The 57,671-nt window shown below is 61.1% G+C and carries 47 protein-coding genes and 1 pseudogene (2 of these 48 only partly in view); 23 read left to right on the top strand and 25 right to left on the bottom strand.

Annotated elements, in window-relative coordinates; genetic code table 11:
• Positions 1-2, bottom strand: partial view of a glutamine synthetase gene (locus tag HV782_RS00760; RefSeq protein WP_186743831.1) — a 2-nt sliver only. It extends 376 nt beyond the left edge of the window; just 2 of its 378 coding nucleotides fall inside the window; only part of the start codon is in view: it crosses the left edge, with 2 bases visible at positions 1-2; the stop codon falls past the left edge of the window.
• A 224-nt stretch (positions 3-226) separates the two neighbouring features.
• On the opposite strand from HV782_RS00760, the gene zigA reads away from it, so the two are divergent.
• Together zigA and HV782_RS00750 are read left to right on the top strand one after the other, a co-directional pair.
• On the top strand, positions 227-1,432 hold the full coding sequence (zigA, locus tag HV782_RS00755) for a zinc metallochaperone GTPase ZigA (RefSeq protein ID WP_186743832.1): 1,206 nt from the start codon (positions 227-229) through the stop codon (positions 1,430-1,432).
• On the top strand, positions 1,432-2,082 hold the full coding sequence (locus tag HV782_RS00750; RefSeq protein WP_123470016.1) for a DUF1826 domain-containing protein: 651 nt from the start codon (positions 1,432-1,434) through the stop codon (positions 2,080-2,082). The genes zigA and HV782_RS00750 overlap by 1 nt, the downstream gene beginning before the upstream one ends.
• Positions 2,083-2,086: 4 nt before the next feature.
• On the opposite strand, the gene HV782_RS00745 is transcribed toward HV782_RS00750, so the two are convergent.
• The gene (locus HV782_RS00745) at positions 2,087-2,443 is read right to left on the bottom strand and encodes an NADH:ubiquinone oxidoreductase (protein WP_186743833.1); all 357 of its coding nucleotides are present in this window, start codon (positions 2,441-2,443) and stop codon (positions 2,087-2,089) included.
• 27 nt (positions 2,444-2,470) lie between these two features.
• On the opposite strand from HV782_RS00745, the gene HV782_RS00740 reads away from it, so the two are divergent.
• Positions 2,471-3,436, top strand: coding sequence for a CobW family GTP-binding protein (locus tag HV782_RS00740; protein ID WP_186743835.1), 966 nt, complete (start codon positions 2,471-2,473; stop codon positions 3,434-3,436).
• 25 nt (positions 3,437-3,461) lie between these two features.
• On the opposite strand, the gene HV782_RS00735 is transcribed toward HV782_RS00740, so the two are convergent.
• Positions 3,462-3,875 carry a DUF3301 domain-containing protein gene (locus HV782_RS00735; protein ID WP_123470010.1) on the bottom strand — a complete coding sequence of 138 codons (414 nt, stop codon included), beginning with the start codon at positions 3,873-3,875 and terminating at the stop codon, positions 3,462-3,464.
• A 117-nt stretch (positions 3,876-3,992) separates the two neighbouring features.
• Between HV782_RS00735 and pdxY the strand changes: the two genes are divergently transcribed.
• A complete protein-coding gene (gene pdxY / locus HV782_RS00730; RefSeq protein WP_128615994.1) occupies positions 3,993-4,865 on the top strand; it encodes a pyridoxal kinase PdxY in 873 nt (290 codons plus the stop codon).
• Positions 4,866-4,988: 123 nt separating this feature from the next.
• On the opposite strand, the gene HV782_RS00725 is transcribed toward pdxY, so the two are convergent.
• Positions 4,989-5,471: an acyl-CoA thioesterase gene (locus HV782_RS00725; protein WP_003229693.1), complete on the bottom strand. Its 483-nt coding sequence runs from the start codon at positions 5,469-5,471 to the stop codon at positions 4,989-4,991.
• Between the two features lie 280 nt (positions 5,472-5,751).
• On the opposite strand from HV782_RS00725, the gene HV782_RS00720 reads away from it, so the two are divergent.
• The gene (locus tag HV782_RS00720; protein WP_123470007.1) at positions 5,752-7,515 is read left to right on the top strand and encodes a cation:proton antiporter; all 1,764 of its coding nucleotides are present in this window, start codon (positions 5,752-5,754) and stop codon (positions 7,513-7,515) included.
• Between the two features lie 21 nt (positions 7,516-7,536).
• On the opposite strand, the gene HV782_RS00715 is transcribed toward HV782_RS00720, so the two are convergent.
• The 4 genes from HV782_RS00715 to uvrD all read right to left on the bottom strand — a co-directional run bounded on the left by HV782_RS00715 (position 7,537) and on the right by uvrD (position 11,905).
• A complete protein-coding gene (locus HV782_RS00715) occupies positions 7,537-7,944 on the bottom strand; it encodes an SMI1/KNR4 family protein (RefSeq protein ID WP_186743837.1) in 408 nt (135 codons plus the stop codon).
• Positions 7,945-8,082: 138 nt separating this feature from the next.
• Positions 8,083-8,958 (bottom strand): Tim44 domain-containing protein, encoded by an 876-nt coding sequence (locus HV782_RS00710; protein ID WP_186743839.1) that lies wholly within the window; start codon positions 8,956-8,958, stop codon positions 8,083-8,085.
• A 176-nt stretch (positions 8,959-9,134) separates the two neighbouring features.
• A complete protein-coding gene (locus HV782_RS00705) occupies positions 9,135-9,575 on the bottom strand; it encodes an EamA family transporter (protein ID WP_016984014.1) in 441 nt (146 codons plus the stop codon).
• A gap of 146 nt (positions 9,576-9,721) precedes the next feature.
• Positions 9,722-11,905 carry a DNA helicase II gene (gene uvrD, locus HV782_RS00700; protein WP_123470002.1) on the bottom strand — a complete coding sequence of 728 codons (2,184 nt, stop codon included), beginning with the start codon at positions 11,903-11,905 and terminating at the stop codon, positions 9,722-9,724.
• A 257-nt stretch (positions 11,906-12,162) separates the two neighbouring features.
• Here uvrD and HV782_RS00695 point away from each other — a divergent pair, with 257 nt between their 5' ends.
• The 3 genes from HV782_RS00695 (at position 12,163) to HV782_RS00685 (ending at position 16,485) form a co-directional block, all read left to right on the top strand.
• Entirely contained in the window at positions 12,163-15,036 is a 2,874-nt protein-coding gene (locus HV782_RS00695) for a putative bifunctional diguanylate cyclase/phosphodiesterase (RefSeq protein WP_186743841.1), read from the top strand.
• Positions 15,037-15,163: 127 nt separating this feature from the next.
• A complete protein-coding gene (gene hexR / locus HV782_RS00690; RefSeq protein ID WP_007962240.1) occupies positions 15,164-16,030 on the top strand; it encodes a transcriptional regulator HexR in 867 nt (288 codons plus the stop codon).
• Positions 16,031-16,272: 242 nt separating this feature from the next.
• Positions 16,273-16,485 carry a PA3496 family putative envelope integrity protein gene (locus tag HV782_RS00685; protein WP_123469998.1) on the top strand — a complete coding sequence of 71 codons (213 nt, stop codon included), beginning with the start codon at positions 16,273-16,275 and terminating at the stop codon, positions 16,483-16,485.
• Here HV782_RS00685 and HV782_RS00680 read toward each other — a convergent pair.
• Positions 16,427-17,389 carry a LysR family transcriptional regulator gene (locus tag HV782_RS00680; RefSeq protein WP_128614991.1) on the bottom strand — a complete coding sequence of 321 codons (963 nt, stop codon included), beginning with the start codon at positions 17,387-17,389 and terminating at the stop codon, positions 16,427-16,429. The two genes, HV782_RS00685 and HV782_RS00680, sit on opposite strands and share 59 nt — an antisense overlap.
• A 190-nt stretch (positions 17,390-17,579) precedes the next feature.
• On the opposite strand from HV782_RS00680, the gene HV782_RS00675 reads away from it, so the two are divergent.
• The gene (locus HV782_RS00675; RefSeq protein WP_123469995.1) at positions 17,580-18,995 is read left to right on the top strand and encodes an acetyl-CoA carboxylase biotin carboxylase subunit; all 1,416 of its coding nucleotides are present in this window, start codon (positions 17,580-17,582) and stop codon (positions 18,993-18,995) included.
• 97 nt (positions 18,996-19,092) lie between these two features.
• Complete coding sequence (gene oadA, locus HV782_RS00670) at positions 19,093-20,901, top strand: sodium-extruding oxaloacetate decarboxylase subunit alpha (protein WP_123469993.1); 1,809 nt, start codon at positions 19,093-19,095, stop codon at positions 20,899-20,901.
• Between the two features lie 171 nt (positions 20,902-21,072).
• Here the strand turns inward: oadA and HV782_RS00665 are convergent, their stop codons facing one another.
• Positions 21,073-23,085 (bottom strand): autotransporter outer membrane beta-barrel domain-containing protein, encoded by a 2,013-nt coding sequence (locus tag HV782_RS00665; RefSeq protein WP_186743851.1) that lies wholly within the window; start codon positions 23,083-23,085, stop codon positions 21,073-21,075.
• A gap of 435 nt (positions 23,086-23,520) precedes the next feature.
• On the bottom strand, positions 23,521-26,478 hold the full coding sequence (locus HV782_RS00660; RefSeq protein ID WP_186743862.1) for an autotransporter outer membrane beta-barrel domain-containing protein: 2,958 nt from the start codon (positions 26,476-26,478) through the stop codon (positions 23,521-23,523).
• 166 nt (positions 26,479-26,644) lie between these two features.
• On the opposite strand from HV782_RS00660, the pseudogene HV782_RS00655 reads away from it, so the two are divergent.
• Both HV782_RS00655 and HV782_RS00650 read left to right on the top strand, forming a co-directional pair.
• Positions 26,645-26,836: pseudogene (locus tag HV782_RS00655) on the top strand (type II toxin-antitoxin system HipA family toxin); the annotation flags it as partial.
• Positions 26,833-27,111 carry a helix-turn-helix domain-containing protein gene (locus HV782_RS00650; RefSeq protein ID WP_128613606.1) on the top strand — a complete coding sequence of 93 codons (279 nt, stop codon included), beginning with the start codon at positions 26,833-26,835 and terminating at the stop codon, positions 27,109-27,111. The pseudogene HV782_RS00655 and the gene HV782_RS00650, both read left to right, overlap by 4 nt.
• Positions 27,112-27,143: 32 nt before the next feature.
• On the opposite strand, the gene HV782_RS00645 is transcribed toward HV782_RS00650, so the two are convergent.
• Both HV782_RS00645 and HV782_RS00640 read right to left on the bottom strand, forming a co-directional pair.
• The gene (locus tag HV782_RS00645; RefSeq protein ID WP_123469989.1) at positions 27,144-27,980 is read right to left on the bottom strand and encodes an amino acid ABC transporter permease; all 837 of its coding nucleotides are present in this window, start codon (positions 27,978-27,980) and stop codon (positions 27,144-27,146) included.
• Complete coding sequence (locus HV782_RS00640; protein WP_128613607.1) at positions 27,977-28,798, bottom strand: ABC transporter substrate-binding protein; 822 nt, start codon at positions 28,796-28,798, stop codon at positions 27,977-27,979. Before HV782_RS00640 ends, HV782_RS00645 begins: the two co-directional genes overlap by 4 nt.
• 113 nt (positions 28,799-28,911) lie before the next feature.
• Between HV782_RS00640 and HV782_RS00635 the strand changes: the two genes are divergently transcribed.
• On the top strand, positions 28,912-29,811 hold the full coding sequence (locus HV782_RS00635) for a homocysteine S-methyltransferase family protein (RefSeq protein ID WP_186743864.1): 900 nt from the start codon (positions 28,912-28,914) through the stop codon (positions 29,809-29,811).
• Positions 29,812-29,910: 99 nt separating this feature from the next.
• Here the strand turns inward: HV782_RS00635 and HV782_RS00630 are convergent, their stop codons facing one another.
• Genes HV782_RS00630 through HV782_RS00620 form a run of 3 tightly spaced genes read right to left on the bottom strand, consistent with a single transcriptional unit; the run spans position 29,911 to position 31,675 of the window.
• Entirely contained in the window at positions 29,911-30,582 is a 672-nt protein-coding gene (locus tag HV782_RS00630) for a GNAT family N-acetyltransferase (RefSeq protein ID WP_123469983.1), read from the bottom strand.
• Between the two features lie 12 nt (positions 30,583-30,594).
• Complete coding sequence (locus HV782_RS00625) at positions 30,595-31,041, bottom strand: GNAT family N-acetyltransferase (protein ID WP_128613610.1); 447 nt, start codon at positions 31,039-31,041, stop codon at positions 30,595-30,597.
• Between the two features lie 10 nt (positions 31,042-31,051).
• Complete coding sequence (locus HV782_RS00620) at positions 31,052-31,675, bottom strand: FMN-binding negative transcriptional regulator (protein ID WP_186743866.1); 624 nt, start codon at positions 31,673-31,675, stop codon at positions 31,052-31,054.
• Positions 31,676-31,767: 92 nt separating this feature from the next.
• Here HV782_RS00620 and pdxR point away from each other — a divergent pair, with 92 nt between their 5' ends.
• Complete coding sequence (gene pdxR / locus HV782_RS00615; protein ID WP_186743868.1) at positions 31,768-33,321, top strand: MocR-like pyridoxine biosynthesis transcription factor PdxR; 1,554 nt, start codon at positions 31,768-31,770, stop codon at positions 33,319-33,321.
• A 2,138-nt stretch (positions 33,322-35,459) separates the two neighbouring features.
• On the opposite strand, the gene HV782_RS28505 is transcribed toward pdxR, so the two are convergent.
• From HV782_RS28505 to aspA, 7 genes are all read right to left on the bottom strand, one after another.
• Complete coding sequence (locus HV782_RS28505) at positions 35,460-37,880, bottom strand: dermonecrotic toxin domain-containing protein (protein ID WP_225931046.1); 2,421 nt, start codon at positions 37,878-37,880, stop codon at positions 35,460-35,462.
• Between the two features lie 143 nt (positions 37,881-38,023).
• A complete protein-coding gene (locus HV782_RS00605) occupies positions 38,024-39,124 on the bottom strand; it encodes a polyamine ABC transporter substrate-binding protein (RefSeq protein ID WP_128613613.1) in 1,101 nt (366 codons plus the stop codon).
• Entirely contained in the window at positions 39,121-40,146 is a 1,026-nt protein-coding gene (locus HV782_RS00600) for a histone deacetylase family protein (protein WP_186743871.1), read from the bottom strand. Before HV782_RS00600 ends, HV782_RS00605 begins: the two co-directional genes overlap by 4 nt.
• A 198-nt stretch (positions 40,147-40,344) precedes the next feature.
• A complete protein-coding gene (locus tag HV782_RS00595; RefSeq protein WP_123469967.1) occupies positions 40,345-41,340 on the bottom strand; it encodes an AraC family transcriptional regulator in 996 nt (331 codons plus the stop codon).
• Between the two features lie 167 nt (positions 41,341-41,507).
• Positions 41,508-42,512 carry an asparaginase gene (locus tag HV782_RS00590; protein WP_186743873.1) on the bottom strand — a complete coding sequence of 335 codons (1,005 nt, stop codon included), beginning with the start codon at positions 42,510-42,512 and terminating at the stop codon, positions 41,508-41,510.
• Positions 42,513-42,684: 172 nt separating this feature from the next.
• Positions 42,685-44,130 carry an alanine/glycine:cation symporter family protein gene (locus HV782_RS00585; RefSeq protein ID WP_128613616.1) on the bottom strand — a complete coding sequence of 482 codons (1,446 nt, stop codon included), beginning with the start codon at positions 44,128-44,130 and terminating at the stop codon, positions 42,685-42,687.
• A 499-nt stretch (positions 44,131-44,629) separates the two neighbouring features.
• On the bottom strand, positions 44,630-46,054 hold the full coding sequence (aspA, locus tag HV782_RS00580; RefSeq protein ID WP_123454738.1) for an aspartate ammonia-lyase: 1,425 nt from the start codon (positions 46,052-46,054) through the stop codon (positions 44,630-44,632).
• Positions 46,055-46,234: 180 nt separating this feature from the next.
• Between aspA and HV782_RS00575 the strand changes: the two genes are divergently transcribed.
• The 5 genes from HV782_RS00575 to HV782_RS00555 all read left to right on the top strand — a co-directional run bounded on the left by HV782_RS00575 (position 46,235) and on the right by HV782_RS00555 (position 50,044).
• On the top strand, positions 46,235-47,143 hold the full coding sequence (locus HV782_RS00575; protein WP_123469962.1) for a LysR substrate-binding domain-containing protein: 909 nt from the start codon (positions 46,235-46,237) through the stop codon (positions 47,141-47,143).
• A 330-nt stretch (positions 47,144-47,473) separates the two neighbouring features.
• Complete coding sequence (gene purE / locus HV782_RS00570) at positions 47,474-47,965, top strand: 5-(carboxyamino)imidazole ribonucleotide mutase (RefSeq protein WP_007954291.1); 492 nt, start codon at positions 47,474-47,476, stop codon at positions 47,963-47,965.
• A gap of 10 nt (positions 47,966-47,975) precedes the next feature.
• Positions 47,976-49,058: a 5-(carboxyamino)imidazole ribonucleotide synthase gene (locus tag HV782_RS00565; protein ID WP_123469961.1), complete on the top strand. Its 1,083-nt coding sequence runs from the start codon at positions 47,976-47,978 to the stop codon at positions 49,056-49,058.
• A 110-nt stretch (positions 49,059-49,168) separates the two neighbouring features.
• A complete protein-coding gene (locus tag HV782_RS00560; protein WP_123469959.1) occupies positions 49,169-49,414 on the top strand; it encodes a GlsB/YeaQ/YmgE family stress response membrane protein in 246 nt (81 codons plus the stop codon).
• A gap of 93 nt (positions 49,415-49,507) precedes the next feature.
• Positions 49,508-50,044 (top strand): DUF3299 domain-containing protein, encoded by a 537-nt coding sequence (locus tag HV782_RS00555; protein WP_186743876.1) that lies wholly within the window; start codon positions 49,508-49,510, stop codon positions 50,042-50,044.
• Positions 50,045-50,167: 123 nt separating this feature from the next.
• Here HV782_RS00555 and HV782_RS00550 read toward each other — a convergent pair whose 3' ends face one another.
• Entirely contained in the window at positions 50,168-51,067 is a 900-nt protein-coding gene (locus HV782_RS00550) for a D-hexose-6-phosphate mutarotase (RefSeq protein ID WP_186743878.1), read from the bottom strand.
• Between the two features lie 58 nt (positions 51,068-51,125).
• Positions 51,126-51,530 carry an acyl-CoA thioesterase gene (locus HV782_RS00545; protein ID WP_003229628.1) on the bottom strand — a complete coding sequence of 135 codons (405 nt, stop codon included), beginning with the start codon at positions 51,528-51,530 and terminating at the stop codon, positions 51,126-51,128.
• 376 nt (positions 51,531-51,906) lie between these two features.
• On the opposite strand from HV782_RS00545, the gene HV782_RS00540 reads away from it, so the two are divergent.
• The 4 genes from HV782_RS00540 to pstA all read left to right on the top strand — a co-directional run.
• Complete coding sequence (locus HV782_RS00540; RefSeq protein ID WP_123469955.1) at positions 51,907-53,205, top strand: MFS transporter; 1,299 nt, start codon at positions 51,907-51,909, stop codon at positions 53,203-53,205.
• A gap of 232 nt (positions 53,206-53,437) precedes the next feature.
• On the top strand, positions 53,438-54,439 hold the full coding sequence (locus HV782_RS00535) for a phosphate ABC transporter substrate-binding protein PstS (protein WP_128613619.1): 1,002 nt from the start codon (positions 53,438-53,440) through the stop codon (positions 54,437-54,439).
• 424 nt (positions 54,440-54,863) lie between these two features.
• Positions 54,864-56,897, top strand: a complete 2,034-nt coding sequence (locus tag HV782_RS00530; RefSeq protein ID WP_177490388.1) for an ABC transporter permease subunit — start codon at positions 54,864-54,866, stop codon at positions 56,895-56,897.
• Positions 56,898-56,912: 15 nt separating this feature from the next.
• Positions 56,913-57,671: the beginning of a phosphate ABC transporter permease PstA gene (pstA, locus tag HV782_RS00525; protein WP_186743880.1), read on the top strand. Its footprint extends 912 nt past the window's final position; the window shows 759 of its 1,671 coding nt (coding positions 1-759); its start codon is at positions 56,913-56,915; the stop codon falls past the right edge of the window.

Genomic DNA, 57,671 nt, shown 5'->3' with positions numbered 1-57,671 from the left:
ATCACGTTTTCCAGGAGGCCAGTTGATTGCAGCTTCCAGTGCTTTGTCGTTCAAGGCAAGACAAGGGCTGGCTTGTTTGTGTTGTTATACTATAACATTAATTTGAACTGAGCCTGACCCGACCGACTTCGAACGTTTACCTTCTCTGAAGCCCATCGTTTGGGGCCAGAAAACGTCCGGCGCGAGCAAAAGCGCCAGTCGGCTACCATTTGATGAGGATTACCCAATGTCAGCTGCATTGCCTGTGACCGTGCTTTCGGGATTTCTCGGCGCCGGAAAAAGTACACTTTTGAATTACGTACTACGTAATCGAGACGGATTGCGAGTGGCGGTCATCGTTAATGATATGAGCGAGATCAATATTGATGGCAGCGAAGTTCAGCGCGATGTCAGCCTGAACCGTGCCGAAGAAAAGCTCGTCGAGATGAGTAACGGTTGCATCTGCTGTACGTTACGCGAGGACTTGCTCGAAGAAGTGAGCAAGCTCGCCCGCGAGGGTCGTTTCGATTACTTACTGATCGAGTCCACCGGGATCTCCGAGCCGCTGCCGGTGGCAGAAACCTTCACCTTTCGCGACGAACAGGGGCAGAGCCTCGCTGACGTCGCGCGCCTCGACACCATGGTCACTGTCGTCGACGGCATGAACTTCCTCCTCGATTACCAGGCGGCGGAAAGCCTCGCCTCTCGAGGCGAAACCCTTGGCGAGGAAGACGAGCGCTCCATCACCGATCTGTTGATTGAACAGATCGAGTTCGCCGACGTGCTGCTGATCAGCAAGATCGACCTGATCAGCCAAGGTGATCGCGATGAACTGATGGCCATTCTCGGACGCCTTAATGCTCACGCTGAAATCATCCCGATGGTGATGGGCGAAGTGCCGCTGGAGAAGATCCTCAACACCGGTCGCTTTGACTTCGAAAAAGCCGCGCAGGCACCGGGGTGGCTGCAGGAGTTACGGGGCGAACACGTGCCGGAAACCGAGGAGTACGGCATCGCGTCAACGGTCTACCGTGCGCGTCGGCCCTTTCACCCGCAGCGGTTTTTCAACTTCATCGACCGTCCGTGGCTGAACGGTAAACTGCTGCGCTCCAAAGGTTTCTTCTGGCTGGCCAGCAAACCCACGGATGCCGGAAGCTGGTCGCAGGCCGGCGGTTTGATGCGTCATGGCTTCGCGGGTCGCTGGTGGCGTTTTGTGCCGAAATCCCAGTGGCCGCAGGATCAGGAAAGCACCCAGGCGATCATGCAGAACTGGACGCCGAGCGTCGGTGATTGTCGTCAGGAACTGGTGTTCATTGGCCAGAACATCGACTTCGCCCAGCTCTCGGCGGATCTGGACGACTGCCTGCTGAGCGATGAGGAAATGGCACTCGGTGCGCAGGGCTGGCAATTGCTAGCGGATCCGTTCGGCCCCTGGCACGAAGAGGCCGCCTGATGCTCGCGTTCAAGCAGCTGCAAAACCGCGCGCGTTATCCGCATCACGGGCCGACGCCCAATGCATTGGCGCGGATCCTGGAGGACGACATCAACCTCGCGGTCTGGCAGCGACAACTGCCGCTGCACATTGCCGATTTCGCCGGGCTGCTGCTTTCGCGCAATGAACCCTTGGCGGAGTCGCTGTGCCTGGAATTGCCCGAGGAGGACGCCGAGCCTGACCTTGCCGGGCTGGCCGCAGGATTTCGTGACCTGGAAGGCTACGACAGCTTTATCGCCGACCTGAGATGGCTGGTCAGTGCATTTGCCTGTTTATTGGGTGCGCGGCGAATCGGCCTGCGGCTGCGGGTACTGGACAAGGCCATGTGCCCACGCTTCCACGTTGACCATGTGCCGGTGCGCCTGATTACCACGTACGCCGGCGTCGGCAGTCAGTGGCTCACCGAGGGCGCCATGGACCGTACTCAACTGGGGCAGGCCAACGCCGAGCCGCAGGATTGCGCGCAGATCCAGCAACTGGGCAGCGCTCACGTCGCGCTGCTCAAAGGTGAAAAATGGCACGGCAACGAGGGCTTTGGCTTGATTCATCGTTCGCCGGCATTATCGCCGGGCGAGCGTCGGTTGATGCTGACCCTCGACTGGCTCGGTTAAGCGCTCAAGGTTTGAGCCAGGTGCCCTGGCTCTGGCCTTCGCAATACGGTTGCAGATACGCCGCATCAGTGGCGACGCCGTAATAGTGGATATCCTGGCGGTAAGGCATATTGGCGACTTGCGCGTTGCTGCACACGCCAAAGGCGCCGGCGGGGCATTGATCGACGTACTGCACCTCGACTTTCTGTCCGGCCAGGGTCGGCTGACAGAAACCATCGCTGAATAGCTTGGCCGGGATGTTGCGGTTCTGCTGGCAGACTTTTACATCAAGCCGCTCGCCCTGACTGTGCACGACACAGGCCTGAGCCAACGCTTCGCTCGACAGCAGCATCAATAGCAACGACCATCCCACCCAACGCATCTTCAACCTCCTCAGAAAATGCCAGCCATGTTGCAGAACATTCCAACTCATGTCATCGCCGGTCCCTTGGGGGCGGGCAAGACCAGCCTGATCCGCCAGCTCCTGGCGCAACGCCCGGACGGGGAGCGCTGGGCGGTGCTGATCAATGAGTTCGGCCAGATCGGCCTTGATGCCGCACTGCTGACTCGTGACGCCGATGGTATCGCACTGGGCGAAGTGGCCGGGGGGTGTTTGTGTTGCGTCAATGGTGCGCCGTTCCAGATCGGGCTCGGGCGCTTGCTGCGCAAGGCAAAGCCGGATCGGCTGTTTATCGAGCCGTCGGGGCTGGGTCATCCGGCGCAGTTGCTCAGGCAGTTGAGTGAAGCGCCGTGGCGCGGCGTGCTGGCGGTACAGCCGTGTGTTCTGGTGCTGGACGCTCAGGCGCTGGCGGCGGGAAAACCGTTAGCGGCAGCGCAACAGGAGGCTCTGGCCGGCGCCGGTTTACTGTTGCTGAACAAGGCTGAAAACCTTGATGAGCGCCTGCGCGGGCAGATAACCGCACAACTGCCGCCCGTGCGGTTGCTCTGGACGCAGCAGGCGCAGGTGTCCCTGAGCGAGTTGCCGGGCCTGACCGCACGGGCGACGGCGGGTGCGGATAGTCTGATCGTGCCCAACGGCCCGGCGCCCATGCCAACGGTGTGGAGTGATCCGACGCAACCGATCTGTCTGAGCCAGGCCCTGGAGGGCAGTTGGAGCGTGGGTTGGCGTTGGCACCCGGGGCAAACGTTCGACAGCCAGCGAATCGCCGACTGGTTGGCAAGCCTGGAGTGGAAACGCGCCAAACTGGTTATCCACAGCGTCGCGGGCTGGGTTTCAGCGAATGCGCTGGACCGGGATGAATTGAATTGGCAACCAAGCGAATGGCGGCGGGATTCGCGGATCGAGCTGATTTTCAGTGAGCCACAGGAAGTCGGGGCATTGCAGGCCGGTCTGGCGAGTGCGCGGACAAGCTAAGACTCAAAAGCTCACAAGACGGGACTCAGGGCTTCCACTTGGTGTGTTCCTGGCGCCACTGACTGAGCTCGATCACTTCCGCGCGAGGCTTGTGCACCTCGACCACCGGCGGCGTATCGTCGAACGGCGCCGGGTAGGGCGCCAGTTCGATCTGTGCACTGTGCGCGCCGAACTGGGTGATGGTGCCGTTGTGGCGGGTTTCGCCGGTGACGGTGAATTCGAAGTTATACACCCGCGCCAAGCGTCGGCGACCGCTGGCATCCTTGATCAAGCCAATCTTTTTCAGCGCGACATTACCGTCCAGCAGTTCGATGCCAACGTTGATGCAATGCTGTTTGACCCGCTCCAGCGCCCGCTCGCGCAAGCCGTGGTTGTGCCATAGCCATGCGCCGGCAGCGGCGAACAGCATCAACACGAAGATGTTTTCGAGGGTCAGCATCGACAGGGGACTCCAAAAGATAGCGTCAGCTTAACTGCGTCGCCGGCCTGTCGTACAGGCTGCGTTTCGTCGCATACTGCGCGGCTTGAATTTCAATCGTTTTACGGAATGACCCGAATGAAACGTACGCCTCATCTGCTCGCCATCCAGTCCCATGTGGTGTTCGGCCACGCCGGCAACAGCGCTGCGGTTTTCCCGATGCAGCGGGTCGGGGTGAATGTCTGGCCCCTCAACACCGTGCAGTTTTCCAATCACACTCAATATGGCCAGTGGGCCGGTGAAGTGCTGGCACCGCAACAGATCCCCGAACTGGTTGAAGGGATCGCTGCCATCGGCGAACTGGGCAACTGCGATGCGGTGCTGTCCGGCTATCTCGGCAGTGCGGCGCAAGGGCGGGCGATTCTCAGCGGCGTCGAGCGCATCAAGTCGGTCAATCCCAAGGCGCTGTATCTCTGTGACCCGGTAATGGGCCATCCGGAGAAGGGCTGCAGTGTGCCGACCGAGGTCAGTGACTTCCTGCTGGAAGAGGCGGCCGCTGTGGCGGACATCATGTGCCCGAATCAGCTGGAACTGGACAGCTTCTCCGGGCGCAAGCCGCAGTCGCTGTTCGATTGCCTGGCGATGGCGCGAGCCCTGCTGGCCCGCGGCCCGAAAGCGGTGCTGGTCAAGCATCTGGATTACCCGGGCAAGCCGGCGGATGGCTTCGAGATGTTGCTGGTCACCGCTGACGGCAGCTGGCATTTGCGCCGGCCGTTGCTGGCGTTTCCGCGGCAGCCGGTGGGGGTGGGCGATTTGACGTCCGGTCTGTTCCTGGCGCGGGTGCTGCTCGGGGACAGCCTGGTGGCGGCGTTTGAATTCACCGCAGCGGCGGTGCATGAAGTGCTGCTGGAGACGCAGGCGTGTGCCAGTTATGAGTTGCAACTGGTGCGGGCACAGGACCGGATTGCGCACCCACGGGTGAAATTCGAGGCGACAGCCATCAGTCTGTAGCCCGCGTCATGCGCATTCGCGAGCAAGCCCGCTCCGACATTGGTTTTGTGAACCGCACAGATCCAGTGTGGGAGCGGGCTTGCTCGCGAAAGCTATCTATCAAGCCACATCAATTGGGGCTGGTCAGGCGTCGCCCTTGATCTCCTGATAACGCTTCTCCAGCTCCTGGCGAATCTGCCGACGCTGCTGCGCCTGCATGTAGCGGCGTTTGTCTTCGCTGTTCTGCGGTTGCAGCGGCGGTACTGCCGCCGGTTTGCGCTGGTCATCGACAGCGACCATGGTGAAGAAGCAGCTGTTGGTGTGGCGCACCGAGCGCTCGCGGATATTCTCGGTCACCACTTTGATGCCGACTTCCATTGAGGTGTTGCCGGTGTAGTTGACCGACGCGAGGAAGGTCACCAGCTCGCCGACGTGAATCGGCTCTCGAAAAATCACCTGATCAACCGACAGGGTCACTACGTAGCGGCCGGCATAACGGCTCGCGCAGGCGTAGGCCACTTCGTCGAGGTATTTGAGCAGGGTGCCGCCGTGGACATTGCCAGAGAAGTTGGCCATGTCGGGGGTCATCAATACCGTCATCGACAGCTGGGCGTTTCCGGGTTCCATAACGTTCTCACGGATCAAGGCTGAGTGGCTGAAAGCACCTCTGCGGGTGCCTGGTCGCTTTTCAAAAGCACCGTTATCGGGACGCCGGGCGACAGGCCGCCGTCACGCCGGAATCGTTCTGTTTCCATATATTGCACCGCCTTCCAGGCGGAAGTCGCGGTGTTAACCTGCAAAAGGCCCTGCCCAAGGGCAATTCCCACGTGAAAAGCGGATTTTTCTCACCTCGCCCAGACCGTTCTGACGTCTTTCCGCGAGTCTCGTCATACAAGGAGGCCACGCCATGCATGCCATCAGCTTTATTCAGGATCTGGCAGTGATCATGTTGGTCGCAGGCGTGGTCACGGTACTGTTTCATCGCTTCAAGCAGCCTGTGGTACTCGGCTACATCGTTGCCGGCTTCATCATCGGTCCGCACACCCCGCCGTTCGGCCTGATCCACGACGAAGAAACCATCAAGACCCTTGCCGAACTGGGGGTGATCTTCCTGATGTTCTGCCTGGGGCTGGAGTTCAGCCTGCGCAAGCTGTTCAAGGTCGGCGCCACGGCCTTCATTGCAGCGTTCCTCGAAATTGTCCTGATGATCTGGATCGGCTACGAAATCGGCCGCTGGTTCGACTGGAACACCATGGACTCGCTGTTCCTCGGCGCGATCCTGGCAATCTCCTCGACCACCATCATCGTCAAGGCGCTCAATGACCTGAAGATGAAAAACGAGCGTTTCGCGCAGTTGATCTTCGGGGTGCTGATCGTCGAAGACATCCTCGGCATTGGCATCATCGCGTTGCTGTCGAGCATCGCGGTGAGCGGCACGGTGAGTTCCGGCGAGGTGTTTTCCACGGTCGGCAAGCTGTCGCTGTTCATGATTGTCGCGCTGGTCATTGGCATTCTGCTGGTGCCGCGCCTGCTGGCCTACGTCGCCAGATTCGACAGCAACGAGATGCTGCTGATCACCGTGCTGGGCCTGTGTTTCGGGTTCTGCCTGCTGGTGGTCAAACTTGAATACAGCATGGTGCTCGGCGCCTTCCTGATCGGTGCGATCATGGCCGAGTCGCGGCAACTGCTGAAAATCGAGCGCCTGATCGAACCGGTGCGCGACCTGTTCAGTGCGATCTTCTTTGTGGCGATCGGTCTGATGCTCGACCCGATGATTCTGCTCGAATACGCCTGGCCGATCGCCGTGATCACTGTCGCCGTGGTGCTAGGCAAGATGCTGTCCTGCGGCCTCGGTGCTTTTATCGCCGGCAATGACGGACGCACCTCACTGCGCGTCGGGATGGGCCTGTCACAGATCGGCGAATTTTCCTTCATCATCGCCGCGCTGGGCATGACCCTGCAGGTCACCAGCAACTTCCTTTACCCGGTCGCTGTGGCCGTGTCGGTGATTACCACGCTGCTGACGCCGTATCTGATTCGTGCCGCCGATCCGCTGTCGATCAAGTTGTCCGCCGCTGTGCCCAAGCGCCTGGGGCGTGTTCTGGGTATGTACGGCGAGTGGCTGCGCAGCATTCAGCCGCAGGGCGAGGGCGCGATGCTGGCGTCGATGATCAGGCGAATCCTGTTGCAGGTCGGGGTCAATCTGGCGCTGGTGATTGCGATCTTCTTCGCCGGGGCCTACTTCGCCGAGCGTATATCGACCTCATTGCAAGACTGGGTCAGCGATCCGAGCTGGCAGAAGGCGTTGATCTGGGGCGGGGCGTTGTTGGTGTCGTTGCCGTTTTTGATCGCGGCGTATCGCAAGCTCAAGGCGCTGTCGATGCTGCTGGCAGAGATGGGGGTAAAGCCGGAAATGGCCGGTCGTCACACGCAGCGAGTGCGCCGGGTGATCGCCGAAGTGATCCCGATCCTCTCGCTGCTGGTGATTTTCCTGCTGTTGTCAGCCTTGTCGGCCAGTATCCTGCCGACCAACAAGTTGCTGGTGCTGATCGCCGTGGTGGCGGCCGCCGTGGCGGCGCTGCTCTGGCGCTGGTTCATCCGCGTGCACACGCGGATGCAGGTGGCTTTGCTGGAAACCCTCGACAACCACAAGGAGTCGTCGGGGCACTGACCTACCGGGACGTGTGGCGGATCAGCTTTCCAGCCAGACGTCCCGCGCCCAGTGCCACACCGATTCCCAGGACTCTTCGGTGATCAGCTCTTCTTCGCCGGACCACAGCACCACGGTGCCGTCTTCTTCAACGCAGTAGTAGTCGTAGCCGTCCTGACAGATCGGGATCAGGTCGCGCGGTACGCCAATATCCCAGGCGTTGGCCGCGACTTCCGGCAGGTAGGTGTGCGATTGCGGGTCGGTGACAGTCACCGGCTCGAGGCTGCCATACACCACATCGCTGACGGTCAGCAGAAACTCTTTGAAGACGAACGGAATGTTGATGAACAGTTCTTCCTCGATCTCCACCAGTTGGTCTTCGTCAGGCAATTCCAAAGGAACCGGTACGGGTTCGTTGGCTTCGCGCAGTTGTTCGATGATTTCTTCCACGTCCGGGATCCTCTTGCTTGAATGGCGCGGTTTATATGGGCCGGTTTATACAGTAGCTCGCTATAGATGCAACCGCGAAATAGAAAAACCCCGGACGAGTCCGGGGTTTTCTTGGTCGCAGGTTCAGCGCAGCAAGGCTCAGCCGTTCTGACGAATACCGGCCACCAGCCAAGGCTGGTTGTCGCCCTGCGGACGTTCCATGTTCCAGCTTTCGCTGAACACTTCGCCCTGGTCGAAACGCGAGGTTTTCGACACACCACTGAAGGTCAGGGTGGCGATGGTCTTGTCGGCACGATCATCGACGCCGTCCAGCTGCACCTGCAGGTTGTCGATGTAGGTCGACTGGAAGCCGTCGCCCAGATCCGCGCGCTCACGCTTGAGGAAGTCGAGCATTTGCGGGGTCACGAACTCGGCAATCTTGTCCATTTCGTTGGCGTCCCAGTGCTGCTGCAGCGACTGGAAGTGGCTGCGTGCGGCTTCAAGGAAGCGCTGCTCGTTGAACCAGGCTGGCGCGTTGATTACCGGACGAGCGGCAACCGGAGCCGCCGAACCACCGAAAATCGAACCCATGGCAGCAGGCTTCTGTTCGAACACTTCACGCTGCATCGGCGCGCCGGCCGGAGCCAGATGCTCCTGCTGCTTGCGTCGACGGGCGGCGATAAAGCGGAAGATCACGAACGCGATCACGGCCATGATCAGGATGTCGAAGATCTGCATGCCCTGGAAGCCGCCGCCCATGAACATGGACGCGAGCAGGCCACCGGCAGCGATACCGGCCAGCGGGCCGAGCCATTTCGAAGCGCCACCGGCCTTGGCAGCGGCGCCAGCGGCACCGGCAGCACCAGCGGTCGCTGCTGCGCCGCCCATGCCTGGAGAAGAAGGAGCCATCTGGCTGGTCTGGTGCGTCGGCGCAGCGCCGGCGCTTTTGCCACCACCGAAGCGCTTGGCGTTGGCGTCGAGGCTCATCGTCAGGCCGATGCACAACGCCATGGCGATGCTAAGAAAACGTTTCATAAAGGGAATTCCCGTTTGTGGAGACACGCGCGCCATGTTGCACAGCTGAAGTGTTACTGGCTAGCGAGAGAGTGTTTCGGGCTTTTGCCTGACAGGTTAGGTTCAGCTTGGTCAGGGCAATAAGGCTGTTTACTTTTGGCTGTAGGAAACGACGACGGGTTCAGTGAGAAATCGCCTTAACGACGAAACGCCAACATCACCACACCTGCCGTGATCAGGCCGATGCCGCCCCATTGGCGCAGGTCGAGTTTTTCGCCCAGCAGGATCACGCCGAGCACCGCCACCAGCACCACGCTGAGTTTATCCACTGGCGCGACCAGCGAGGCCGGGCCGACTTTCAGTGCGCGGAAATAGCAGAGCCACGATGCACCGGTCCCCAGACCGGACAGCAGCAGGAACAGATAGCTCTTGGCGGAGATCGAACCCAAGGACTGATATTGGCCCGTCGCGTACAAAATCAAGGCCAGGCTGACCAGTACCACGATGGTGCGCAGCAGGGTGGCGAAGTCGGAATTGACGTTTTCAATGCCGACTTTGGCAAAGATCGCCGTCAGTGCAGCGAAAGTCGCCGAGAGCAGGGCCCAGAATGTCCAGGAGGAAAAGAAGCCTGAGCCCATGAATTGCTCCCAAATTGCATCAAAGCTCACACAAACCCAGTAGGAGTGAGCCTGCTCGCGATTGAAGCACCTCGGTCTAACTGTCAAACCGTGGTGAAGCTATCGCGAGCAGGCTCACTCCTGCAGAAGAGCAATCGAGCAAAGCCTTAGATAGCTTCCAGCTTGGCGTAACCGAGCATCAGCCACTTGCTGCCTTCGCTGAAATTCACCTGAACCCGCGCCTGCGCGCCGGCGCCTTCGAAGTTGAGGATCACGCCGTCGCCGAAGATCGAATGGCGCACGGCCTGGCCCAGACTGAAGCCGGTTTCCGGAATTTCGCTGCCGCTGAACAGGTTGCTGCCGCTCATTGACTGGTTGCCACCGAACGGTCGGCTGACGCTGTTCGACAAACGCACTTCCTGAATCAGGCCCTTCGGTACTTCGCGTACGAAACGCGAAACCTTGTTGTAGGTTTCGCTGCCGTACAGGCGTCGGGTTTCAGCATAGGTCATCACCAGATTCTGCATGGCCCGGGTGATACCGACGTAGGCCAGGCGCCGTTCTTCCTCAAGGCGCCCCGGTTCTTCCAGGCTCATCTTGTGCGGGAACAGGCCTTCTTCCATGCCCACCAGGAACACGTAAGGGAATTCCAGGCCTTTGGCGCTGTGCAGGGTCATCAGCTGAACGCTGTCTTCGTGTTCGTCGGCCTGGGTGTCTCCGGCTTCCAGCGAAGCGTGGCCGAGGAACGCCGCCAGTGGTGTCAGCTCTTCGTCTTCTTCGGTGTTCTCGAAGTTGCGCGCGGCACTGACCAGTTCCTCAAGGTTTTCCACCCGGGCCTGGCCTTTCTCGCCTTTTTCCGCTTCGTGATAGGCGATCAGCCCCGACTGCTCGATGACGGTCTGGGTCATCAGGTGCAGCGGCATCTCCATGCACTTGGCGGCGAGGTTTTCGATCAGCTCGATGAACGCACCCAGCGCCCCGGCGGCGCGACCGGTCAGGCCTTTATTGGCCACCAGTTGGCGCATCGCTTCCCACATCGACACATCGCTGTGGCGTGCGTGGTCGCGGATCGCTTCGACGGTTTTTTCGCCAATGCCACGGGCCGGTACGTTGATCACCCGTTCCAGCGCGGCATCGTTGCCGCGGCCTTCGAGCAAGCGCAGGTAGGCCATGGCGTTCTTGATTTCCGCGCGCTCGAAGAAGCGCTGGCCGCCATAGATGCGGTACGGAATGCGTTCGCGCAGCAAGGCTTCTTCCAGAACGCGCGATTGGGCGTTGGAGCGGTACAGAATCGCGATATCGCTACGGGCCAGGCCGGTTTTCAGCGCGCTTTCGATGGTTTCGACAACGTAACGTGCTTCGTCGTGTTCGTTGAACGCGGCGTACAGATTGATTGCTTCGCCGTCGCCGCCATCGGTCCACAGCTCCTTGCCCAGGCGCCCGGTGTTATTGGCGATCAGGGCGTTGGCCGCTTTCAGGATGCCGGCCGTCGAGCGGTAGTTCTGCTCCAGACGAATGGTTACCGAATCCGGGAAGTCGGATGAGTACTGATGAATGTTCTCGATTTTCGCGCCACGCCAGCCGTAGATCGACTGGTCGTCGTCACCGACCACCATCAGGCTGTCGCCACCCTTGCCGAGCAGACGCAACCAGGCGTATTGCACGGCGTTGGTGTCCTGGAACTCGTCCACCAGAATGTGCCGGAAGCGCTTCTGATAATGCGCCAGCAGGCCCGGGTGGTCGCGCCACAGGTCGAGGGCGCGCAGCAGCAGTTCGGAGAAGTCGATGACGCCGGCACGCTGGCAGGCCGCCTCGTAGGCTTCGTAAATGCCGCGCATGGTGGCCAGGAACAGATCGCCACTGGCTTGAATATGTTGCGGGCGCAGACCTTCGTCTTTTTGCCCGTTGATGAACCACTGGGCCTGCCGGGCCGGCCAGCGTTGCTCGTCCAGACCCAGCTCGCGGATCACTCGCTTGACCAGTCGTTGCTGGTCGTCGCTGTCGAGAATCTGGAAGGTCTGGCTCAATCCCGCTTCCTGCCAGTGCGCCCGCAGCAAGCGATGCGCCAGGCCGTGGAAGGTGCCCACCCACATGCCGGCCGGGTTGATACCCAGCAACTGCTCGATGCGGTGACGCATCTCGGCAGCGGCCTTGTTGGTGAACGTCACCGACAGGATGGAGTGGGGCGAGGCGTTTTCGACCTGGATCAACCAGGCGATACGGTGCACCAGCACTCGGGTTTTACCGGAGCCAGCACCGGCCAGGACCAACTGACGGCCAACGGGGGCGGCTACGGCCTGGCGTTGGGCATCGTTGAGGGAGTTCAGCAGAAGGGAGAGATCATCGCGCATCGGGGCATTCTAGGGTGCGCCGCAGGCCCGGGCAAACCGAGCTTTGCATTAGCCGATGAAAGTGCTGCCGATGACGACCGGTCGGTCATCGGCTGAAGGCGTGAGTCCGTGTGGCTCTGCGGGTTTCGGCGTCGTTGCGGGGAGCAAATGTTTCGCTGAAATTATGACCTGGGGCAGTTTGGCAACGGGATCGGCTTGTGTATGCTCCGTGCACGTTTCGGGCGCACGCCCCCCTTATAAGAACAAGAACGTTGCCCATGACCCTCAGCTCCGAACTGTCGGGCCCCTCTGTGGAACCCCGGGTTATCCGCAAGCACTATGCCGTCGAAATGGCGGTGGAGCGCACGCGCCTGCTGTACCAGGGCTCTCTGTTGCCCACCCTGTTCATGTTGATCAATGGTCTGGTCTGCGCCGCTTTGCTCTGGAGCCCGCAGCGCTACTTCGTGGTCAGTGTCTGGCTGGTGTGGTTGCTGTCGCTGGTGGCGTTGCGCGTGATTCAAGTGGCGGCGTTCGATTCGGCGATACCCAATCGCCAGGCCCAGCCGATCTGGTTCCGCATGTTCCTGCTCGGCTCGACCATGACCGGCCTGACCCTGGCTGGCGCTGGCATTGCCCTGGTGCCGGCCGACAACTTCATGCAGCAGGCCTGGGTGTTCGGCCTGATCGGTGCCGCGACATTGTCGGCCAGTGTCGCCTATGCGGTGAGCCTGCCGGCGTTTCTGTCATTTACCTTGCCGTGCCTGCTGCCGGCGATCGGCTATCTGTTCTGGGGCGGCGACGAGCAGGCGCGCGGCTGGGGCTGGCTGGGCCTGATTCTGCTCGGCTCGCTGAGCGTGGTGGCGTGGCAGGTCAATCGCCTGATTGATCGTGGTTTGCTGCGGCGCTTTCAGAATCAGCACCTGATCGAACATCTTCAGCAGACGCAGTCGCGCAGCGAACAACTCAATCAGGAGCTGGCGCGGGAAATCGAGCAGCGGCGTTGCGCCGAAGGCCAGTTGCGCGAAGCGCAGGTCGACCTGGAAGACCGTGTCGCTCAGCGCAGCCGCGAGCTGGACGCCGCCAATCAGGCCCTGAGCAAAAGCGAAGCGCGCCTGGCGCTGGCGCTGAAGGCCAGCGAGCTGGGGTTGTGGGACTGGAACCTGCAGACCGACGAGGTTCATCACACGCAGATTCAGGAGCTGTTCGGCCTCGCCCCGGAATACGTCACGGCCATCCTGCGCGACCTCAAGCCACGCCTGCACCCGGAGGATGTGCCGTCGCTCAAGCACGCCTTGGTCGAGCATTTGAAGGGCCGCACCGAGGACTATCAGATCGAATACCGCGTGCGCCACGGCGATGGTCACTGGGTGTGGATCGAAGACCGTGGCCGCGCCGTTGAACGTAGCGAGAGCGGGCAAGTGATCCGCATGGTCGGCACCCGCCGCGACATCAGTGCCAGCAAAAGCCTCGAAGAGCAGCAGCGCCTGGCGGCGACGGTGTTCGAAGCGGCCAGCGAAGGCATTGTGATCCTCGACCCGAACTACGCGCTGATCGCGATCAATCAGGCCTTCAGCCGGGTGACCGGTTACGACATCGACGACATGCTCGGGCGCAATGTCGTCGAGTTGCCGTGCAGCCGCGATGCCCGTCGGCATTACGTCGCGATCCGCCATGCGCTGGAGCAGCATGGCAGTTGGCAAGGTGAACTGGTGGAAACCCGCAAGAACGGCGAGTTGTATCCACAGTGGCTGCAACTCAATGCAGTGCGCGACAGTCGGGGCAACGTCAGTCATATCGTCGGCTTCTTCGCCGATCTTTCGGCGCGGCGCGAATCCGAAGAGCGCATGCGTTACCTGACGCACTACGATGAACTCACCGGACTGGCCAATCGCTCGCTGTTTCGCGAGCGCCTGCACGAAGCCCACCAACGGGTCCGGCAGGGCGGACGGCGCAGTCTGGCGTTGCTGCACATCAATCTGGATCGTTTCAAATTGCTCAACGACAGCCTCGGCCATGAGATCGCTGACCAGTTGCTGCAAAAAATGTCCCGGCGGCTGGTCAATGCCTTGCCGGAAGCGGACACGATTGCGCGGTTGTCCGGTGACGAATTCGCGGTGCTGTTCGACGCCTACGGCAACCTGTCGAGCCTGGCGCGGGTCGCCACGCGGTTGTCGAGCAAGCTGCGTCTGCCGCTGACGGTCGAAGGGCATGAACTGGTGGTCAGCGCCTCGATGGGCATCAGTATGCTGCCGGACAATGCCCGTGAAATTTCCGCGCTGGTCAGTCAGTCGAACATGGCCATGCAGCATGCCAAGCATCTGGGCGGCAACAATTTCCAGTTCTACACCGATAGCCTGCAGGCCAGCACCCTTGAGCGTCTGCAACTGGAGAACCAGTTGCGCAAAGCTATCGAAGACAAGCAACTGAAGGTGTTCTATCAGCCGAAGTTGTGCCTGGCGACAGGTCGGCTGAATGCGGCGGAGGCTCTGGTGCGCTGGGAACATCCGATTCTGGGGCAGGTACCGCCAGGCGATTTCATCGGGCTGGCCGAAGAAACCGGGTTGATCGGCCCCATCGGCGAGTTCGTCCTGCGTCAGGCGTGTTGGCAAGCGTGCGAATGGCAGCGCGAGGGCCTGGAAGCGATCCGCGTGTCGGTGAACCTGTCGGTGCATCAACTGCGTCAGGGCAAACTGGTCAGTCTGGTGCGGCAGGTGTTGGAGGAGACCGGTCTGGCGCCGCATTTTCTCGAGCTGGAATTGACCGAAAGCCAGTTGCTCGACAGCGTTGAACACATCATTGCGACGTTCCAGCAACTGCGGGATCTGGGGGTGAAACTGGCCATCGACGACTTCGGCACCGGGTATTCGTCGTTGAGTTATCTGAAACGGATTCCGGTGGATTACGTGAAGATCGATCAGGCGTTCATTCGCGGCCTGGGCGAGGGCAGTGAGGATGCGGCGATCACCCGCGCGATCATTGCCATGGCCCACGGACTGTCGTTGAAGGTGGTGGCCGAAGGAGTCGAACGGCCGGAGCAACTGACGTTTTTGCGGGCCGAGGGCTGCGACGAGGTGCAGGGCTATCTGATCAGTCGTCCGGTAGAAGCTGCCGCGCTGGCCGGGCTTTTGCGTGAGCAGGCAAAACCGTTTTAAGTGCTACATGCGCGTCATCACGCCCAATACGGGGACATTGAGTTACGCATTGAGCAGGCAAAAAGCCAATTCATGTAGTATAACTACAAGCGTGCTACATCCTTGCCCATAAGAAGAGTCCAGCCCCTTGAATCTGCTGCAACACATCGCCCAGTCACGTCACCTGTTACGCAAGTCGGAGCTCAAGGTCGCCGACCACGTGCTGCTTGACCCTGCGGCCGTGATGCACAGTTCCATGGCCGATCTGGCCCACAGCGTCGGCATCAGTGAACCGACCATCGTGCGCTTCTGTCGCGCCATCGGTTGTTCAGGTTTTCAGGATCTGAAACTGAAACTGGCGCAGAGCCTGGCTGCCGGTGCCAGTTTTGGTCAGTTCGCGATCCATGAGGACGACTCGGTCGCCGACTACAGCCTGAAGATCTTCGACACCACGCTGCACACCTTGATGGAGGTTCGCGAGAAGCTTGATCCGGTGGAGTTGCAGCGCGCGGTGACGCTGATGTCTCAGGCGCAGCGTGTCGAGTTCTATGGCTTTGGTGCGTCGGGCGCGGTGGCGGCGGATGCGCAGCACAAGTTCTTCCGTTTGCTGCTGACGGCGGCGGCGTACTCCGACCCGCACATGCAGGCGATGTCGGCGGTGACGTTGAAGCCGACCGACGTGGCGATCTGCATTTCCCAGTCCGGGCGCTCCAAGGATCTGCTGATCACCGCCAACCTCGTTCGCGAGAGTGGCGCTTCGCTGATCACCCTGTGCCCAAGCCAGACGCCGTTGGCCGAACTGTCGACCGTCAACCTGGCGATTGATGTGCACGAAGACACCGAGATCTACACGCCGCTGACCTCGCGCATTGCGCATCTGGTGGTGATCGACGTGTTGGCGATGGGCGTGGCGATGGCGCGCGGGCCGAGCCTGGTCAATCACCTGAAGAGCGTCAAGCGCAGTCTGCGCAGCTTGCGCTTGTCGCCGAAAGCCGTAAAAGCGCTGGATGACTGAAGTCATCTAAGGTCGTTCCGAACTTAATCGCGAGCAGGCTTGCTCCCACAGGGGATCTTCTGTTGTGGACACAAATTTTGTGTCACACCGAGATCAAATGTGGAAGCGAGCCTGCTCGCGAAGGCGTCCTCAGAAACACCACAACCCTGCGCAAGTTTCATCGCACTGTCATCCCCGCGCAGCCAAACCGTCATCCCTCACGCCTATCGTGAAACTCCCGTACTCGCCTTGGGAGACTCGAAATGGCTCAGCCCTACGAAGAACGCAACAGCGCCGCGAAAACCCGTCGTCAACAGGAAGACCAGCGCCGCATGGAATTCCGTCGCGCCATCGAAGATCGCTTCGAACTTCGTCAGCTTCAAAGCGAAATCAGCGATTTTCCCGAGGACATTGAAATCAACTACTGGCAGGCCGTACCGGCAACTTCCCGTCGAAGCGCTCAACCAGCGCGCTGATCTGCACCCGTTCGCTGCGGATAAACGCCAGGAAGGCGTGCGCCACCGGTGACAGCCGTTTGGCCTTGGCTTGCACCAGGCACCAGCTACGGAACAGCGGCAACTCCTCGACCGGCAACTCCACCAGGCCGCCGGTCGCCAACTCCAGGTTCAGGGCGTGGCGCGTCAAAAGCGCCAAGCCCAGACCCGCCACCACGCATTCGCGCTGGGCTTCGGCCGAGGCCACTTCCTGAGTCTGGGTGAAGTGCACGCGTTTCTCCTTGAAGTATTCCTCGCAGGCCATTCGCGTGCCTGAACCCGGTTCGCGGATCAGCAGTGTGTAGGGCTCAAGGTCCTGCAAACGCAGCGGCCCCATATGCGCCAGCGGATGATCCGGGCGCGCCACGGCGACAATCGGGTTGTTCAGAAAGGGCAGAAACTCCAGGCCCATGTCCTGCGGCACCATCGACATGATCACCAGATCGTCGCGGTTGTCCGAGAGGCGGCGGATCACCTGGCCACGGTTGACCACGGTCAGTTGCAGGTTCACTTCCGGGTGCTGGCGCTTGAAGGCGGCGAACAGGTGCGGCACGAAGTATTTGGCGCTGGATTCCACCGCCAGCTTCAGTTGGCCTTGCAGCGAGCCCTGCATGTCCGACAGCTGCATGTCGAGGTTTTCCAGGCGACCGAAGATGTCCCGGCTGGCCCGCTGCAGGGCTTCGGCAGCCTCGGTCATGTAGAGTTTTTTGCCGACATAATCGAATAATGGCTGGCCGATCAACTCTTCCAACTGACGAATCTGTAGGCTGACGGCCGGTTGTGTGAGCGACATTTCTTCAGCCGCACGGCTGTAGGAACGCAAATCACACACTTCGTTGAAGATCTGCAACTGACGTAATGTCATACGCATCAAGGACTTACGCATTTCTTATAGGCTCTGACGGCAGGCTGATGATTTAACTATAAGTCTTTGCTTATGCCTGACCCAATTTTTATTCATTTTTGTTAATCCCTTGTGAGCGCTAGTGTGGGGCTGCGACTAAATTGAAACATTTGGTCACGCGTCGACCTGGGTCTAGCAGGTCGTGGTGCCACCGGCTCAAGGGAACCTCCAAGTGATAACAAAGATCCTGATCGCCAACCGTGGTGAGATTGCCGTACGAATCGTGCGAGCCTGCGCCGAAATGGGCATTCGCTCGGTTGCGATTTTTTCCGACGCCGACCGCCATGCCTTGCATGTGAAGCGTGCGGACGAAGCCCACAGCATCGGTGCCGAGCCACTGGCCGGTTACCTGAACCCGCGCAAGCTGGTGAACCTGGCGGTGGAAACCGGTTGCGATGCATTGCACCCCGGTTACGGCTTCCTCTCGGAAAATGCCGAGTTGGCAGACATCTGCGCCGAACGCGGGATTAAATTCATCGGCCCGTCGGCAGAAGTCATTCGCCGCATGGGCGACAAGACCGAAGCCCGGCGCAGCATGATCAAGGCCGGGGTACCGGTCACCCCGGGCACTGAAGGCAACGTGGCCGACATCAATGAAGCCTTGGCCGAGGGCGACCGCATCGGTTACCCGGTCATGCTCAAGGCCACCTCCGGTGGTGGCGGGCGCGGCATCCGTCGCTGCAACAGCCGCGAAGAACTCGAACAGAATTTCCCTCGGGTGATTTCCGAAGCGACCAAGGCCTTCGGTTCGGCGGAAGTGTTCCTGGAAAAATGCATCGTTAATCCGAAACACATCGAAGCGCAGATCCTCGGCGACAGCTTCGGCAACGTCGTGCACCTGTTCGAGCGTGACTGCTCGATCCAGCGCCGCAACCAGAAGCTGATCGAGATCGCCCCGAGCCCGCAACTGACCCCGGAACAGCGCGCCTACATCGGCGACCTGTCGGTGCGCGCAGCCAAGGCTGTGGGCTACGAGAACGCCGGCACCGTGGAGTTCCTGCTCGCCGAGGGCGAGGTGTACTTCATGGAGATGAACACCCGGGTGCAGGTGGAACACACCATCACCGAAGAAATCACCGGGATCGACATCGTTCGTGAGCAGATCCGCATCGCCTCCGGCCTGCCGCTGTCAGTGAAGCAGGAGGACATCCAGCACCGTGGCTTCGCGCTGCAGTTCCGGATCAACGCCGAAGACCCGAAGAACAACTTCCTGCCGAGCTTCGGCAAGATCACTCGCTACTACGCTCCCGGCGGCCCCGGCGTGCGCACCGACACGGCGATCTACACCGGCTACACCATTCCGCCGTTCTACGACTCGATGTGCCTGAAACTGGTGGTCTGGGCGCTGACTTGGGAAGAGGCGATGGACCGTGGCCTGCGCGCCCTCGACGACATGCGTCTGCAAGGGGTGAAGACCACTGCCGCGTATTACCAGGAAATCCTGCGCAATCCGGAATTCCGTAGCGGCCAGTTCAATACCAGCTTCGTTGAAAGCCATCCTGAACTGACCAACTACTCGATCAAGCGCAAACCCGAAGAGCTGGCCCTGGCCATCGCCGCCGCCATCGCCGCCCACGCAGGCCTATAAATGCAGCTGCGAGCTGCAGCGACAAGCTTCAAGTGAGAGCGACTCGGCTTTTTCTTGCAGCTCGTAGCTTGAAGCTTGCCGCTATGAGGAGATACCAATGACTAAGAAGATCTTCGTTACCGACACCATCCTGCGCGACGCTCACCAATCGCTGCTCGCCACCCGCATGCGCACCGAAGACATGCTGCCGATCTGCGACAAGCTCGACAAAGTCGGCTACTGGTCGCTGGAATGCTGGGGCGGTGCGACGTTCGACGCCTGCGTACGTTTTCTGAAAGAAGACCCGTGGGAACGCCTGCGCCAACTGCGCTCCGCGCTGCCCAATACCCGTCTGCAAATGCTTCTGCGCGGGCAGAACCTGCTGGGCTACCGCCACTACAGCGACGATGTGGTCAAAGCCTTCGTCGCCAAGGCCGCGGTCAATGGCATCGACGTGTTCCGCATCTTCGATGCGATGAACGACGTGCGTAACCTGCGCGTGGCGATCGAGGCGGTGAAGGCTGCCGGCAAACATGCGCAAGGCACGATCGCCTACACCACCAGCCCGGTGCACACCATCGACGCGTTCGTGGCGCAAGCCAAGCAGATGGAAGCCATGGGTTGCGACTCGGTGGCAATCAAGGACATGGCCGGCCTGCTGACGCCGTACGCCACCGGCGAACTGGTCCGCGCGTTGAAAGCCGAGCAGTCGCTGCCGGTGTTCATCCACTCCCACGACACGGCCGGCCTCGCCGCAATGTGCCAGCTCAAGGCCATCGAAAACGGCGCCGACCACATCGACACCGCGATCTCCAGCTTTGCCTCGGGCACCAGCCACCCAGGCACCGAGTCTATGGTTGCTGCGCTCAAGGGCACCGAGTACGACACCGGTCTGAACCTCGAATTGCTGCAAGAGATCGGCCTGTACTTCTACGCCGTGCGCAAGAAGTACCACCAGTTCGAAAGTGAATTCACCGCCGTCGACACTCGCGTGCAAGTCAACCAGGTGCCGGGCGGCATGATCTCCAACCTCGCCAACCAGTTGAAAGAGCAGGGTGCTCTCAACCGCATGGCCGAAGTGCTGGCGGAAATCCCGCGGGTGCGTGAAGACCTCGGCTTCCCGCCGCTGGTGACCCCGACCTCGCAGATCGTCGGCACCCAGGCGTTCTTCAACGTGTTGGCCGGCGAGCGTTACAAGACCATCACCAACGAAGTGAAGCTTTACCTGCAAGGCGGCTACGGCAAGGCGCCGGGCGTGGTCAACGAACAGCTGCGTCGTCAGGCCATCGGCAGTGAAGAGGTGATCGACGTACGTCCGGCCGATCTGCTCAAACCGGAAATGACCAAGCTGCGGGCCGACATCGGCGCGCTGGCGAAGTCCGAAGAAGACGTGCTGACTTTCGCCATGTTCCCGGACATCGGGCGCAAGTTCCTCGAAGAGCGTGCCGCCGGCACCCTCGTTCCGGAAGTGCTGTTGCCGATTCCTGAGGCCGGTGGTGTGGCGAAGGCTGGCGGCGAAGGCGTGCCGACCGAGTTCGTCATCGACGTCCACGGCGAGACTTACCGCGTCGACATCACCGGTGTCGGGGTGAAGGCCGAAGGCAAGCGTCACTTCTACCTGTCCATCGACGGTATGCCGGAAGAAGTGGTGTTCGAACCGCTCAACGAATTCGTCAGTGGTGGCAGCAGCAAACGCAAGCAGGCGTCGGCCCCGGGCCACGTCAGCACCACCATGCCAGGCAACATCGTTGATGTGCTGGTCAAGGAGGGCGACACCGTCAAGGCCGGCCAGGCCGTACTGATCACCGAAGCGATGAAGATGGAGACCGAGGTGCAGGCCGCCGTTGCCGGCAAGGTGACCGCCATCCATGTTGCCAAGGGCGACCGCGTCAACCCGGGCGAAATCCTGATCGAGATCGAAGGCTGAGATAACGGCCACGATCAAACGCTTTAAACCTCGGGGGGGCATGGTGCTCCCCTTTTTTTTGCCTGAACACAACGCTCACCTGTAGGGCGGCCGCAGACTGCAAACCTTTGACTTTGATTTTTTAAACCAGATTAAAAGATCGCAGTCTGTGGCAGCACTACCGATCGAGTTTTAGAACGCCATGCGCCATTGACCGACGACGCCGTGAGTGCGGCTGTCGGTACCCATTTCACCGGTGACGCCTACGCCCAGCGTGTGGTTGGCGGAAAGCCCGAGGTCGAGGCCGGCATCCACGGACAGGCTGTTACGATCCAGCGCCGCACCGGCAATATCAAAGCGTTTGCCGCCCTTGATCAGTTGTTGGCGGGTATCGTTTTCGATCTCGCCAAAGGTGTGTTTCCAGCCGGTGCTCAGGCGCGGTGTCAGACGCATGCCGTTGTCGAGGAAGCTGGTTTTGGCAACGCGAACCCCGAAGGTGCTACTGAGGTTGGCGCGCGTCTGGCCGAAGACTCTCAGCGCCGCATCGCCACCCTTTTCGCTATAGCTGTCGCGTTGGTAGCGTTGAAAACCGAGGCCGGCGAACGGCTCGAGCGTCACGTTGTTGCGGCCAAGATTGAAACCCAGTTCGGCAAAGGCTTGCTGGGTATTGACGTCGTAGGCGCCTTTGAGGCGATCACTGAAATCATTGAACGCCACGCGTCGTTTGCTGCTGCCGGCATGGCTTGCGTAGGTGGCGCCCAGGCGCAGTGCCATCGGTCCGTCCTGACGCACGGCATAAGCACCGAGGTGCCAGCTGTCGAGGTCGCCGTCGTATTGGCGGGCGTCGAGTTTTGTCTGGGATTTCCCGCCGATCAGTCCGACGTGCCATTGCTCATCGAGACGCCAGTCAGCACCGATGACCAGGCCTTGGGTCGCGTGCTTCAGGGTGCTGTCAGCGTCATGATCAACCTTGCCGCCATGGCCGAGCGCCTGAACCCAGACTCTGCCGGTATCAGCCGCGCCAGCGGCCTGGCGCGGCGAACTGGCGGAGCCATGGGTTGTGCCCGAGCGGGTGTTCAGTTGGTGCATGGCCGAGAGCATGCTTTTGCTCACGGGAGTGAGGCTGCTGAGTGTCGCCTTGGCGAGGTTGGCGTTGCTGCTGCCGGCGAGCTGTTCAATGGCGATCGGGGCAGACGCGCGGGTGCTACTCACGAGCGCTTGCACGGCGGTGTTGAGGGTTGCCGTCATCGGCGTATCAACGCTGCGCGCCAACGCCTGGCCACTGGCGGACTCCGCCAGCCGTTCGAGTGCCAGATCGTTGCGTTTGTACGTTAACGCTACGGCAGTGTCAGTGTACGAAAGCGTTGGCGTCAGGAAGGCCAGGTTAGTGCTGACCCGGCCGAATTCGCCGTCGATTTTTCCTGCAAACAGAATTGGGTGAGTGGCACTGTTGGCGTAGTCGCCGGGGGCGGCAAAAACCTGAACGCTGGCATTTGCCAGCGTTGCTGTGCCTTCTACCAGTACGGGGGTCGAAAACTGGTCAGCCGTCACTCCGTAGGAGTAAGTCGCGGTTTCGGTGAATTCCAGGTTGCCTTTGACGATTGGCGAACCAATTTCGGTATTGGCGACCAGTGCGCCTTGGACATATAAGTTGGAGACTTTGCCGTTCCCGCCGTACACGGCGGATTCGTCGACATAGGCATCGCCTTCAATCGAGCCGTTGTTCATCAGGCTGGCACCGGCCTGGACCTCGGCCGATCCCTGGAACTCATCGTGCAATTGCCATTTCCCTCGCGCGACACGTAGACCGGCAAAATTTGCGGTTGCCCCGATCTCTCCGCCTTCGGAAGCGTTCAGCAGTAATCCGTTCTTGCCTGCGCCGCCGTCGAGCCGGCCCTCCCATCGGGCGCCGTTGTTGATAACAAGCAAGTCGTCCGCCTCACCGAGTTGCAACGAAACGCCGTCAACGTTTTCAAGTGCTTGCGAGATAAACGAGATCTGAGTGGTGTAGGCATTCTGAAATTCGTCGAACGAATCTTCATCCAGCTCTGCTATCTCTGTTTCTCCAGTCTCAGGCTCGGGGAATTCGAGAAACTGATAGAAGGCGTCATCGAACTCGACAACCGCTTTGGCCGCTTCGACCACTGGCAATCGCGTTATCGCGTCTTCACGCGGCTCATTGATGGCTGGACGGGTATGCTCCATCGGGCCGATAAAATCCGGAATCTCAAAGAGATCGACGAAGGGCTCCGGTTGCTCGATGGCTGCATCAGGCAGGGCGGGGGCAACCTTTTTGGGGAGCCTTTTACGTGTTTTGGTTCCTTCTGCAGCGGTGACAACAGGTTCTTCTGCCTGTTGAGCGACGGAGCTCTCCACGCAGCAAACGGTCAGTGCAATCGCTAACGCCAGATGTTTCGGTTTGAATGTGTGTTGAACGGGCATCAAGTACGGCCTCTTTTGACAGGAGGCCAAACTCTAGGGAGATACCGCAAACTTCGATGTCGGCTGCTTCCCACGGAATTGCAGGGGACATCGGATCATTCTGTAGAAATTCACCGCGTGAGTCGGAACCGTTGTTTTTACGCGGTTCTGCCGATCCCTTTTCCTACAAATAAACGGGACGACGCCTGCTAGCAAATATCAAAAACTCATTTGCCACTGCCCGATCAAACCGTGGTTGCGACTGTTGTTGCCCAACTCGCCGCTGTACCCCAGCCCCAGCGTATGCCGTGCAGAGACGCCCACGTCGAGGCCGGCTTCGAGCAGCAGGCTGTCGCGATCCAGTGCGCTGCCATCGACATTAAACGCAGTGCCGCCGGTCACGAACGCCTGACGCGTCGAACTGCTGACATCGCCGTACGTGTGCTTCCAGCCGAGTGCCATGCGTGGGGTCACGCTCATGCCGTTGTCCAGGCTGCTCAGGTGCGCCAGACGCAGACCGAGGCTGCTGCTGAAGTTGTCCTGGCTCTGGCTGTCGACCTGCAGCGCGGCGGCGCCGCCCTTTTCCTTGTAGCTGTCGCGGTGGTAGCGCTGGTAGCCGAGGCTGGCATACGGTTCGGCGCTGAGGCGACCGCTGCCCATGGCGTAACCGAGTTCGGCGAAGGCTTGCTGGCTGTCGGCGTCGTAGTCGCCTTTGGGCCGGTCGCTGAAACCGTTGAAGGCGATGGTGCGTTTGCTTTCGCCCTGATGGCCGCTGTAGGCCGCCCCCAGACGCAGCGACATCGGGCCATTTTGATGCAAGGCATACACACCGGCGTGCCAGCTCTCGACGTTGCCGTCGACGCTGGTCGCGTCCAGATCGGTTTTCGAATAACCGCCCAGTACACCCAGGCGCCACGCCGGATTCAGTGACCAGTCGGCGCCGAGCACGCTGCCCTTGGTGCGTTGTTCGAGACCACTGCTGCCCTGTTCGCCGTCAAGCTTGCCGTAGCCACCGATGCCTTGCAGCCAGAGTCGGCCGCGAGCGTTCGGGTCATTCAGGTTGCGCGCCTCGGACGGCACGCCGTTGGCCGCCAGCACCGGCGTGTCGCGTTGATCGAGGCTGACCAGCAGTCCCGGGCTGCCGCCCATCTGCTGCAGTGCCGAGAGCATGCTGTTGCCGACCTGACTGCTGGCGCCAAGTGTGGCGCTGGTCAGGTTGGCGTTGCTGGCGCCGGCCAGTTGCTCGACGGCCGCGCTGGCGGTGCTTTGCGTGGTGTTGAGCAAGGCGTTGTACAGCGCCGTTTGCGTGCCCAGCGAGGCCAGGCTGTTGGCGGCGTTGCGGCCGTTGCCGGTGGCGGCGAATTCGCTGAATGCCACGTCGTTGCGGGTGTACGTCAGATCGACCTGCGTCGGCGTGTAGGCGAGGGTCGGCGTCAGGAACGCATAGTCGCTGGTGACCTGGCCGAAACGGCCGTTGACCTGCGCCGCTTGCAGCACGGTGTAATGATTCTGCCACGGCCAGGTGCCGCTGCCGGGATTGACCGCCAGTGTTGCACCGTTCAGGTTGGCCGTGCCGCCGACCTGCACCGGCGCACTGCTGCCGTCGGCGTTGACGCCGTAGGCGAGGGTGGCGCCGCTGCCCAGGTTCAAGTCATGCACGATGGTTGCGCGGCCGAGCCGGGTGTCAGTACGCAGGGTGCCGTTGACGGTGAGGCTGCCGACCGAGCCGCCACCGGCATACACACCGCCGGTATCGACGGTCAGATTGCCGGCAATGCCGCCCTGGTTGATCAGCGTCGCGCCATTGCGCACTGCACCGCCGTCGCTGAAGTCATCATGGCCGGTCAGGGTCCACGCGCCTTGCCTGACCTCCAGCCACTCGAAGTTGCGACTGCTGCCGAAGTTGCCACCCGTCGGGTCATCCATCACCACCCGGTCATAACCGCTGCCACCGTCGACCACGCCGATGAAGCGGCTGCCGCTGCGCAAGGTCAGGTTGTCATTGCCGCCGCCCAGATCCAGCGCCAGGCCATTGCTGCCGCTGAAGGTGCCACCGTTAATGACGTTGTCGGCGAATTCGCCGACAAACTTCACACCGAAACCGTCGAGGCCCTGGATGCTGCCGAAGTTTTCCAGTGTGGTTGCCGCCAGCCCGGAACCGCCGCTGCCGTCGTCCACCAGAATCGCGCTGTTGGCGCCACTGATCAGCGCGCCGCTGGCATTGAGGATGTAACCGCCGCCCAGTGCGATGCCTTCACTGCCATTGGCGAAACCGCCCTTGTCCACGCCGCCGGCGCCGACGCCTTGGAGGGTGCCGTAGTTTTCGATGTGGGCGATCTTGTCGATGTCCACACCGTCGCCGTCACCATTGGCTTGCAGCCCGGAATAGGCCCCGGTGATGGTGCCGTGGTTGATCACCGTGCCATCGCCGTCGGAGCCGAAGCCCGAGCCATTGCGCCCGGTGATCTGCCCGTAGTTGATCAGCGTCGCGCCAAGGTCGGTGGTGATGCCGTGACGGCCACCGGAAATCACCCCGTAGTTGGTGATGCTGACACCGGTGGCGGAATCAATGTCGATGCCGTCGAACTTCTCGTCGGCGTTGTGCGAATCCCCGGTGGAGATCTCGCCATAGTTGCTGATGGTCGCATGGGCGCCGGTTTTCATGCCGTCGCTGGCATCGCCGCGGATCAATCCGCCCGCGCGGTTGATAATGGTGGTTGTTACCCCTTCGCTGCGCAGGGCATCAAGGTCCAGGCCCTGGCCGGTGGTGGAGCGAATGATGCCGCTGTTGTCGATCAGCAGGCTGCCGCTGACGAAGTTGCTGTCGACACGCAAGGCGTCGTTGGCGCCGAGAATCTGCCCGCCGCTGCGGTTGTATATCTGATAGTTACGCGCCCGGGTCAGGTCGCCGCTGCTGTCGATTGCGCGGCCACCCGTGGAGATGATTTTGCCCGCATTGTCGATCACCACGCCGACCCCGCTGGTGCTGTCTTTCAGGCTCACGGCCTTGCCGCTGTTGGTGATGCTGCCCGGCGCCGAAATCGTCAGCGTGTCACTGCCGCCGAGAGTCTGCGATGCCGTGGTGGTGGTGTCGATCTGCACGGTTTTGCCGTGAGCAGTGGTGGCCGAGATCAGCAGGGCGATGGTGAGGGACAGACGCTGAGGCGGGAACAGCATGGTCGGACGGCCTTTTTGTTATAAGCGGGCCGTTCTGTATAGCGAAGGGTTTTTACAGAATGATGTCGGTGACTGATCTGCATTATTTTGCATTCGGATCGTGCTAATAAGGATTTAATCTGCAATTTGTTGCAGATTCAGGGAGGGCTGTCAGGCTTTAAATGCTGAACCCAATGACCCATTGGCAGCGCTATGTGATGCGCCAGCGCTTTTCGAACGATTGCGCGAAGATGCCCAACGTCTGGCGGCGCTGCCCGACATACTGACGGCCAGTGGTTTGCCCGACAGAACCATGAACCACCCAGGCATTCATCTGAAAAATCTGGAGCAACGCTTGAAAGAGTGGGATCTGCAATGACCATGACGGTTGCCGAGCGCACTGTGCTCATCGAAAGCATTCAAGAGGCGCTGGCCCAGGGGACGCTGGAGATCGGTGAGGCCGTTCGCCGTTTGCGCGTGGAAGTGACCGGTCTGCATCAGACCCAGTTTGCGAAGATGTGCAAAATATCGGTGCGTACGCTGGTTCATATCGAACACGGTGAGGGCAATCAGACACTTAAATCGTTGAACGCAGTGTTTCGTCCGTTTGGACTGAAAATGGGCGTTGTGCGGGTGCGCCGAGAGATCAATTAAAACCCGACGCTGCCCGCAATGTTCTGATCGCCCTAGCTGCGACGCACGTAAGCCTTGCCGTAGTGCCGTTCCATCCGCGCCTGAATCAGCTCCAGCCCGATCGACATCAGCCAATAAATGATCGCTGCGGTCGTCAGCATTTCGATGTAGCGGTAGCTTGAGCGCCCATAGGATTGCGCCAGAAACATCACTTCCCAGACCCCCATCACCGAAATCAGTGACGAGTCCTTGAGCATCGAGATGAATTGGTTGGTCGTGGGCGGAATGATCGTGCGCATGGCTTGCGGCAGGGTGATCCGCCAGAAAATCACCGTCTCGCGCATCCCCAATGCCAGCGACGCTTCGCGCTGGCCGTGATCGACACCGAGGATACCGGCGCGGAAGATTTCGCTCAGATAGGCGCCGTAGTTCAGCGACAAGGCGATGATGCCGGCCACAATCGCGCCGGGCACGATACCCAGTTGCGGCAAGCCCAGGTAGATCAGCAGGATCTGGATGAGCAGTGGCGTGCCGCGAAAGAACGAGGTGTAAAAACTGGCGATGCCGAACGCCACGGCGCTTTTCGACAGGCGTGCCAGTGCCGTGATGAAGCCCAGCAGCGACGAGGCGACGATCGAGCACAGACAGAGGAAAAGCGTCAGCGCCGCCCCTTGCAGAAAACCGTTGGGCGCCAGGTGCAGGCCGACCAGATTGGGCAGTTTGTCGAGGATGATCGAGAACTTCAGGTCGAAGCTCAGGAAGAACCCGGCGAACAGGCAGAACAGCGCTGCCCAGGTCAGGTACAGCCGCGTACGGAAACCGAACATGCGTTGCAGGCGTGATTCAGCCACCGGTTGCGGTGGCTGTGGAGGTGTCGGGAAAGCAGTCATTGGCTGATATCGGCGCCGATCCATTTTTGCGACAGTTGGCTCAGGGTGCCGTCCTGTTTCAGTTGCGCGAAGACCTCGCGAACTTTGGCATCCCATTGCGCGTCGCCCTTTTCGATGGCCACCGAATTCGGTTCCGAGTACAGCGCCGGCCCCGCCAGCTTGAAGCGTTTGTCTTGGTTCAGGCGCGGCTGTGCGGTGACGAGGTTGGTGAGAATCGCATCCAGGCGCACGCCGGCGCCCAGCCCCAAGTCCTGGAAGGCGACGTTATCGGTGTCGTATGGCGCGATCTGCACATCGTCGAACGGGTACTGCAACTGCGTGTCTTCGGCGCCTTCGATCACCAGGTTCTTGTTCAGATAGCTTTCGTAGCTGGAGGCGCTGGTGAGACCGACTTTTTTGCCACTCAGGTCCTTGGCGTCGTGGATGCGCTCATCCTTGGCGTTGACCACGATCACCGCTGGCGAAGCGTAGTACTCAACCGGGAAATCGAACACTTCGGCGCGGGCCTTGCTCGGCGTCATCGAACAGATGCAGATGTCGTAGCGCCCGCTCCAGCGGCCGGCGGCAATGACGTCCCACGACGGCGTTTCGAGTCGCAACTTGACCCCCAGTTTTTCCGCCACGGCCTTGGCGACATCCACATCGAAGCCGTCGAGTTGGTTCTGGTCATTGAGGAACGAGAACGGTGGATAGCTTTCCATCAGCACGCCGACCAGCTCTTTCTTTTGCTCGATACGGTCCAGGGTGGCACCGCCAAACGCTTGCGTGGAGGCAGCCAGAATCGTCAGGCCCAGGGCCAGTAGCGGTTGAAATTTCACAGTCGATCCCTGAGCAAAAAAGAGGTTGTTATTAACCGGATGGTGCGTATTAAATAGTTATAAGAACGACTCCGATAGTGAGTTATTTTCATAAGCATATGAGTGAAAAGCATATGGGCGCAGTAAGCACGATTATTCTCGATGGCGGCATGGGCCGTGAGTTGCAGCGCGCCGGTGCGCCATTTCGTCAGCCGGAGTGGTCGGCGCTGGCGTTGAGCGAGGCGCCTCAAGCGGTCGAAGCGGTGCATGCCGCTTATATCGCCAGTGGCGCCAATGTGATTACCACCAACAGTTACGCCGTGGTGCCGTTCCATATTGGCGAAGAACGCTTCGCCGCTGAAGGGCAGGCGCTGGCCGCGTTGGCCGGTGAGCTGGCGCAACGTGCGGTGCAAGCCTCGGGGAAATCCGTGCGGGTGGCCGGCTCATTGCCACCGCTGTTTGGCTCGTATCGGCCGGATCTGTTCAACGCCGACCGAGTGACCGAGTTGCTGGCGCCATTGGTCAATGGCCTGGCACCGCACGTGGATCTGTGGCTGGCGGAAACCCAGAGTTCGCTGGCCGAGGCGCGAGCGATCCATGCGGGGTTGCCGAAGGACGGCAAAGCGTTCTGGCTGTCGTTCACCTTGCAGGATGAAGACACCGATGAAGTGCCTCGTCTGCGTTCCGGTGAGCCTGTGGCCGAAGCGGCCGCGGTGGCGGCTGAGTTGGGCGTCGAGACGTTGTTGTTCAATTGCAGTCAGCCGGAAGTGATCGGTGCCGCGATTGATGCGGCGCGCGCCACCTTCGAGCGTCTGGGGGTGAAGATTCACATTGGTGCGTATGCCAATGCGTTTCCGCCGCAGCCAAAAGAGGCAACCGCCAATGACGGACTTGATCCGTTGCGCGATGACCTGGATCCACCGGGTTACTTGCACTGGGCGATTGACTGGCAGCAGCGTGGCGCCAGCCATTTGGGCGGTTGCTGCGGGATCGGCCCGGAGCACATTGCGGTGCTTGCGCAAAAGCTGGGCTGACAGCCGATCAAAAGATCGCAGCTTGCGGCTGCTCCTGCATGGGATTCAAATACACCCTGCAGGCGCTGTCGCGGGCTGCGATCGTTTGTTTTCAAGCAATCAGGAACGGCATTCCACCAAGCCTTTTACCTGCCCGTCTGGCGTCTGATTTTCATCCGCCAGCCACTGCTCGAACCCTGCCGCGATCGCCGGCCACTCTCCATCCAGAATCGAATACCACGCGGTGTCGCGGTTCTGGCCCTTGACCACCATGTGCTGGCGGAACACGCCTTCGAAGCTGAAGCCCAGGCGCTCGGCAGCGTATCTGGAGCGGGCGTTGCTGTTGTTGCACTTCCATTCGAGGCGGCGATAACCCAGCTCGAAGGAATACTTGGCCAGCAGGAAAACCGCCTCGGTGCTTTTCGGTGAACGCTGCATCGGCGCACCGAAGGTGACGTGACCGATTTCGATGCGGCCCTGGGCCGGGACGATCGACATCAGGCTGAGGAGGCCTTGCACCTGACCGCTGGCGCGATCAACGACGCTGAAGAAGTACGGGTCGCTGGCGGCCGCGTGGTTGTTCAGCCATGCGTCGAACGCTGTGCGCTCCGGGAATGGGCCGTAGGGTAAATAATCCCAGAGTTTGGGGTCGGCACCGGGGCCTTCGAGGGCGGCGAACAGTTGGTCACCGTGGCGCGCCGGGTCGAGTCTTTCCAGGCGAATGAAGCGGCCCTCGAGCAGGGTGGCGGTGGGGGCGGGGACGCCTTTCCAGTCAGCGAGTGAAGCGGTCATGCGTGCGTCTCCTTAAAGGGCTTTGCGAAACTGGATGAAGCCCGGGCGTTCGGCGATGCGCTCGTAGAGCTGGATCGCGGTGGCGTTGGTTTCATGGGTCAGCCAGTGGACTTTGCAGCAACCGTCGGCCTTGGCCGTGGCGTAGACGTGTTCGATCAGCAGACGACCGACGCCGGTGCCGCGGACTTGCGGCACCACCAGCAAGTCCTGCAGGTAGCAGGAGTTTTCGATGCTCCAGTTCGAACGATGATAAATGTAATGCACCATGCCCACCGCCTTGCCGTCGGCCCAGGCCAATGCCGCGTGGGTGGGTTCGCCCGGGTCGAGAAAGCGCTGCCAGGTGCTTTGCGTCACCGTGTCCGGCAGTTCGGTGTTGTAGAACCTCAGGTAAGCCTGCCACAGCGGCAGCCACGCGGCGTGATCGCCAGCGGTGACGGGGCGTATCTCGATCTGACTCATGGTGATTTCCTTAGCGCATCAGTTGGGCGAGGGTTTGATCGTTGACTTCGGGACTGGCGGCCAGGCCTTCGCGCACGCCGGCGATATCGTCAGCGCTGCGGTTCTGGCTGAGCTTGCGCTTGCCTTCGAGGCGGTCGACGGGAATGGCAAAACCGACGATGGCCTTGAGCATGCCGTCGATGTAATCGGCCGGCGCGTCGGCCACCGACCAGGGTTGTGCGCGGCCAGCCTCATGGCGGTCGGTGAGGGTGCTGACGATGTCGAGCAGGCGTCCGCCGTCGCTGAAGGTTTCGGCGCGGCCGTAGGCGTGCACGGCGACATAATTCCAGGTCGGCACGACTTTGCCGTGTTCGGCCTTGCTGGGGTAGAAGCCCGGGCTCACGTAAGCATCGGCGCCGGCAAAGATCAGCATGGCCTCGGCACCGTCGCGCAGGTCTTTCCACTGGGGATTGGCTTTGGCCAGGTGTCCGTACAGCGTACCGAACTCACCCTGTTCGCGATGCAGCAGCACCGGTACATGGCTGGCTTGCAGGCCGTTGGTGCCGTGGCTCACCAGAATGGCGAGGCGGGTGGCGAGGATCAGTTCGTGCAGTTGCGACAGCTCGTCGATGGCAAAGGCTTTGGGCGTGTACATGGCGAGATTTTCCTTGGCGAATGCCAGCATCGTAGGCAGGCTATTGGACTGTTGTAAGAGCCATTAACGGCCAATTTCACAGGTCCATTGCCATGTCCGTTTCGCCGCCGCTGTCCATGCCATTCAATCCCGCCGGTATCGAGCTGGATCGCCGCCTGGGCTTGAGCCGCCAGCTCTACCAGGCCCTGCGTCTGCGGGTACTCGATGGCCGGCTGGCCAGCGGCACGCGATTGCTGGCGAGCCGGGATCTGGCGTCAGCACTGGGGATTTCCCGCAACAGTGTGGTGCGGGCCTATGATCAGCTGTATGCCGAAGGCTTTATTGAAGGACGAGTCGGCGACGGTACCTACGTGGCGCAACTGGCTCAGTCGCTGAGCTCGGCAAAAAAACTATCCACAAAAGTATCCACAGGGTTGTCAACAGGCTTACCCACAGCCTTATCCACAAATTGGCTGGATTTGCCTGTGGTTTCATCCAGTAACGTTATCCACAGCGCGACATTTTCGCGCCTCGAAAAGAACCATTTACCGCGTCCGCCCAGTGGTCCGCCGCGTGCATTTCGCGTGGGTGTGCCGGCGTTCGATCTGTTTCCCTTCGAGGTCTGGGCCAAGCTGAACGCGGCTTTCTGGCGCAAACCGGATCTTCAGCAGCTGTGCTACGGCGACCCGGCCGGCGATGCGCGTTTGCGCGGGATGATTGCCGCTTATTTGCGCAGCTCCCGTGGCATGCAGTGTTCGGCTGAACAAATTGTGATCACCAGTGGCGCCCAGCAGGGCATCAGTCTTTGTGCACAGTTGCTGGTAGAGCCGGGCGACGGTGTCGCGATCGAGAATCCCGGCTATCGCGCGGCGGGTCATGCGTTCGCTGTGGCCGGGGCGCAATTGCACGGCGTGGCGGTGGACAGTGAAGGCATCGACTGTGCGGCGATGGCCGGGCTCAGCGATTGTCGCGTGGCTTACGTGACGCCCTCCCATCAATACCCGACCGGCGTAGTGATGAGCCTGGCGAGGCGTCTGGAGTTGCTGGCGTGGGCCGAACGCAATCAGGGCTGGATCGTCGAGGATGACTATGACGGCGAGTACCGTTACACCGGCGCACCTTTGGCGCCCTTGGCAGCACTCGATCGGCAGGGCCGCGTGTTGTACGTCGGTACCTTTGGCAAAGTCGCATTTCCGGCGTTGCGCCTTGGTTATCTGGTCTTGCCTCCCGGGCTGGTGGACGCGTTCTCGCAACGCCGGGCGGTGGATGTCCGGCATTCCGAGGTGAGTACTCAAGCGGTGATGGCCGAATTCATGGCCGCCGGGCATTTCCAGCGACACATCCGGCGCATGCGCCGCGCCGCGCTCAACCGCCGCAATACGCTGCTCGATGGCTGGCCGTCGGGCATTCCCGGGGTGGGTGCGCTGCCGGCGGTCTCGGCCGGGCTGCACTTGACGGTGGCGGTGGAGAGCATCGCGCGCGAGCAGCAGTTGGTCGAGCAGGCGGCACGCGCGGATGTGGAGATCAACGGTTTGAGCAGCTATTGGTTGCCCGACTCGACGACGCCAGCCGATCGCCGCGCCGGTCTGGTGCTGGGCTTCGCCGCCGTTCCGGAGCCGGCCATCAGAGCGGCACTGATGCGCCTGCGCCAGGCGTGGCTGGGGTGAAAAACAGGCTTTGCGCCAGCGGGTTGCTGATTTCGCTGCGGTAGATTGCGATCAGGTCCTGAGTGCTGTTGCCTTGCCGATAGAACGCGCCTCCCAGCCGTCGTTGCCGGACGGTTTTCATGTGTGCCGCGGTGAAGCGGCCAACCGCGTCAGCGCCTTTCGCGTAATGGAAATGCGCGTACCACAACACCTTGCCGGCTTTTGCATCGCGCACTTCATATTCATCCAGAAAGTCTTTGGCTCGCCCTTTGAGCCGGCGGCGTTTGACGGTTTGCGTGATCTTCACTTCGTTTTTGTGCCGGAGCCATTCCACGCGGGCCGCGGTCGGCGGTTGTTGTTTGATCATCTGAATACGCGCATTCGTACCCTTTGCGTACAGGGCTGTCGCGGCTTCGCTCAGGGCGTGACCGAGGGCTTGCGTCGGCCGCTTTGAGTCGACGGTCTGATTGCTGGCCGTCAGCGCCTCGTCGATCGCTTCGCCGGCATTGCGTAAACGGGCGGCGTGCTGATGGTAGATTTCTTCGATCTCCACCGGAATGCGTTGCGCCCGATTGATGAGCGCCTCGGTACGTCGCCGGAACAGCGCCAGTCCGTCGATCAGGGCCTGACCGGCCTCGACGCTTTTCGCAAGATTGGGCGTGGTTCTGGCTGGCGTCGGTTTCGGCGAAAGGTGTTCGACCCACTCACCTGGGGATTTCTCATGGAAGGTCGCGATGACCCCCGTCAGCTCGCCTCGTACTGCCACCAGATGAGCGGAATCTGCCTCTGTGCCGGTCACCGGTTCGCCGACGAGGGTGCCCTTGAATCTGGTTTTGATGATCTTGCGGCTCCATGAGGCCGTCGGTTTCGACGGGTCAGGTATTGGCTCCAGCAAGTGTTTGTTGCGCAGCAGGTCGGCCAGTCGTTCGTCCGTGCGCACCTTGAACTCAAGCGTGCGCGCACGCACGTGGTTCAGCCGGTCGTTGTCGAGCTGCTCAGGGAATTCGGCGGCAAAATCGACGAAGCGCTGATCGACCGAAGCAAATTGCTCGGAAAGATTGCTCAGGGTTTCGGTCCGCTCGCGCAGGTTGGTCAGGCTTTCGTCGCTGGTCAGATTCAGTGAACTCTGAATATTCAGGGCGGCGTCCTCGATCAGGGCTTCGAGCATCTGCCGGGCGTCGGCGTGAATCGCTGACGTGCCGGGTCGGACGCAGATTTCCTGGCCGAGACTGATCTGCAACAACTTCATGTTGTCCAGATTGTAATCGGGCACGCCCTTGCGATATTTGTTGACCCGCTCGACACCCTCTTTGCCGAGCCGTTGCAATTCTTCGAGCCGCGACTCGACCGCTTCCATTTTCTCGATGATGCCTTGGGTCTGTCCGGTCATGCGTTCGCAGGCCAGGATAAACGCCGACGATTCGGTGTCGGGGTTGGCGGCCATCATGTCCATCGTTGACTTGACGCTGACTTGATAGGTCGCGGAGTGTTCGTTGAGCCACTCCAGTATCAGGAATATCTGCATTTCCAGACGTTGAATCATCAGCCCGCGAAAGGCCGGCTCGGGCTCTATCAGCTCCAGGGCCTTGAGCTTCTCGATCATGGCCCCGTACTCCCGACTTTGCGCGTCGAGGACATCAAGGTATGGCTGGCGTTGCCCCTCACGGGCCTCGGGCAATGCTTCTTGCAGCGCGGCGCGCGCGGCCAGGAGACGGGTACGTTTGTCCGGCATGGTCAGGTCGAACGCTTCGATTTCCGTGTTCAGTGCCTTGGCTTGCGCCTGCCGTCTTTCCCGGGCTTCTCGCTGACGCCTGCTCAGGCCGCCACCGCGCAGGCGCAAGCGCAGGTCGATGATCCATTGGCCATTGACGGTGCGGGCCAGCACCGGGCCGGCGCGAGGTGGCTGCTGGCGCGAGTCGATCACCTGAATGTCTTCGTTGTCGTTGATCTGCACTTCAAACCAGCGCTGGCCGACGGGCGCGTACCATTTCGTACCGTGGGCATACAGCGATCTGTATGGCCCTGAGCTGTGGGGCGTGCCGAGGTCTTCGGGCCGGGTGACTTTGAAACGGTCGAGCAACGATGCCAGCGCTGTCGGTGAGCGTTTCAAAGCCGCAGGGGTGTTGAGTGAAGTCTCACGGGCGGGCAGAGGATCGTCGTCAATCACATCCGGCAAACGCTGCGGTTTGAGCGCTTGCGGGACGGGTTTCGGGACTTGCGTGGGTTCTTCCGGTGCGCTGATAGATTGCGTCTGGGGCTTGTCGCCGACCGCCGCGCGATGGGCCAGCACCATCCCCCAGCGCGAGGAGAATATCGGCCAGTGCCGACCAGGCGACCTCGCCGGATGCTTGATTGGCGACGTCGCTGACTTCCTGCAGGTCGTCCATGATTTGCCAGATCCATGCTGCCGTTCCGACGCTGCGCCCAAGAAACGGCAGCGCCGCATTGAACAGCATCCAGCCACCCTGCTTGAGCGTGGCCCAGCGTGCTTCTGCGTCGGAGACCGACTGACGATCCGCCTGGGTGATAAGCGCCTGGACGTTGCTGGCGTACAGGGTCTCCAGTGCATCGTTTTCGATAAGCGTGGTGCCCAGTTCGACGGGGCGTGACATGTCCAGGGGCGTCACCGGATTGACCAGCAACTGCGGAATCGTCCACACCGAAGGCAGTCTGGCGGTGAACACAAACTGGCTGTAATTGAACCGTACATCGTCCGGCAGCCAGGCCAGTACCGACTCACGCAGATGTTGCGAATGCTGGATCGCATACAACAGGTTGGCGTGGCCGGGGTATTGGAGCAGTGCCGTTTCAAACAATGGCCGATACAACACGCAGGGGCCTGAACCGGCCACGCGCGGGCCGATGACGAACATGTTCTGCACGGTGTCCGCGCCTGAACTGCTGCGGTGGGCAACGAATGCCAATGGCCGGATGACAATGTCCAGTCCATCGACCCGACGCTCGCCGGCAGTGCTGCCGAGGGCGGCGAGTACATAGCGGTAACCCTGCTCGTCGATACCGGCCTTGCCAAGAATTTTGTTTTGCAACGCCAGCAGCGGCAGTTCGATGCACAACTGGCGGGTGTAGAGCGCTTGCAGGGTGTGCGCCTGCGCAATGTCATCGACCAGCCGCGCTTTCAGGTACGCCGGGTAGGTCCTGCCGATGTCGACGGTGCTGACCAGGTTTTCCAGGTAAGCCACGCTCATCCACGCCGGCAATGCGCTGCCGTCCCTGGCGCTCACGGTCTTGTTGCCCAATGGCAGGCCCGCCAGGTTCTGCAGGGCCAGTTCGAGGAGCGACAGGGTCCGGGTCTGCGTATTGCCCGGCAGAACGAATGTGCCCCAGACCACCACGCTGGTGATGCTGACCTGGATGTCATCAATGTTCACATCAGCTGCTGTGGGATGGTCCTTGAGCATTGCCCGGCTCAGGGCATCGCGGGTGAAGGTCTGCAGGCTGTCCACTTCACTCTGAAAGGTTTTGCCATTGTTGGCATGCTGCACGGTGGTCAGGTCCAGCAGATGCCGGCTGTAGCTGGACTGATCGGCGGGGGATGCGGTGTTCAGCCACGAGGGCAACAACGGTTGCAGGCGTTCCATATGCGGTTTGAGGCGTGGCGTGGGTTGCTGATGATTGCCCGCAGTACCGGCGTGTGGGTAGAGGTTGTATTCGGTCGAGCCATCGAAGAAGTTGATCTGCCCCAGCGCATCAGCCTCCAGTGCAATCAGGCTGCAGGCCTGATGATCGAAAAAATTGCCGTCGGGCTCGAACAGCCGCCACTTGAGCTCGGCACTGGTGCTGTTGCGCCCGAAACGGCGCGGCAGGGTGTCGGCGAACTCATCCAGCGAATCGAAGCGCTGAAATCCATTGATCACCGAGTAGCTGATGATCAGGCTGCGTTCTGCCGCGGTACCGATCAACACGGCTGTGTCGAGCCGGGCCATGTGACCGCGTTCGGCCTCGGCACTGTGGTCGAGGTCGATCAGGCAGGCGCGTGTCTTGTAGGGATCGCCGGGCAGCCGCTGGCGTTTGTCCGGCTGCTGGAAAACCCTGTGCGCCATGGCCTGCAGGTCGGCATCCCAGCCAAGGCTGGCGTCGACGTTCCACAGGTTGCGCAAGGCATCGGACAATTGCAGCCAGCGCGGCTGTCCGGGGCTGGTGAATTCGTCCCAGTATTCGACCTGTTGTTCTTTGTAGGCGATGAACAGCAGCGGGGCCAGTTCGTTGAGCAGGGCGCCGATGGCATCGATCTTTACCGGCAACTGGAGTGACACGGGGACGCCAGGCTGCAAGGTGAGAAAGTGCTCGCCCTCGAGATACGTCACCGTGGTTCCGGACAGGCCGAGCCGTACCAGCACATCGGTGAGCGATTCGCTGTGACTGGCGCCCGCGATCACCTGGTCGTCGGCGATGAGCCAGGAGGGGGTCACCACCATCGCCAGTTGCGGGTCGATGTCCAGCGTCGGGTACAGTGCTTTCAGCGCGGGTTGCAACGCCCGGGTCGCAACTTCGCACGGCGACGGGCCGGTCACCAGTTGCGTTATCACTTCAACGGCGCTGGGTAAGGAGGGTTCGGTCATGGGCAAGTCCTGCTCTGTTTGGGGCGCCCGGCATGGGCGGCGAGTCAGCGCAAGATAAAAGGCCCATCGCACCGGTGTGCGGTACATAAAGCTTGCGGGCAAAAAAAGACCCGCAAGGGCGGGTCTCCGTCAGCAACGTTGTGTCAGGTGCCGGACTTGATCTTCGTCCACGCCCGGGTGCGTGCCCGTTCGGCGTCGCGCGGCAGTGGTTGCAGGGTGTACAGCGTGTTCATGGCGGCGTCGGTCGGGTACAGATTGGGGTTGTTGCGAATAGCCGGATCGACCTGTTCGGTGGCGTCCTTGTTCGGGTTCGGGTAACCGACAAAGTCGCTGACCGGCGCAATCACTTGCGGCTGCAACAGGTAGTTGATGAAGGTGTAGGCGTCCTCGGTGTTCTTCGCTCCCTTGGGAATGGCGAGCATGTCGAACCAGATCGGTGCGCCTTCCTTCGGCAGGCGCATGTCGACCACCACGCCGTTCTTCGCTTCCTTCGCCCGGTTGGCCGCTTGCGAGAAGCTGCCGGAATAACCGACGGCGACGCAGATGTCACCGTTGGCGATATCGGCCATGTACTTGGACGAGTGGAAGTAGGTCACGTAGGGCCGGATCTTCATCAGCAAGGCTTCGGCTTTTGCATAGTCGGCCGGGTTCTTGCTGTTCGGATCAAGACCCAGGTGTTGCAGGGCCAGCGGCAGAATCTCCGACGGCGAGTCGAGCAGGGCGACGCCGCACTGCTTGAGTTTGCTGATGTTGTCTTCCTTGAAAATCAGGTCCCAGCTGTCCACCGGCGCATTGTCGCCCAGCGCAGCTTTGACCTTGGCCGGGTTGAAGCCGATCAGGATGGTGCCGTACATGTAAGGCACGGCAAATTTATTGCCCGGATCGTTGGCTTCGATCAGCTTCATCAATTTCGGATCGAGGTGATTCCAGTTCGGCAGTTTGCTGCGATCCAGCGGCTGGAATACGCCGGCCTCGATCTGCTTGGCGAGGAACACGTTGGACGGCACCACCACGTCGTAGCCGGAGTTACCGGTCAGCAGCTTGGCTTCCAGCGCTTCGTTGGTGTCGAAGATGTCGTAGACCAGTTTGGTCTGGGCGTTCTGCGTCTTGAAGTCTTCCAGGGCCTTGGGCGTGATGTAGTCGAACCAGTTGTAGACGCGCAAGGTGCGTTCTTCAGCGTGGGCTGCGCTGCTCAGCAGCGCCGCGCACAGGGCTGGCGCGATGAAATGCTTGAGTCGGTTCATTGTTCAAACCCTTCCAGCACGTTCACCGCGTTGATGCCGATTTCTTCCACCGCGTAACCACCCTCCATGACGAACAGGGTCGGTTTGCCGAGGGCGGCGATGCGTTTGCCCATCGCCAGGTAATCCGGGCTGTCGAGTTTGAATTGCGAGATCGGGTCGTCCTTGAAGGTATCGACGCCCAGCGAGACCACAATGATGTCGGCGCCGTAGCGCTCGATCTCGTTGCAGGCCTGGTCCAGTGCCGCGCTCCACACGTCCCAGCCGGAACCGGCGGGCAGCGGGTAATTGAAGTTGAAGCCAACACCTGCGCCTTCGCCGCGTTCATCGTCGTAGCCGAGGAAGAACGGAAACTCGGCTTCCGGGTGGCCGTGAATCGAAGTGAACAGCACGTCGCTGCGCTCATAGAAAATCGACTGGGTGCCGTTACCGTGGTGGTAGTCGACGTCGAGGATCGCGACCTTTTGGTGCCCCTGGTCGAGGAACGCCTGAGCGGCGATGGCCGCGTTGTTGAGGTAGCAATAACCGCCCATCAAGTCGCTGGCAGCGTGGTGTCCCGGTGGACGGCACAGGGCGAAGGCACTGCGTGCCCCGCGCTGGATTTCCGCCTGGGCAGTCAGCGCCACTTGCGCTGCGCTGTAGGCCGCTTGCCAGGTGCCCGCGGTGATCGGTGCGCCGCCGTCGAAGCTGTAATAGCCGAGTTGGCCGTGCAGGCTGGTCGGTTTGATCTGCCGCAGCGTGCGCGCCGGCCAGGTGTAGGGCAGCAGATCGCCGTCGGTGTTGAATTCAGTCCAGCGCTCCCATGCGCCTTTGAAGAAGTCGAGGTAATCGCGGCTGTGGATGCGTGTGATCGGCTCCAGGCCAAAGTCCTTCGGCGCCTCGACCGGGCCAAGGTGCTGGTTCTGCACCCGTTGCAACACGTGGTCAGCGCGTGAGGGCATTTCAAAGCATGGCTTGAGCTGGCCGTCGATGAGTTCACAGCGACCATGGTGCAGGTGGTGATCGTCCGAGTAGATCGTCAGCATTTGTTGTTCTCCGCAGGGCTGGTTCGGTGGCCTCCAGTGTTGCGGCGCGCGGCGAATCGGAGAACGGCAGAAAAGGCCAAAAGGGGATCGTTATGGCCAAAAGGTCTGACCGCAATTCGCCCCTTGCTGATGCAGGTTTGCACCTGTCATGGGCAGGAAATACAACATCCTTGTGGGAGTGAGCCTGCAGGGGGGGGCTCAGTGGGGTCTGAACTGGCTCGGCGCCACGCCGCTCCAGCGCACGAAGGCATGGCGAAAACTCGCGGTCTCGCTGAAGCCCAGAGTTTCGGCGATGCGGTAGATCGGCAACTGATCCTCACACAACATCTGCTTGGCGCGCTCGAAACGCAGCTCATCCAGCAACTCCTGATAACTGCTGCCCATGTCCTTGAGGTGGCGGCGCAGGGTGCGTGGCGAACACTTCATCTGGTGGGCCAGGCCTTCCAGTCCCGGCGCGGCATTCAGCTGGGTGCTGAGCAAGTGGCGGATGCGCCCCAGCCACGCCTGACGCCCGGTGAATTCAAGGTTCTGCTTGCGGCAACGTTCAGCCATCGCCTGATGGGTGATGACGTCGGCCAGCGGCAGTGGTTGCTCGAGCCAGCGGCGGTCGAACGCGAAGGCGTTGTCCTTGGCAGCGAAGTGCAGCGCACTGGCGAAGTGTTCGGCATAACTGTCGCGATAGTCCGGCGCATCATGCTCGAATCGCGTCGCCAGCAGCGGTAGTGGATGTCCGAGCAGGTCGTCGCAAATCACCTTCAGCGACACCAGGCAGAACTCGGCATTGAACACCGCCATCGCCGGGCTCTCGCGATAATCGGCGGCGACGAACCAGACCCGCTCGCCATCCTCTTCCAGACTCAGTTCAAAAAGTGTTCCCAGCAGCGCCGGATAACGGATCGCCAGACGCAAAGCGTCACCGAAGGTGGCACAGGTCAGCAGTGCGTAACCGAGGATGCCGTAGCAGGACACGTGCATGCGCCGGCCCAGTTCGAGGCCGATGTCATGCTTGAGGGCCACGGCGTTGGCGCAGACCTGCATTTCCTGATTGGTGGTGATGCGCGTGTCGGCGCGGGCCAGATCCGCCGCACTGATGCCGCTGCCCGTGAGCAGGGCGTCACTGGACAGGCCCTGATCCTTGAAGGTGTTAAGCACCAGCGAGACGGCGTTGAGGGTGGTGAGGTGGGAGTGCAGCATAGGATCTTCCAGCCTTGGGGATGGCTGGAGCGCAGCAAGTTGCATGCCGGACAACGATCAAAATGCAGGAGTGAGCCTGCTCGCGATAGCGGTCTGTCAGTCACCCCAGGGTTTACTGACAGACCGCTATCGCGAGCAGGCTCACTCCTACAGGGTATTGCGTTGTGTCAGATCAGTTCGCCGCAGAGGTCGAGTTCGATCAGACGCCGCACTTCAGCCGTTTCCAGACCGGCACCGAGCAGCGCCTGCAACTTGCCGAACGCCGCCTCGCGGGTCATGCCGCCACCGGACAACACGCCCACGCCACGCAAGCGGCTGCCGGCCTCGTAAACGTCCAGCTCGACGCCGCCTTCATGGCACTGCGTGACCGCGACCACCACCACACCTTTATCCCGCGCACGGCCGAGGCTGGCGAGGAACTCGGCGTTGTCGCTCGGACCGGTGCCGCTGCCGTAGCATTCCAGCACCAGGCCCTGGATGCCGCCGTCGAGCAGGCCGTCGACAATCCCGGCGCTGATGCCGGGGAACAGCGGCAGCACCGCGACATTCGCCAATTGTCTGGGCTGGTTGTAGTTCAGCGCTGCGGGGATCGCCGTAGCTTTCACGCCGCCACCCTGACGTTCCAGGCGCTTGAACGGATGCCGGCCGAAGCTGCGTACTTTCGCGCAGCGGGTCGGGGCCAGCAGTTCGCCGTGGAAGTACAGGTGCACGCCTGGCGCCAGGCCCTGGCCGAGGGCGACCAGCGCGCCACTGAGGTTTTCCCAGGCGTCGCTGTCAGTGACGCCCGCCGGCAGCATGGAGCCGGTGAAGCACACGCGTGCGTGGAGGCCGAGCAACTGGAAACTCATCGCGGCGGCGCTGTAGGCCAGGGTGTCGGTGCCGTGCAGGATCAGCACGCTGTCGCAGCCTTGCACGTCCACGGCATCGACCACCGCTTCACGCAGTTGCTGCCAATAGGCCGGGGTCATGTTGGCGCTGTCGATCAGCGGCGACATTTCCCGGAAGCGCCACTGCGGCACCACCAGCTCGGGTTGGCTGTGCAGGTAGTCGCGCATGCGGGCTTCGAAACCGGACGCCGGAGCCAGGCCGTTGGCACTGGCCTGCATGCCGATGGTGCCCCCGGTGTAGAGCACCATGACGTGTTGAGCGGCGGGGTAGGTCGACGAATTCATGGGGATTCTCCGAAAGGATGAGGTCCTTGTGGGAGCGAGCCGGCTCGCGAAGGGGGCATCCCATTCAACATTAATGTTGACTGATCAACCGCTATCGCGAGCAGGCTCGCGCCTACAAGTTATTGCATCACAATAACTGACGGGCGCAGGGGATGCGCCCGTCATTCACCTGTCAGCGTTGCGCTGCAGGCACGCCTTGCGGCTCGACGTCGGTCTTGCCGGCGGCTGGCGCGTCGGTCGGCCAGGCTTTCAGGTCCAGGTCCAGATCGGCAAATTTGCTGGAGTCGAACACGGGCTGCTTGACGCCGGCGCGGCGCTGCTCGTCGTAGTCGCGCATCACGCGCATGCCGACCTTGAACAGCATGGCCAGGGCCATCAGGTTGACGAAGGCCAGGCAGGTCATGGTGATGTCGGCGAAGGCGAACACGGTCGACAGATCCTGCATCGAACCCCATACCACCAGCGCCAGGACCAGACCGCGGAAAATCATCAGTGCGGCGCGGTTGCGGGTAAGGAACTGCAGGCTGTTCTCGCCCAGGTAGTAGTTGTAGAGGATGCAGGTGAAGACGAACAGCGACAGCGCGACGCTGACGAAGATGCGGCCCCAGTCACCGACCACGGCGGCCAGCGAGTTCTGGGTCAGGACGATGCCGTCACCTTCGAAGCCCGGGGTGTAGAAGCCCGACAACAGGATCAGCAGCGCGGTGCAGGTGCAGATCACGAAAGTGTCGAGGAACACGCTGAAGGCCTGAACCACGCCCTGAGCGCCCGGGTGCTTGACGGAGGCCACTGCGGCGACGTTCGGCGCACTGCCCAGGCCCGCTTCGTTGGCGAACACGCCACGCTTCACGCCCATGACAATGGCGCTGCCCAGCAGGCCGCCGAAGGCCGGGTCGAGACCGAAGGCGCTCTTGAAGATGGTTTCCAGCATGGCTGGCACGTGTTCGATCTGGGTGCCGATCACGTACAGGGTCACGCCGATGTAGGCCAGGGTCTTGACCGGTACCAGCAGGTCAGACACTGCGGCGATACGCTTGATGCCGCCGATGAAGGTGATGGCCAGCAGCACCGCCAGGACGATACCGGTTTGGCGTGGGTCGAAGGCAAAGGCGTTCTGCAGCGAGTGGGTCACGGTGTAGGACTGCAGGCCAATGAAGGCGAAGCCGTAGGTGACCAGTAGCAGGATCGAGAACACTACCGCCATGCCTTTCAGCTTGAGGCCATGCTGGATGTAGTAGGCCGGGCCGCCGCGGTACAGGCCGTCGCCATCGGCGCGCTTGTACACCTGAGCCAGGGTGCATTCGAAGAAGCTGCTGGACATGCCGACCAGTGCGGTCACCCACATCCAGAACACCGCACCCGGACCACCGAGGGTCACGGCGATGCCGACACCGGCGATGTTGCCTGCACCGACACGGCCGGCAAGGCTGAGCATCAGGGCCTGGAACGAGCTGAGTTGCCCGCCGCTGCTTTTCAGGCTGTCGCGGAACACCGCGAACATGTGGAAGAAGTGCCGCAGTTGAACGAAACGCGAGCGAATCGTGAAGTAACTACCGAGCCCGACAATGAGCACGATCAGTACTTTCCCTGAGAGGAAGTCGTTAATGACTTCGAGCATGGATTTTTCCTCGCTGTTTTTTGTGTGAGCAAATGCTGGACGGTCGGAAACATCGTGTTACGCCGGTGTGCACGCGGCACGACAGGAGAGGCGATGGTTTCGTCCCGGAGCTATTTCGCGGGTTTGTTATTAGTTCGGGTTTCGCATGGGTTATGGCCTCGTTACCGACGACCGCTCACGCGAAGAGGGGCGGCACTATACCGATCAGTGCGGCGCCCGTCTGCACGGTTGTGGTGCAAGCGACGAAACGAAGCTTTGAAACACCCGGCGTTACCGGCGCCGGGCTTTTGTAGGCGTGAGCCTGCTCGCGATGCAGACGCTGCGGTTTTGCAGGCTCACCGCGTAATCGTTCATTGCGAGCAGGCTCACTCCTACAGAAGACATTTGTCCTTTCCAACAGTTAAAAAAAAGGGCTTGGAGACAAATCCCCAAGCCCTCAAAAGGTGAGAGGTGTCTAGTCCCTCGACCTGGTGAGCGGTGCTACACGTAACGCGTCGGCTCAGGCTTTGAGCGGAACCAGACGCGGAGCAATCATGTTTTCCGGGCGCAGGATGTCGGCGAGACTGGCTTCGTCGAGCAGACCTTCTTCGCGCACCAGTTCCAGCACGCCGCGGCCGCTTTCAAGGGCGATACGGGCGATGCGGGTGGCGTTTTTGTAGCCGATGTACGGGTTCAGCGCGGTGACCAGACCGATCGAGTGTTCGACCAGTTCGCGGCAGCGGGCTTCGTTGGCGGTGATGCCGACGATGCAGTGCTCGCGCAGCATGTCCATGGCGCGTTGCAGCAGGCGGATCGAGTCGAAGATCTTGAAAGCGATCAAAGGCTCCATCACGTTCAGCTGCAGTTGGCCGCCTTCGGCTGCCATGGTCAGCGCCAGATCGTTACCGATGACCTGGAAGGCCACCTGGTTAACGGCTTCCGGAATCACCGGGTTGACCTTGCCGGGCATGATCGAGCTGCCTGGCTGACGCGCTGGCAGGTTGATTTCGTTGATGCCGGTGCGCGGGCCGCTGGACAGCAGGCGCAGGTCGTTGCAGATCTTCGACAGCTTGACCGCAGTGCGCTTGAGCATGCCGGAGAACAGCACGAAGGCGCCCATGTCGGAAGTCGCTTCGATCAGGTCGGCCGCCGGCACTACCGGTTGACCGCTGATCAGTGCCAGACGCTGTACCGCCAGCGCTTGATAACGCGGGTCGGCGTTGATGCCGGTACCGATGGCAGTGCCACCCAGGTTCACTTCAGTCAGCAGTTCCGGGGCCAGCGTCTTCAGACGGGCCAGGTCTTCACCCATGGTGGTGGCGAAGGCACGGAATTCCTGGCCGAGGGTCATCGGCACGGCGTCTTGCAGCTGGGTACGGCCCATTTTCAGGACGTGATCGAACTCTTTGCCCTTGGCCGCGAACGCCTGAATCAGGCTGTCGAGGCTGGCCAGCAGGGTGTCGTGACCCAGCAGCAGGCCCAGACGGATTGCGGTCGGGTAAGCGTCGTTGGTCGACTGCGCCATGTTGACGTCGTCGTTCGGGTGCAGGTACTGGTACTCGCCTTTCTGGTGACCCATTGCTTCGAGCGCAATGTTGGCGATCACTTCGTTGGCGTTCATGTTGGTGGAGGTACCGGCGCCACCTTGAATCATGTCGACCACGAACTCTTCGTGGAAATCACCGCGGATCAATCGGGCACAGGCTTCGCTGATGGCAGCGTGCTTGGCTTCGCTCAGGTGACCCAACTCGCGGTTGGCGTCAGCGGCGGCCTGTTTGACCATCGCCAGACCGACAACCAGTTTCGGGTAATGCGAAATCGGAACGCCGGAGAGACGGAAGTTGTTCACCGCTCGCAGGGTCTGGATGCCGTAATACGCTTGAGCCGGTACTTCGAGGGCGCCAAGCAGGTCGTTTTCTGTGCGGAAAGATGCAGCGGAGGACATGATAGAAATCATCTCGATATGGACCCGGTCTGTGCCGGAACGCTGCGAATGCTAGGCTTGTGGGAATTTTTGGGCCAATGCTGTTCAGCACTGCCCTATGCACATTCGGCATAATGCCCGTGTGACGCCGCGTGCGCGGCAGACGTGTGACCCGTTTTGGTGCGTGTCCGGGAGGACGTGATGAATCTGGAAAGCAAATGGCTCGAAGACTTCAGTGCTCTGGCCGCCACCCGCAGCTTCTCGCAAGCGGCCGAACGGCGCTTCGTGACGCAACCGGCATTTAGTCGGCGGATCCGCAGCCTTGAAGCTGCATTGGGGCTGACGCTGGTCAATCGCTCGCGCACGCCGGTCGAACTGACGGCGGCGGGGCAGTTGTTTCTGGTGACCGCGCGCACCGTGGTCGAGCAACTCGGTGAAGTGCTGCGCCACCTGCATCATCTGGAAGGCGGGCAGGGCGAAGTGATGCAAGTCGCGGCCGCGCACTCGCTGGCGCTGGGCTTCTTCCCGCGCTGGATCGCGCAACTGCGCAACGAAGGTTTGAACATCGCCACACGGCTGGTTGCGACCAACGTCGGCGACGCGGTGCATGCGCTGCGCGAAGGTGGCTGCGATTTGATGCTGGCATTCTACGACCCGGACGCGGCGATGCAGATGGACCCGGAGATTTTCCCGTCGCTGCACCTGGGCCAGACCGAGATGCTGCCGGTGTGTGCGGCGGATGCCGAGGGCAAGCCGCTGTTCGATCTGGAAGGCGACGCCAGCGTACCGTTGCTGGCTTACAGCGCCGGGGCATTTCTTGGGCGGTCGGTGAACGGCTTGCTGCGTCAGCGTCAGCTGCGTTTCACCACGATCTACGAAACGGCCATGGCCGACAGCCTGAAAAGTATGGCGCTAGAGGGGCTGGGTATCGCCTGGGTGCCGCAACTGAGTGTGCGCGCCGAACTGGCTCGCGGCGAACTGGTGGTGTGCGGCGGCCCGCAATGGCATGTGCCGCTGGAGATCCGCTTATACCGCTGCGCGCTGGTGCGCAAAGCCAACGTGCGCCTGCTGTGGCGCAAGCTTGAAGGCGGCGCTGCCCAAAACTCTTGAACCGACCCGCAGCCCCTGTGGGAGCGAGCTTGCTCGCGAAAGCGGTGTGCCAGACAACATCAATGTTGCCTGACACTCCCTCTTCGCGAGCAAGCTCGCTCCCACAAGGGATTTGTGGTGTTTGTCGGCTGACCTTCAGGTCAATAAAACCGGGCTTTTGCGGTAGATGACAGATGGTCGCGAAGGGGGCTGTTTATTGCTTTCTTTGCGGTATACTGCGCGGCCTTCGGCCGGTACGTCCGGCCATTTTTCGTACAATCAAGCCACGCAATCTGCGTGGCTTGTTGTTTTTGACGCGCCTGCGGGCGCCCAGAGAGAAGAGGCGCGACGATGAGTGCACTGGTTGGCGTGATCATGGGCTCCAAGTCCGATTGGTCCACCCTTAGCCACACCGCCGATATGCTGGAAAAGCTCGGCATCCCGTACGAGGTCAAGGTGGTTTCTGCCCACCGTACCCCGGATCTGCTGTTCCAGTACGCCGAAGAGGCCGAAGGCCGCGGCATTGAGGTGATCATCGCCGGTGCCGGGGGCGCAGCCCACCTGCCAGGCATGTGTGCGGCCAAGACCCACCTGCCGGTGCTGGGCGTACCCGTGCAATCGGCCATGCTCTCGGGCGTCGATTCGCTGCTGTCGATCGTGCAGATGCCCGCGGGCATCCCGGTCGCCACCCTGGCCATCGGCAAGGCTGGCGCGATCAACGCCGCGCTGCTCTCGGCGAGCATCCTCGGTGCCAAGCATCCACAGTTCCACGCGGTACTGAAAACCTTCCGTGCCGAGCAGACAGACAGCGTCCTGGACAATCCAGACCCACGTATTGCCTGAGGTTGTTGAGATGAAGATCGGTGTAATCGGTGGCGGCCAGTTGGGTCGCATGTTGGCGCTGGCGGGCACTCCGCTGGGCATGAACTTCGCTTTCCTCGACCCTGCGCCGGACGCCTGTGCGGCCGCATTGGGCGAACACCTGCGGGCCGATTACGGCGATCAGGATCATCTGCGGCAACTGGCCGACGAAGTCGATCTGGTGACTTTCGAGTTCGAAAGCGTCCCCGCGGAAACCGTGGCGTTCCTCTCGCAGTTCGTCCCGGTGTACCCGAGCGCCGAAGCCCTGCGCATCGCTCGCGACCGCTGGTTCGAGAAGAGCATGTTCAAGGACCTGGGGATCCCGACCCCGGCCTTCGCCGACATTCAATCGCAAGCTGACCTGGAGGCCGCCGTGGCTTCCATCGGTCTGCCGGCCGTGCTGAAAACCCGCACCCTGGGTTACGACGGCAAGGGTCAGAAAGTCCTGCGCACGCCGCAAGACGTGGTCGGCACCTTTGCCGAGCTGGGCAGCGTTGCCTGCCTGCTGGAAGGCTTCGTGCCGTTCACCGGTGAAGTCTCGCTGATCGCCGTGCGTGCCCGCGATGGCGAAACGAAGTTCTATCCGCTGGTGCACAACACCCACGACAGCGGCATCCTCAAGCTGTCGGTGGCCAGTACCGATCACCCGTTGCAGGCGCTGGCCGAAGACTACTCCAGCCGCGTCCTCAAGCAGCTCGACTATGTGGGCGTGATGGCGTTCGAGTTCTTTGAAGTCGACGGTGGCCTCAAGGCCAACGAAATCGCCCCGCGCGTGCACAACTCCGGGCACTGGACCACCGAAGGCGCCGAGTGCAGCCAGTTCGAAAACCACCTGCGCGCCGTGGCCGGCCTGCCGCTGGGTTCGACGGCCAAGGTCGGCGAGAGCGCGATGCTCAACTTCATCGGCGTGGTGCCGCCGGTGGAGAAAGTCATCGCCATCGAAGATTGCCATCTGCATCACTACGGCAAAGCCTTCAAGGCCGGGCGCAAGGTCGGTCACGCCAACCTGCGCTGCGCCGACATGGCCACGCTGCAGGCGCAGATCGTCAAGGTCGAAGCGCTGATCGCCGAGTAACGACAGTTTCATCTGGCAGCGGCGGAACCATTCAGGGGCCGCCGTTCTCTGATGGCAGGATGCCAAAGTCTGACTAGGCTTCGCATATCTACTATTCAGAGGGAAATGCCATGGGAATTATCGGAACCATCTTTATCGGCTTGATCGTCGGCCTGCTGGCACGCTTCCTGAAACCGGGCGATGACAGCATGGGCTGGATCATGACCATCCTGCTCGGTATCGGCGGTTCGTTGGCAGCCACTTATGGCGGCCAGGCTCTGGGCATCTATCAGGCAGGTCAGGGCGCAGGTTTCATCGGCGCGCTGGTCGGCGCCATCGTGTTGCTGGTGATCTACGGTCTGATCAGAAAGAACTGATCCAAAGCGACAAAGCCCTCTCTGCCAAACCGGCGGGGAGGGCTAGAATGCTCGGCGATTCAATGTACCTTCCTTTCTTGACCGAGCACCTTCATGCGCCGTCTTCTGTTGACTCTCCTTATTCTGGGCAGCGGTTTGGCCCACGCCGGCGAACTGCCGGAAACCGACTGGCTGGAACTGATGCCCAAGTCGGACCAAAAGGCCCTCGAGGCCATGCCCGAAATCGACCACAACTCCCCGGAAGCCACCGGCACCTTCACCGAGAAGGGCGGGATGAAACAGGCCAAGGGCCTGCCGGCGGTGATGTATTCGACCAAGACCGTGGCGTCGATGAACGACAAGCACATCCGCATTGGCGGTTACCCGGTGCCGCTGGAATCCGACGCCAAGGGCCGCAGCACGCTGTTCTTCCTCGTGCCGTATCCGGGCGCGTGCATCCACGTGCCGCCACCGCCGCCGAATCAACTGGTGTTGGTGCGTTATCCAAAAGGCTTGAAGCTCGATGACATCTACACGCCGCTGTGGGTGACCGGCACGCTGAAGATCGAGAAGGTCAGCAATGATCTGGCCGATGCGGCGTATGCGCTGGAAGCGGACAAGGTGCGGGTGGTGCAGGAATCTGATCTGTAGGACCTATACAAAACAATTGTGGGAGCGAGCTTGCTCGCGAATGCTATCTCTCAGTCACATTGAAGTTGACTGATACGACGCTTTCGCGAGCAAGCTCGCTCCCACAGTTTTATCGGGTGTAGCTTAAAGCGGTTGGCTGCCGACACTGACGCCCATGGTGTGGCTCGCGCCCGGCGCCAGGCTCACGATGTCATCCATCACATTCGCCGTCTCGATGCACAGCATGCGCTGCCAGCCATCGTTGTCCATGTCCGCCAGCGCCGCTGCGCGGTCGATCCACGGGTTCCAGATCACCGCCGTGCGCGAACCTGTAGCGGTCAGCACAATGCGCCGTTCCCAGGCCGGGTCGACGATGCTCAGTTGCGGCGGAGCGTCGAGGTAGATGCGGTCGGTTTCACCGGCAAAATGCAGATTGCCTTGCTGGCTGAGGGTCTTCCAGTCATCCAGCGTCTCGATGTAATTCAAGCCATCCACGCCATCGACGTGCACATTGCGCACATCACTGACGGCGAAATAGGTGTGCAGCGCCTGACTCAGGCTGACGGTGTCACTGCCACGGTTGTGGCTGGTCAGGCTGAAGCTCAGTTGTTCGGACAAATGCAGGGTCAGGGTCAGGTCGACCTCATGCGGCCAGCCAGGCAGGCCACCTTCGGTGTCGGGCAGCTTGAACTCGACCTTGACGCCGTCTGCCTCCGATTCGATGCCGCCCAACGCCCAATCCATCGCCCGCACCAGACCGTGCGCGGGTGCCGGTTGCTCACCGGTGTACATGGCCTGCACGCTCTGCGGGTTGCGTTCGAACTTGCCGAACCACGGCCAGCACACCGGCACGCCGGCGCGGATGCTCTTGCCAGTCTTGAACACAGCCTTGTCGTTGAGCCAGATGATCGGCGGCTGGCCGTCGATCTGATAACTGAGGATGTGCGCGCCTTGCTGGGCCACCAGCACTTCGGCCTGACCGTGGCGGATGCGCCAGCAGTTCAGTTCATCCAGTTTCACGGCTTCAACGTTGGGCGTGTTCATGGGACAACTCTCGATCAGACACTTGGGACGACTATCGACCGCAAAACGGTCGCGAGGTTTAACGTGCGCGTGGCGGTACCGAACGGGTGCGGCCGCTGCCGTCGATGGCGACGAAGACGAACACCGCTTCAGTGACTTTACGCCACTCGCTGGACAGCGGATCGTCGCTCCACACCTCGACCATCATCTGGATCGAGCTTCGGCCGATTTCCAGGGTCTGGGTATAAAAGGACAGCTGTGCGCCGACGGCCACGGGCACGAGGAACGCCATGCGATCAATGGCAACTGTCGCTACGCGGCCGCCCGCGACACGGCTGGCCATTGCCGTGCCGGCCAAATCCATCTGCGCCACCAGCCAGCCGCCGAAAATATCGCCAAAGCCGTTGGTTTCGCGGGGAAGTGCGGTGATTTGCAGGGCCAGGTCGCCTTGCGGGATCGGATCTTCTTGTTCGAGCTCTATCATGCCGGGGGTGCCTCTGACCCGTGACTCTTCGTTGGTATTGCTGGTGGTAGCCGTCTTCAGGAAAAACGATTCAGCACCGAACATACTGCGTTCGTCACGTTTTCCATAGGCGCCTAAAGGGAAACTCTGCGAAAGCGGCTGGATCCACGCACCAAGGCGACCAACGACGTTTTCGCACAGCAACCCCCTACAAACCGGAGCAAGGTTGCGAGTATATCGGTCGGTAGACTCCGCGACGACCATCCGGTTCTCATTTTGACCGTCAAATACGCGCCTCTATGTGCTTTTTCGAACAATTTGCTATGGTGCCGAACCTGCCCAAGCCACAGCCAGCGTTGTTGTGGCGGCAGATCCGACTATAAGAGAAGCCCTTGCCATGACCACAGCGCCTTCGAGCCTCGCGCAGCCCGAGCAACCCGCACGACCGTTGACCCGCAATGACTACAAGACTTTGTCGCTATCGGCCCTGGGCGGTGCGCTGGAGTTCTACGATTTCATCATCTTCGTCTTCTTTGCCACCGTGGTCGGCAAATTGTTCTTCCCGGCCGACATGCCCGAGTGGCTGCGCCTGATGCAGACCTTCGGCATTTTCGCCGCCGGCTACCTGGCCCGTCCGCTGGGCGGCATCGTCATGGCGCACTTCGGCGACCTGCTGGGCCGCAAGAAAATGTTCACCCTGAGCATTTTCATGATGGCCGTGCCGACCCTGATCATGGGGCTGCTGCCGACTTACGCGCAGATCGGCCTGTGGGCACCGATCCTACTTCTGTTGATGCGGGTGATTCAGGGCGCGGCGATTGGCGGGGAAGTGCCGGGGGCTTGGGTCTTCGTTTCCGAACACGTGCCGCAAAAGCACATCGGCTATGCCTGTGGCACGCTCACCAGCGGCCTGACGGCCGGTATTTTACTCGGTTCGCTGGTCGCCACGGCGATCAACAGCCTTTATACGCCGGTGGAAGTCGCGGACTACGCCTGGCGGATCCCATTCCTGCTTGGCGGTGTGTTCGGCCTGTTTTCGGTGTATCTGCGCCGCTGGCTGCACGAGACGCCAGTGTTCGCCGAACTGCAACTGCGCAAGGCGCTGGCTGAAGAAGTGCCGCTGCGTGCCGTACTGCGTGACCATCGCGGGGCGATCGCGATCTCGATGCTGCTGACCTGGTTGCTCTCGGCCGGCATCGTCGTGGTGATCCTGATGACGCCGACCGTGCTGCAGACGGTCTATCACTTCTCGCCTACGGTGGCCCTGCAATCGAACAGCCTGGCGATCGTGTTCCTGAGCGTTGGCTGCATCATCTCCGGTGCCCTGGCGGACCGTTTTGGCGCTGGCCGGGTGTTTGTCTTCGGCAGTCTGGGCTTGCTGATCAGCTCCTGGACCTTCTATCACAGCCTCGCCGATCACCCGAACTGGCTGTTCCCGCTGTATGCCCTGACCGGTCTGCTGGTCGGCACCATCGGTGCGGTGCCGTACGTGATGGTCAAGGCGTTCCCGCCGGTGGTGCGCTTCAGCGGGTTGTCGTTCTCGTACAACGTGGCGTACGCGATCTTCGGTGGTCTGACGCCGATGGTGGTCAGCCTGTTGCTTAAAGAAAGCGCGATGGGGCCGGCCTACTATGTGGCCGTCCTTTGCACGATGGGGATTCTGGTCGGAGCGTGGCTCTGGAAGAAGGGCCGCTGATTCCGATTCTGCAGCGGCTGTTCTGACGCCATCGCGAGCAGGCTCACTCCTACGGTTGGAATGTATTTCAATTGCAGGAGTGAGCCTGCTCGCGATTGGGACCACTCGAATCATTCAGTAGAAACCGGATGCTGGCCTTTCATCCAATTGTCATATTTCAGCCATAGAGTGTTCACACGGCCTGCTAATACTTGGCCCCGAATTAACACCCCCTATCTGCTAGGAGTAAGGCATGAAACTGAAGCGTTTGATGGCGGCAATGACTTTTGTCGCTGCTGGCGTTGCGACTGCCCACGCGGTAGCCGCTGGCGTTGACCCGGCAATTCCGGCTTACACCAAGGTCACCGGTGTTTCGGGCAACTTGTCCAGCGTTGGTTCCGACACTCTGGCCAACCTCATGACCCTGTGGGCTGAGAACTACAAAAAAGAATACCCGAACGTCAACATCCAGATTCAGGCCGCTGGCTCCGCCACTGCGCCACCTGCGCTGACCGAAGGCACCTCCAACCTGGGCCCGATGAGCCGCAAGATGAAGGACACCGAACTGGCGGCCTTCGAACAGAAGTACGGCTACAAGCCAACCGCTATCCCGGTGGCTGTCGACGCCCTGGCGGTATTCGTGCACAAGGACAACCCGATCCAGCACCTGACCATGGAACAGGTTGACGCGATCTTCTCGTCCACTCGTCTGTGCGGCGCCAAAGCCGACGTCAAAACCTGGGGCGACCTGGGCGTGACCGGCGATCTGGCCAACAAGCCGGTGCAGCTGTTCGGTCGTAACTCGGTATCCGGCACCTACGGCTACTTCAAAGAAGAAGCCCTGTGCAAAGGCGACTACAAGCCGAACGTCAACGAACAACCAGGTTCGGCGTCGGTCGTGCAGTCGATCAGCTCCTCGCTGAACGGCGTCGGTTACTCGGGCATCGGTTACAAGACTGCCAGCGTGAAAACCGTTGCGCTGTCGAAGAAGGGCAGCACTGACTTCATCGAAGACACCGAAGAAAACGCCCTGAACGGCAAGTACCCGCTGTCGCGCTTCCTCTACGTTTACGTCAACAAGGCCCCGAACAAGCCTCTGGCCCCGCTGGAAGCCGAGTTCGTGAAACTGGTTCTGTCGAAACAGGGTCAGGAAGTTGTAGTGAAAGACGGCTACATCCCACTGCCAGCCAAGGTTGCTGCCAAAGCCCTGGCTGACCTGGGTCTGCAGGAAGGCGGCGCTGTCGCCAAGAAGTAACAAATTGAGTCCGGGATGAACCCCTTCGGACTCAGGTGAAAGGCCGGATCTGCCCGCAGACCGGCCTTTTATACACCTCTCAAATTTTCGATCCTCTGCCAGCTCCGTTGGCGGTGGATTTGGTGCGTCACTGCATTGTCATCTTTCTGTCATACAGGATCGCTAGGGTGTGCGCATGAATGATCTGGCCAATTCCCACATGACTACTAATCCCCCCAAGCGCATTGATTTCAATACGCCTGAGTTGCAACGCAAGCGCCGTATTCGCGCGCTCAAGGATCGCTTCACCCGCTGGTATGTCCTGATCGGCGGTCTTGCCGTACTGGCCGCCATCACCCTGATTTTCTTCTTCCTCGCCTATGTGGTTGCCCCGTTGTTTCAGGGTGCCAGCCTGACCGCGAAAGATGCTATTACCCCGGCCTGGATGCAGGACGCCGGCAAGCCGCTGATGATTTCGCTCGAGGAGCAGAATCAGGTGGCGATGCGCGTTTCCGACAAGGGCCAGGCGCTGTTTTTCGATATCGACAGTGGCGCTGAATTGAAGCGCGTCGATCTGCCGCTGCCGGCAGGCGCTACCGTAACTTCCATCGGCGAAGATCAGCCAGGTCATCCGCTGGTGGCTGTGGGCCTGTCCAACGGTCAGGCGCTGGTGTTCCGTCACACCTATAAAGTCAGCTACCCCGATGGCAAGAAAACCATCTCCCCGGCCATCGAATACCCGTACGGCAACACGCCGATCGTGGTGAACGAAAACGGCGGGGCGCTCGAGCACGTGAGCCTCAATGCCACCGATTCGACCCTGATGCTGGTCGGCTCGACCGGTTCGCAACTCAATGTGCTGTCGCTGACCAGCGAAGAAAACATGATGACCGGTGAAGTCACCAGCGAGCAGAAGCGTATTGATCTGCCGCAGATGACCGAGCCGGTGAAAAACATCTTCGTCGACCCGCGCCAGCAATGGCTGTACGTGGTCAACGGGCGTGCCCAGGCCGACGTGTTCAGCCTGCGCGACAAGAGCCTCAACGGTCGCTACAAACTGCTGGAAAACGCTGACGCCGAAGTTACTGCGAGCACCCAGCTGGTGGGCGGTATCTCGCTGATCATCGGTGACTCCAAGGGTGGCCTGGCCCAGTGGTTCATGGCCCGTGACACCGATGGCGAGCTGCGCCTGAAGCAGATCCGCACGTTCCAGATGGGCACTGCGCCGATCGTTGAAATCACTGCCGAAGAGCGCCGCAAAGGCTTCGTTGCCCTCGATGCATCCGGCAAGCTCGGCGTGTTCCACAGCACTGCGCACCGCACGCTGCTGGTCGAGCCCGTGGCCGAAGGGCAGGGCCTGTTCGGTCTGTCGCCGCGCGCCAACCGGGTGATCGTCGAAGCCGGCGGCAAACTGCAACCGCTGCTGCTCGACAACCCGCACCCGGAAGTGTCGTGGAGCGCGCTGTGGAGCAAGGTCTGGTACGAGAACTACGACGAGCCTAAATACGTCTGGCAATCGACGGCGGCCAACACCGACTTCGAACCGAAACTGAGCCTTTCGCCACTGACCTTCGGCACCCTGAAAGCGGCGTTCTACGCGATGCTGCTGGCGGCACCGCTGGCCGTTGCCGCTGCAATCTACACCGCCTACTTCATGGCCCCGGGCATGCGCCGCAAGGTCAAGCCGGTGATCGAACTGATGGAGGCGATGCCGACGGTAATCCTCGGTTTCTTCGCCGGTCTGTTCCTCGCACCGTATGTGGAAGGGCATCTGCCGGGCATCTTCAGCCTGCTGATGCTGTTGCCGATCGGCATTCTGGTTGCCGGTTTCACCTTCAGTCGCCTGCCTGAGTCGATCCGCCTCAAGGTGCCGGATGGCTGGGAAAGTGCACTGTTGATTCCGGTGATCCTGTTCGTGGGCTGGCTGTCGCTGTACATGAGTCCGTTCATGGAGAACTGGTTCTTCGGCGGTGACATGCGCATGTGGATCTCCCACGACCTGGGCATCACCTACGACCAGCGCAACGCTCTGGTGGTCGGTCTGGCCATGGGTTTCGCGGTGATCCCGAACATCTACTCGATCGCTGAAGACGCCGTGTTCAGCGTACCGCGTGGCCTGACCCTGGGCTCCCTGGCCCTCGGTGCCACGCCGTGGCAGACCATGACCCGCGTGGTGATCCTCACCGCCAGCCCGGGCATCTTCTCGGCGCTGATGATCGGCATGGGCCGTGCGGTCGGTGAAACCATGATCGTGCTGATGGCCACCGGTAACACACCGGTCATGGAAATGAACCTGTTCGAAGGCCTGCGCACCCTGGCCGCCAACGTCGCGGTGGAAATGCCGGAGTCGGAAGTCGGCGGCAGCCACTACCGCGTGCTGTTCCTCTCGGCGCTGGTGCTGCTGTTGTTCACCTTCGTCATGAACACCCTGGCAGAACTGATTCGTCAGCGTCTGCGCAAGAAATACTCGTCGCTTTAAGAAAGGTAGAAGTCTGTGAAACAGAACTCCCTGAATGGATGGTTCAAGAGCGGCGCCCCGGGCGTCTGGATCAGCGGTGGCGCGGTGTCCATCGCGGTCATCATGACCATTGGCCTGCTGGCGGTGATCGCCGTGCGCGGTCTGGGTCACTTCTGGCCGGCGGATCTGATCCACGCCAGCTACGACGTGCCGGGCCAGGCCAATCACCTGGTCATCGGCGAAGTGGTGCAGAAAGAAGAAGTGCCCCGCGCCCGCTTGAAGAGCGCCGGCCTGCCGGTGCCCGATCAGGGCCCGGAATTCATGACCCGCGAGCTGATCAAGGTCGGTAACCGTGACTTGAATGGCAACGACTTCACCTGGATCGTCGGCGAGTGGCTGACCGACCAGAAAAATCCGCCGGAGCTGATGGCGCTGGAGCGCCGTGAGTGGGGCAACTTCTACGGCTACCTGGTCAACGTCAAACAGGACGGCAAGGTGATCGCCGAAGGCGAAGCGGCATGGCCTGAGCTGCAAGCGCGGATCAACCGTGTAAACGGTCTGGCTACGCAACTGAAGTCGCTGGAAAAAACTGACATCGGTGCGATCAACGCAGGGCTGGAGCGCATCCGTCTGCACGGCCGCAAGCTGGAACTGGAAGGCAAACTCGACGCCACCGCACAAGCGGACATGGACTCCGAGCGCGCCGAACTGAATGCCCGTTATCAGGACATTGAAGCCCGTCTCTCTGACCTGCACGCGCAGTTCAACCGTGACGCGCTGACTGCCCGCGATGCC

Source organism: Pseudomonas monsensis (assembly GCF_014268495.2).
Lineage (GTDB): Bacteria > Pseudomonadota > Gammaproteobacteria > Pseudomonadales > Pseudomonadaceae > Aquipseudomonas > Aquipseudomonas monsensis.
This window is presented reverse-complemented; position numbering and strand designations above follow the sequence as displayed.

Bases quoted from the DNA above. Each gene is read 5' to 3' on its own strand.
- pdxR (WP_186743868.1), top strand. From the start codon at position 31,768: ATGTCCGTTTCGCCGCCGCTGTCCATGCCATTCAATCCCGCCGGTATC.
- HV782_RS00625 (WP_128613610.1), bottom strand. From the start codon at position 31,041: ATGAGTCAGATCGAGATACGCCCCGTCACCGCTGGCGATCACGCCGCG.
- HV782_RS00685 (WP_123469998.1), top strand. From the start codon at position 16,273: ATGGCTCAGCCCTACGAAGAACGCAACAGCGCCGCGAAAACCCGTCGT.
- HV782_RS00665 (WP_186743851.1), bottom strand. From the start codon at position 23,085: ATGGAGCATACCCGTCCAGCCATCAATGAGCCGCGTGAAGACGCGATA.
- HV782_RS28505 (WP_225931046.1), bottom strand. From the start codon at position 37,880: ATGACCGAACCCTCCTTACCCAGCGCCGTTGAAGTGATAACGCAACTG.
- HV782_RS00595 (WP_123469967.1), bottom strand. From the start codon at position 41,340: ATGCTGCACTCCCACCTCACCACCCTCAACGCCGTCTCGCTGGTGCTT.
- HV782_RS00745 (WP_186743833.1), bottom strand. From the start codon at position 2,443: ATGCGTTGGGTGGGATGGTCGTTGCTATTGATGCTGCTGTCGAGCGAA.
- HV782_RS00720 (WP_123470007.1), top strand. From the start codon at position 5,752: ATGCATGCCATCAGCTTTATTCAGGATCTGGCAGTGATCATGTTGGTC.
- HV782_RS00725 (WP_003229693.1), bottom strand. From the start codon at position 5,471: ATGGAACCCGGAAACGCCCAGCTGTCGATGACGGTATTGATGACCCCC.
- HV782_RS00530 (WP_177490388.1), top strand. From the start codon at position 54,864: ATGCAGGACGCCGGCAAGCCGCTGATGATTTCGCTCGAGGAGCAGAAT.
- HV782_RS00600 (WP_186743871.1), bottom strand. From the start codon at position 40,146: ATGCTGACGATCTACTCGGACGATCACCACCTGCACCATGGTCGCTGT.
- HV782_RS00635 (WP_186743864.1), top strand. From the start codon at position 28,912: ATGGGCGCAGTAAGCACGATTATTCTCGATGGCGGCATGGGCCGTGAG.
- purE (WP_007954291.1), top strand. From the start codon at position 47,474: ATGAGTGCACTGGTTGGCGTGATCATGGGCTCCAAGTCCGATTGGTCC.
- oadA (WP_123469993.1), top strand. From the start codon at position 19,093: ATGACTAAGAAGATCTTCGTTACCGACACCATCCTGCGCGACGCTCAC.
- HV782_RS00705 (WP_016984014.1), bottom strand. From the start codon at position 9,575: ATGGGCTCAGGCTTCTTTTCCTCCTGGACATTCTGGGCCCTGCTCTCG.
- HV782_RS00645 (WP_123469989.1), bottom strand. From the start codon at position 27,980: ATGACTGCTTTCCCGACACCTCCACAGCCACCGCAACCGGTGGCTGAA.
- uvrD (WP_123470002.1), bottom strand. From the start codon at position 11,905: ATGCGCGATGATCTCTCCCTTCTGCTGAACTCCCTCAACGATGCCCAA.
- HV782_RS00620 (WP_186743866.1), bottom strand. From the start codon at position 31,675: ATGTACACGCCCAAAGCCTTTGCCATCGACGAGCTGTCGCAACTGCAC.
- HV782_RS00535 (WP_128613619.1), top strand. From the start codon at position 53,438: ATGAAACTGAAGCGTTTGATGGCGGCAATGACTTTTGTCGCTGCTGGC.
- HV782_RS00575 (WP_123469962.1), top strand. From the start codon at position 46,235: ATGAATCTGGAAAGCAAATGGCTCGAAGACTTCAGTGCTCTGGCCGCC.
- HV782_RS00710 (WP_186743839.1), bottom strand. From the start codon at position 8,958: ATGAAACGTTTTCTTAGCATCGCCATGGCGTTGTGCATCGGCCTGACG.
- HV782_RS00650 (WP_128613606.1), top strand. From the start codon at position 26,833: ATGACCATGACGGTTGCCGAGCGCACTGTGCTCATCGAAAGCATTCAA.
- HV782_RS00540 (WP_123469955.1), top strand. From the start codon at position 51,907: ATGACCACAGCGCCTTCGAGCCTCGCGCAGCCCGAGCAACCCGCACGA.
- HV782_RS00680 (WP_128614991.1), bottom strand. From the start codon at position 17,389: ATGCGTAAGTCCTTGATGCGTATGACATTACGTCAGTTGCAGATCTTC.
- HV782_RS00695 (WP_186743841.1), top strand. From the start codon at position 12,163: ATGACCCTCAGCTCCGAACTGTCGGGCCCCTCTGTGGAACCCCGGGTT.
- aspA (WP_123454738.1), bottom strand. From the start codon at position 46,054: ATGTCCTCCGCTGCATCTTTCCGCACAGAAAACGACCTGCTTGGCGCC.
- HV782_RS00750 (WP_123470016.1), top strand. From the start codon at position 1,432: ATGCTCGCGTTCAAGCAGCTGCAAAACCGCGCGCGTTATCCGCATCAC.
- HV782_RS00605 (WP_128613613.1), bottom strand. From the start codon at position 39,124: ATGAACCGACTCAAGCATTTCATCGCGCCAGCCCTGTGCGCGGCGCTG.
- HV782_RS00565 (WP_123469961.1), top strand. From the start codon at position 47,976: ATGAAGATCGGTGTAATCGGTGGCGGCCAGTTGGGTCGCATGTTGGCG.
- HV782_RS00735 (WP_123470010.1), bottom strand. From the start codon at position 3,875: ATGCTGACCCTCGAAAACATCTTCGTGTTGATGCTGTTCGCCGCTGCC.
- HV782_RS00550 (WP_186743878.1), bottom strand. From the start codon at position 51,067: ATGAACACGCCCAACGTTGAAGCCGTGAAACTGGATGAACTGAACTGC.
- HV782_RS00740 (WP_186743835.1), top strand. From the start codon at position 2,471: ATGTTGCAGAACATTCCAACTCATGTCATCGCCGGTCCCTTGGGGGCG.
- HV782_RS00660 (WP_186743862.1), bottom strand. From the start codon at position 26,478: ATGCTGTTCCCGCCTCAGCGTCTGTCCCTCACCATCGCCCTGCTGATC.
- HV782_RS00560 (WP_123469959.1), top strand. From the start codon at position 49,169: ATGGGAATTATCGGAACCATCTTTATCGGCTTGATCGTCGGCCTGCTG.
- HV782_RS00555 (WP_186743876.1), top strand. From the start codon at position 49,508: ATGCGCCGTCTTCTGTTGACTCTCCTTATTCTGGGCAGCGGTTTGGCC.
- HV782_RS00585 (WP_128613616.1), bottom strand. From the start codon at position 44,130: ATGCTCGAAGTCATTAACGACTTCCTCTCAGGGAAAGTACTGATCGTG.
- HV782_RS00590 (WP_186743873.1), bottom strand. From the start codon at position 42,512: ATGAATTCGTCGACCTACCCCGCCGCTCAACACGTCATGGTGCTCTAC.
- HV782_RS00545 (WP_003229628.1), bottom strand. From the start codon at position 51,530: ATGATAGAGCTCGAACAAGAAGATCCGATCCCGCAAGGCGACCTGGCC.
- zigA (WP_186743832.1), top strand. From the start codon at position 227: ATGTCAGCTGCATTGCCTGTGACCGTGCTTTCGGGATTTCTCGGCGCC.
- pdxY (WP_128615994.1), top strand. From the start codon at position 3,993: ATGAAACGTACGCCTCATCTGCTCGCCATCCAGTCCCATGTGGTGTTC.
- HV782_RS00630 (WP_123469983.1), bottom strand. From the start codon at position 30,582: ATGACCGCTTCACTCGCTGACTGGAAAGGCGTCCCCGCCCCCACCGCC.